We start from the raw sequence: 55,036 nt of genomic DNA on the forward strand, positions 1-55,036 counted from the left end.
TATGAATACGCTTTTGAAAATGGATACCTCTTAAATGTCCCTTCGGATTGGAATAGCCAAATGCCTGAACTTAAATACTATGAAGGTACAATTTGGTATGCCCGTCGTTTTGATGTGACTAAAGAAAGAGGCAAGCGTTTGTTCTTGTATTTCGGGGCGGTGAGTTACCGTTGCCGTATTTACCTGAACGGAAAGGAAATTGCTGAGCACGAAGGCGGTTTTACGCCGTTTCAGCTGGATATAACCAATACAGTAAAAGATAAAGATAACTTTTTAGCAGTTGAGGTGAACAACACACGCAGGGTAGATGCAATTCCGGCAATGGCATTTGACTGGTGGAATTATGGAGGCATTACGCGTGACGTTTTTTTGCTGAGTACACCGGAGACCTATATCGATGATTATTTTATTCAGTTGGATAAATATAAAACAGATAAGATTAATGCCAGCGTGAAACTTTCGGAAAAGAAAGCCAATGCTGTGGTAACCATCGAAATTCCTGAACTCCAATTAAAGCAAACACTTAAAACAGATGGCAATGGAGAAGTGAAAACCTCATTTGCCACCAAAAAGCTGAAACGCTGGTCAACAACTTCGCCAACTTTATATAAGGTGAGGGTATCAAGCGAAAACGATCAGGTTGAAGAGCAAATTGGCTTCCGGAACATTTGGGTGAAAGGAGAAAAAGTTTACCTGAATGACAAAGCAATTTTTATGAAGTCTATCTCATTTCATGAAGAAATACCACAAAGAAAAGGGAGGGCCTTCTCAGAAGCAGATGCAGTAGTTTTATTAACGGAAGCCAAAGCTTTGGGCTGTAACATGATCCGTTTAGCACATTATCCTCAGAACGAATATATTGTAAGGATGGCCGAAAAAATGGGCTTTTTGTTATGGGAAGAAATCCCCATTTGGCAGGGTATAGATTTCAAAAACGAGGTTACCAGAGAAAAAGCAGGTAAAATGATGCGGGAAATGGTTCTGCGCGATAAAAACCGTTGTGCTTTAGCTTTTTGGGGTGTAGCGAACGAAACTCAGCCCTCTGAGCCTCGAAACTCATTTTTAAAATATCTGATTGAAACCTGTAAAACGATAGACACCACACGATTAATCACAGCAGCTTGCGATTTGGTTCGTTTTGATAACAAGAGGCAGGTTTTTACAATGGATGATCCTTTTATGAAAGAACTGGATGTGGTAGCAGTGAACAAATACATGGGATGGTACCACCCATGGCCAGTTACACCAGATAAGGCCATCTGGGAGGTAGCCAGAGGTAAGCCTTTAATCGTTTCTGAGTTTGGCGGAGAAGCATTATATGGTAAAACAGGCGATGCTGATTTGGTGAGTTCATGGAGCGAAGATTATCAGGCCACTTTATACAGAGACAATCTGGAAATGTTTAAACATATCCCTAACCTGAGCGGGACTTCTCCCTGGGTACTATTTGATTTTCGTTCACCTTTCCGTTTTCATCCAACCAATCAGGAAGATTGGAACCGTAAGGGCTTGGTATCTGATCAGGGGTACAGAAAGAAAGCCTGGTATTTAATGAAGGAATATTACGATAGTAAGCATTAATGAAAATTGAACATTAAATAGAATAAACACCAACAATGAGGCTATATAGAAACTTAAGTGTAATTTTAATCGTGTTTTTGATGCAAGTCCATGCCTCGAAAGCGCAGACTATTTCTGTAGATTTATCTGGTACATGGAAATTCCAAACTGATGTAATGGATTTCCGCAGGGGCTCTCTATCTCCGAGATATAACCACATTCTGCAAGATCAGATCGAACTTCCGGGTATTACCGATGATAAGCAGGTAGGTTACAAAAATCCTTATCAATATATTGATCGTTTAACAAGGAAATACGAGTATATGGCCCCGGCATGGTACCAGCGCGACATAGAAATTCCGGCTTCCTGGAAAGGAAAAAAGATCTTTATGTATTTTGAACGTACACATTGGCTGAGTTCGATATATGTAGATACGAAAGAGGTGAGTAACATAGATTATATTAGTGTGCCACATAATCATGACTTAACTGCATTTGTTAAACCGGGAAAAACCCATCGCATTACCGTTTGTATCGATAACAGATTTCAGTATAAAACCCACAAATGGGACCATGCGCATACTGAGTTTACCCAGATTAACTGGAATGGCATTTTAGGGGAAATGAAGTTGATGGCGATAGATCCGGTTTATGTGGAAGATCTTCAGGTGTATCCTAACATCTCAGATCATTCCATTAAAGTAAGGTTGCAGATCAATAACGACACAAAAAAGCAATTTAAAGGCAAAGCTTCATTTACCATAAATGGAACAAATTATAGCCTGAAAAATGAGGTAACTGTGGTGGGTAAGGATTCGGTAAACTTTGTTGAAGCCAACATTGCCCTGGGTAAAAAAGTGAAGTTGTGGGATGAATTTAATCCGAATATTTATCAGCTTACTTGTCAGTTAAATACTTCGGATGGTAAGCTAACTTATCAGCATGAGAAAGCTGCTTCTTTTGGCATGAGGGAAGTAAAACAAGGTAAAAACCATGTGCTGATCAATAATAGGCCAGTACACTTGCGAGGCAATGTGGAAAATGCGGTATTCCCGAAAACAGGTTACGCACCGGTAGACGATGCTTCCTGGGAACGCATCATGTTACTGATGAAAGACTATGGCATGAACCATCTACGTTTCCATTCCTGGTGTCCACCTAAAGCAGCCTTTCGCATGGCGGATAAACATGGGATCTATTTTGAAGTTGAAATGCCGATGTGGGGTAAAGATGCCGAGCCTGATGAAGCGAGATATGATTTCTTTCGCCGGGAAATTAAAGCCATTTTGAAAGAATATGGCAATCACCCTTCCTTTGTACTGTATTGTAACGGTAACGAAATTACAGGCAATTTCGATTTTATTGAGGAACTTACCGCTGAAGGCATTAAGTTGGATCCACGACATTTATTTAGCGGTTCTACAGCACGTACCCGGGTAAAATCAGATCAGTATTATGTGTCTCAACAAACCAATAAAGGTCCGGTAAAAGTTTATGAAGGTTTGCCCAATACAGATTGGGATAGAAGTACAGAATCTGATGTGGATGTACCGGTAATCTCTCATGAATCCGGTCAACGTTGTGTGTATCCGAATTTTGAAGAAATCAAAAAATATGCAAATAGTCCGGTAGAGGCCCGAAATTTTGAAGTTTTCAGGGCGATGCTACAGAAGAACGGGATGCTTGATCAGGCAGATGATTTTTTCCGGGCATCGGGAGCCTTGACCGTATTGGAATACAAAGCGGTAATAGAAGCGCTCTTGCGCTCTGCTAAATCTGCAGGTTTTCAGCTTTTGTCCATCAACGATTTTCCAGGCCAGGGTTATGCGCCTGTAGGGATACTTGATCCTTTCTGGGATTCTAAGGGTTTGGTTAGCCCAGCGCAATTCAGGGCATTTTGCGCACCTACAGTTGCTTTGTTGCGCTACGAAAAAAGCAGTTATTTTAATACAGAAACATTTAAAGGCAAAGCAGAGGTTTATAACTTCAGTAATTCGGAAATTAGTAATGCGAAATTAAAGTGGTGGTTAACAGATGAAAGTGGTAAAGTACTTCAAAAAGGAAATCTGAAAAATCAAACTATTGCCAATGATAAAGTTTCGCAAGTGGGCGAATTCTCTATACCATTGAAAGGCATCAACCTTGCTCAAAAACTTAAAGTACATCTGTCGGTTAATGAGCAGATCAAAAACAGTTGGGATATCTGGGTTTATCCGGGTCATCAAAATTTAATGCAGTCTACGGATCAGGTATTGTACACTATGGTTTATGATGAAGCAGCAAAAAAACAGCTTGCCGAAGGTAAATCGGTTGTGCTTTATCCCTCACCAGAGGATGTAAAGGGCCGTAAATCTATGTTTCATAATCACTTTTGGAATCCAATCATGTTTGCCTGGGCCCCAATGACCATTGGAAATTTGGTACACAACGAACAGGCAATATTTAAGGATTTTACCACATCCTATCATACAGACTGGCAATGGTGGGACATTTTGAACAATGCCAAAGTAATTGAAATGCAGGATGCACCAGAAAAGCTCCGTCCATTTATTCAGGTAATTGATAGCTACGACAGTAATAAGAAGTTAGGAATTGGTTTTGAAGCCATAGTGAATGGCGGAAAGCTATTGGTACTGGCTGTTGATACAAAGACTGATATGGATAAACGTCCAGCCACACAGCAACTGCTTTACAGTATTGACAATTATGTAAAAAGCGATAAGTTTTTGCCAGAAGTACAGGTTGAGGAAGCTTTTATCCATTCATTTTTAGCAAAATAAGCGATGTTGAGAAGAGTTATATTAGGATTAGGAATGCTTGCAAGTCAAACGTTGTTGGCACAAGAAATTATTCTGGACCAGAAAGCATCACTGGAACAGGTGTATAAAAAAACTGTTAGAGATGAGGGTTTGTTGCCGATGAATGAGCTTAATCTGGAACTTGGCTACGTGCTCTATCAATCGGAAATTGTAACTCAATCAGAAAGTGAGGAACTGGAGCTGGAAAATGTTAGGGATTACGCCGCAGTATACGTTGATGGGAAATTGATGGGAAGGCTGACAGATGCCGAAAAGAAAATTATACTAAAGATTAGCCCAGGGAAATATCTATTGCAGATTTATGTAGAAAACATAGGAAGGATTACTTATGGTCCGGAGATTACGGACAACTCCAAAGGCTTATTTGGTGCGGTTACTTTAGATGGGAATGAAATAAAAAACTGGCAAATGGTGCCGCTTAATATTAGAAACCATCCTATAAATGAACTGAATTTTGAAAGCCGTAAAGATTTGCAAAGTCCTGGTTTTTATAAGGGTACGTTTGAGTTGGCCATTCTAAAAAACAACTACCTGGATATATCTGGATGGGGAATGGGGGAAGTTTGGATCAATAAAAAATATATAGGGTCTTATTGGGAAGAGGAGAAGCAACGCTCTATTTTAATTCCATCAGAATACCTTATTGAGGGCGAAAATGAGATTATCGTTTTTGAATTAAAGAATACGCTGCAGAAAGCAATGAAATTATCGCAAACACCTGTTTTTAAATAGAAATTATGAAAAAGGTTACCCTACTATTATCCATCATCTTGATGATGATATTTTCAAGTTATAAGCAAGAAAAGCCACTATATAAAGATGCTAAACAGCCTATAGAGAAACGAATTGACGATTTGTTGGCACGTATGAATTTGAAGGAGAAAGTAATGCAGCTCAATCAATTTACGTTGGGAAGAAATGATAACGCCAATAACATGGCAGATCCGGTGGCCGATATTCCGGGGGAAATTGGCTCGCTCATCTATTTTGGAAGCAATGCAGATTTGCGTAACAAAGTGCAAAAAAAAGCGATGGAACAAACCCGGTTAGGTATTCCTATCCTTTTTGGCTATGACGTGATTCATGGTTTTCGCACCATTTATCCGATATCTTTAGGCCAGGCCTGCTCCTGGAATGCTGCGTTGGTAGAAAAGGCATGCGGTGTAGCTGCACAAGAAGCCAGAATGTCTGGCGTGGATTGGACTTTTTCGCCAATGATTGATGTAGCGAGAGATGGGCGTTGGGGTCGCGTTGCAGAAGGATATGGCGAGGATACTTATACCAATGCGGTTTTTACCGTGGCCTCTGTTAAGGGCTATCAAGGAGAAGATCTTTCTAGTGAGCGAAACGTAGCAGCTTGCTTGAAACATTATATAGGCTATGGCGCCTCCGAAGCGGGACGGGACTACGTTTACTCAGAAATTTCTTCACAAACCTTGTGGGACACGTATATGTTACCCTACGAAAATGGGGTGAAAGCGGGGGTAGCAACTTTAATGAGCTCTTTTAATGACATTAGTGGAACTCCGGGATCTGCAAATCATTATACCTTAACAGAAGTATTAAAAAAACGCTGGAAACATGATGGTTTTGTGGTTTCGGATTGGGGCTCTATAGAGCAGCTTCGTCCGCAAGGGATAGCAGGCAGTAAAAAAGAAGCCGCTTTTAAGGCGTTCACAGCTGGTGTAGAGATGGATATGATGAACAGGTGTTACGACGCCCATCTTGAAGAACTGGTTAAAGAAGGAAAAGTGTCTGAAGATTTACTGAATGATGCTGTAAGGCGTGTATTAAGAGTAAAATTTAGGTTGGGATTATTTGATCGTCCATATACGCCTGCTACGACAGAAAAGGAGCGGTTTTATCGCCCGGAAAGTTTAAAGATTGCCGAACAATTGGCTGAAGAGTCAATAGTGTTACTTAAAAATGAAAACAAAGTATTACCCATAAATAATGTCTCTAAAATTGCAGTGATTGGCCCAATGGCAAAGACTAAATGGCATTTGCTGGGCTCTTGGGCTGCTCAAGGTAATTCGGAAGATATTATAACCATTTATGATGCTTTGCAGGCGGAGTATAAAGGGAAAGCAGAAGTTGCTTACGCTTTGGGCTGTGACTTTGATGGAAAGGACAGAAAAGATTTAGAGGAAGCAAAAGCTTTAGCCGCAAAATCTGATCTGATTGTACTGTGTTTGGGTGAGAAGAAAAATTGGAGTGGAGAGAATGCTTCACGTTCTACTATTGCATTGCCGCAAATACAGGAAGAGCTGGCTATGGAACTTAAAAAGTTAGGAAAGCGGGTAGTCCTTGTGCTCTCAAATGGTCGCCCTCTGGAACTGAGCCGGCTGGAACCCATTAGTGATGCTATTTTGACGATGTGGCAACCTGGAACTCCGGGAGGCAAGCCACTTGCCGGCGTATTATCCGGCCGTGTTAATCCCTCTGGCAAACTGGCAATGACCTTTCCTTATTCAACTGGTCAAATCCCCATTTATTATAATTACAGACAAAGCGCCCGCCCGCATCAGGGAAAATATCAGGATATTCAAAGCACACCCTTATATGAATTTGCACATGGATTAAGCTACACTACTTTCGGGTACGGAGAATTAAAAGTTTCTGTATCTAAATTAAAACGGGGCGACAAACTAACGGTTGAAATTCCGGTGACCAATATGGGAGACCGGGACGGGGTAGAAACGGTACACTGGTTTATACAAGACCCGGTTTGTACGATATCGCGCCCCGTAAAGGAACTTAAATATTTTGAGAAACAGTTGCTGAAAAAAGGAGAAACAAAGTTGTATAAATTTGAAGTAAACCTTGAACGTGATCTTAGCTTTGTAAATGGTGAAGGACAACGCTTTTTAGAAAGTGGAGAATACAATATTATGGTAAAGAATAAAAAAATTAAAATAGAAATTGTAGATTGATGCTTTGCGCTGCTAATGGGATGAATAAATCTGATAGCTTCCTAACAGCTAAAAAACAAATTTAAACAGATGAAAAAATGCATCCTTGTTACTAGTTTTATTCTTTTTTTTCAAATTGCTTTTGCCATAGATATTACCAGGTATAGGTTTCATTTAATGCCGGAAACTTCTTACTATGGTGGTATACAGAGTATTGCTAAGGACAGTTTGGGAAGAATGTGGTACACTGGCCCTGATGCACTTTTTATGTACGATGGGAATAGCTTTTATCAATTAAATGATATTGTTTTTGCCACTCAACCAAAATTAAAATGGGGTTATGGCTCATTGATTAGGAATAAAAAGGGGGATTTGTTTCTTGGGACGGGGCATGGTTTATTAAAATTCAATTATCAGAAGTTTTCTTTCGATTTAGTGGCTTCTGGTAAAATCCGCTCATTATGTTTAAATGACGACGGTACCTTGTGTATGTTGACGGGGGATAGTGTGAAATGCTATGATCCACGAAGCCGGAAGACAATTGGTTTTGCGTTGCCAAAAAATCAGTCTTTTAACCACATTATTAGTTTAAAGGGAAATATTTTTATTACTCAAAATGCCACGCTTTACAAAATAGAATTTTCTAAACACCGTTTGGTTCCCTTTGTAGATTTTGGTACAAATACTGTGATTGATGGTTTAGCATACCGCGGTATGTATTATTTCCTTACTCAGCGTGGCGGGATTCATGTTGCTGATGCCAGCGGCAGGTTGAAAAATACAATTCCGGTAGTGATAGCTGGAAATCAATCTGTATTAACGAAGAAATTATTTATAGACCAAACGGGGGTGATATGGGTAGCTACCCAGGCAGGACTTTTCTTTTATGATCCAGTTAAGGAGAGCAGTAATTTTTTGCGAATGAATTTGAATGATGCATTTTCATTGCCTAACAATTCAATCTGGACCATCTATCCAGACCCGGATCAAGGTGCATGGATTGGTACATATGGAGGTAAAATTGCTTATTGTTCTCTTTACGATGCGCAGGTTAGATATTTTAGACCAAATCCGGGCGGGCTTAATCATCCGATAGTGAGCGGTTTTCAGGAAGATCATTTAGGGAACATTTGGATTGGAACAGAAGGTGGGGGGGTGAATTATTGGAACCGGCAAAGCGATTCATTCAGCCATTTTTTAAAGTCGCAGCGCAACTCACCAAATTCAAATATGATTAAGCGTTTGAAGTTTGATGTGGAAAGTAAACATTTGTCTATTTCGGCATTTAGCGGTGGTGTGGGTACATACGACCTAGGCAGCAAGCTATTCGAAAGTTTTAATTTTCTTTCTCCGGAAAGCAGAGAGCCGCTAACGGTGTATGATTTTGCACAAGACAATGAGGGCACGTGGTGGATGAGTGATCCTGATAAATCATTTTTTTACCGTAAGAAACCGCAAGCTGAAATAGAAATAGTGAACGTGAGGGGAAGCAAAGGTGAAAAGTTGAATTTAGAAGTAGAAGTGTTGTATGTAAATAAGGAAAATCAACTGTGCCTGGTTACGCATCAAGGCTTTTTTATTGTAGATAGAAATACATTAAAAGTGTTAAAAAGTTACCTGATTAAAGATGCTTCTTATTCTGCTAATTACCTCTGTAGTTTTAACCTGGCTTCTAATGGCGATTTATGGTTTGGTACTTTAGGCAAAGGCGTAAATGTGCTGAAAAGCGATGGAACCTATATCAATTACAGTGCTGAGAATGGCTTCCCGGCTAAAATGGTGTTCGGTATACTGGAAGACAATACATCGAAAAATATGTGGCTTAGTACAAGCGACGGACTTTACTTCTACGACCGGAAGTTGAAAAGATTTGAAAAGGCGAGATTTTATCAGGAAAACAATTGTGGGTCTTTTTATATCCGTTCTGCATACAAGACTGCAAAAGGAGAAATGCTTTTTGGTGGCACCAACGGTTTTATGCTCTTTGATCCAGCTTATTTAAATAAAAACCCACAGAAACCAAAAGTGTTTTTTACAGGTTTTTTTGTGAATAATAAGCAGGTGACCATACATTCGGAGCACTCTCCTTTAACTAAAGATATAGCCAGTCTTTCAAATAAAGAAGAAAATAGGATACGACTTTCCAGTCAGGAATCTAATGTAGAAATCAGGTTTTCTGCAAATAGTTATCTGTCGGCGGATAAGAACCAATTTGCTTACCGAATGGTAGGACTGGGTGGAAAATGGCAGATAGGGCATGCAAACCAAAAATCTGTGCAGTTTCTTAATCTGCCTGGCGGCGACTACACTTTCGAAATTAAGGCTTCTAATAACGATGGGCTGTGGGGAGATCAGATATCAAGGTTATATATTCATGTAGATCCGCCTTTTTTCCTTTCATGGTGGGCCTATTGTCTTTACGTCCTAATAGTTATTTCGCTGCTGTTTTTCATTGCCAGATACTACACCAATAAAAAAGTTTTTAAGGAAAGATTGGCACTGGAAGCTTTAAAGGAGCAGAATATGCGCGAACTGAGCCAGGCTCGTACAGATTTTTTTACGAATCTTTCTCACGACCTCAAAACTCCTTTAACCTTGGTTATTCAACCTTTAAAACAGTTAAAGGAGACACTTTCTGCAAATGAGAGTGCAATTGGATACATGGGTTTGATAGAAAAGAATGTATCCAGGATACAGCGGATGATCAGCCAGCTGTTACGTTTTCGTGAAATTGAAAGTCAGAAGATTACCCTTAATCCTCAAATTGGCGATTTCATCAACTTTGTGAGAGATCTTTTTGGCCTCTTTGAACTTTACGCCAATAAGAAGGGGATTGAGACCAACATCTCCGCACAGAAGGATAATCTGTTTGTTGCCTTTGATTATGATGTAATAGAAAAAATATTGACTAACCTGTTTTCGAATGCATTAAAATATACACCTAACAAGGGCTATGTCGGCGTACGTATTTATACTGCTACAGAGGATGAAAAAGACAGGTTATCTGAGTTAGATATGCAGGAAACTGAATATGTTTCTATTGAAGTTTTAAATAGTGGTGATGGGTTTTCTGAAGAACAGATTGCTAAACTTTTTACTTCATTTAATCGCCTGTCTTCACACCGGCCTACTTTTGAGGAGAGTTCTGGTTTGGGGCTTGCCATTGTGAAAGAACTGGTTGATGTATTAGGAGGTAAAATATGGATGGTAAACAAGATGGACAAAATCTCATTCACCATTATATTGCCGCTGAAAAAGCAGGCTAGTTCTGGAGATATGCAGTCGAATGTATATGATTATACAATTTCTGAAATCGACGATATTATTATGCAGGATATAGCGGAACCTGAAAGTGGAGGCACCAGTGCAAGGAAGGCGAATAGTATATTGCTGATTGACGATGATCTGCAGATGCGCGCCTATCTGGAACAACGATTGGCTGAAAAGTATAATGTTTATACCGCAAGTGATGGGGTAGAGGGCCTGATTAAAGCGGAGAAGATTTATCCTCAATTGATTATTACAGACTTGATTATGCCAAATCGTAATGGTTTGGAGGTATGCAGTAGTTTAAGAAAGAATTTCAAGACCAGTCATATTCCTATTATCATGATTTCTGGCAATGGAGATGACAACCAAAATAAAATTAGGGCCCTGGAGTATGGTGCCAGTGTATTTATTGATAAACCTTTTGATGTTGATTATCTATTGCAACAAATGGAAACCATTTTAAAGAACCAACAAGAACTGAAAGAAAAATATAGCAAAAGGATATCTGTAGACCCATCTAACGTAACGGTGACTTCTATGGACGAAGAGCTGCTTAGAAAAGCGATGAAAGTTATTGAAGAGAATATTGCCAATGCCAATTATTCTGTAGAAGACTTTGTGTCTGACATGAATGTAGGCAGGACTATTTTGTATCAAAAAATCCATGATATTGTGGGCATGTCTATTAAGGAATTTATCCTGAATGTTCGTCTGAAAAGAAGTGCATACCTGCTGGAAAAATCAGATTTGACTGTCGCGGAAGTGGCTTATCAAACCGGTTTTAACAACGCAAAATATTTCAGTGTATGTTTCAAAAAGCAATTTGAATTGAGTCCCTCTGAATTTAAGAAAAAGACATCTGCCAGTTTAGATAAGAAAAACTAAATATTTTGCTTCATTTTTTCCTGGCGTACGAAAGAGAACCATTTTTGTACAAAAGTGAACCTTTGAGCATAGCGTTTATGCTAGTTTTGATAATACTATCAACCAATATTTCCAAAATATAAACTGAATGAACAATAAGCGGACACAATTTTTACTGCTATTTCTGGTAGCAGTATTCACATTTGGGCGAGTTAGTGCTCAACCTTTAAAAGAAATAGTGAATAAGGCTTTTCAAAATGCAGAGCAGCAGAGCCTTTTAATGGCCAAAAAGTACGAAAACCAACCAGGAAGCTTACCTAAATCTTTCGAAAACGGAAAAGATACTTTTTCAGATTCAAGATGGTGGTGTAGTGGTTTTTTTCCTGGTTCACTGTGGTATTTATACGAAAATAATAAAAATGAGCAATTACTTAGGTACGCCAAGCTTTACACAGATAGAGTAGAAAGAGAGAAATATACCACCGATAATCATGATGTTGGTTTTATGCTGTATTGTAGTTTCGGGAATGGCTTACGTATTACTGGTGAAGAGCGTTATAAAGAAGTGTTATTAACTGGTGCTAAATCGTTAGCGACTCGCTTTGATCCTAATGTTGGGTTGATTCGTTCCTGGGATCACAACAGGGAGGTGTGGCAGTATCCTGTAATTATTGATAACCTGATGAACCTGGAACTTTTGCTTTGGGCCGCAAATTATTCAAAAGACAGTAGCTTTAAAATAATGGCCCTTTCTCATGCTGATAAAACGATGAAACATCACTTTCGCCCTGATTATAGCTCTTATCATGTGGTGTCATACGATTTAAAATCTGGCATTCCCCATAAAAAGCAAACACACCAGGGTGCTGGAGACGAGTCTGCATGGAGCCGTGGGCAGTCCTGGGGTTTGTACGGCTATACCTATCTCTATAGGGAAACCAAAGACAAACGGTATTTGGAACAAGCAAAGCGGATTGCAAATTACCTTATCAACCATCCACAAATGCCGAAAAATTTTATTCCTTACTGGGATTACAATGCGCCGCAAATCCCCAATGCTCCTCGTGATGCTTCTGCAGCTTGTGTGATGGCATCAGCATTAATAGAACTAAGTGATTTTGTAGAGCCTGAATTAAAAAAGAAATATATGCAGGTTGTGGATGTTCAGATCAGGACCTTATCATCTGATGAATATACCGCGAAACTGGGTGAAAACGGAGACTTTATACTGAAGCATAGTACAGGGGCATATCCTTTTAAATCTGAAATTGATGCCCCGCTTAGCTATGCAGATTATTATTACCTTGAAGCTTTGACCCGATTAAAGAAACGGTTATAAAAAACATCAATTCAATAGTGGAAAAGGTATTGTCTCTTTTAAATAAATTTATATCAATGTCAATCTTCAATAAAGCTTTACTAATGCTTTGCATGTGCATGTACAGTTTCAGTTTTTTGTTTGCTACTGAAATCAGGAAATCTAATGAGACTTTTATTAGCCCAAATATGTATAAAACCGGCAGCCAATCTGAGCGGATACAGCGGGCTATAAATGATGCAATGAAAACTACTGGAAAAGTTGTAATACCAAAATACGATGCGGTTACAAAGACAAGTGTATGGCTGATAGACAAGGCTATACTTCTGCCCGGTGACTTTGAGCTGGAGCTTAATAATTGCAAAATTAAATTATCGGACAAATGCAGGGATAATTTTATTAGATCTGCAAATGCGGGTTTGGGAATTAAGAATATTGAACCTTTAAGGAACATTAAGGTTGTTGGGATAGGTAATGTATTACTGGAAGGTGCGAGTAATCCTAGAGCTACTGGAGACCACAATAAAACGCTATCTACAAATCCGGCTGGGTATGCACAATCTTATGGCAGCGATGCAGGAAAGTCTGGTGAAAATCAAAAGGGTGGATGGCGAAATCATGCTATTATACTGGCCTATATAGATGTGTTTGAAATAAGTGGTATAACCTTGAAAGATTACCATGCGCATGGTTTGGTGTTGGAACGCAGTACCAATGGCACTGTTAAAGATATCACTTTTGAGGTGAGGCAGGCAGTTAATATTGCTGGCGTAGAAAAGCAGGTTTTAAATCAGGATGGCCTGGGCATACGTTTTGGATGTAAGAATATCATCATCACAAATTGTAAAGGGAAAAGTGGAGATGATTTTATCAATATCGGTTTAACTGACACGGGAGTAGCTGGTGGTGAAGAGAATGTAAATGTAGTAAGTGGTTCTGTTTACGCTGGCGAATTGGATAACATCTCCAATATTTACCTTCAGAACTGGCAGGACTTCTACTCCATTTCGCACCGTGCTATTCGCATTATGTCGGTGGGTAAACTCGGAATAAGCAATGTTTTTATAGAAAACATGATCATTAATCCTTTGTCTAAACAGGGACTTGTTGTTGAACATGCAGAAAACGTAAAAGGGCTAATGGTGAGGAATATTGTTAGCCATCATTCAATTAAAGCAAAAGGAATAACTGAAGCCAGTTTTAGAGATATTTTTTACATAGGTGAGGGAGTAGCTATAGATATTGAAAAAAGTGATGGTGTGGTGGTAGACAACGTGAAAAATATTAGGAAGCAAAAATAATTTAGGGCTTAAATGCGGATAATTCCTCATTTGTACAAAACCAAACCATTTTCGTACAAAAGTGAACCCTCCGAATAGATTAGGACTTTAGTTTTGTCTTAACCAAGATAACAACCAAATAGTGTATGAAAACTAACCAATTAATAGCCCTGGCTATTACTAATGAAGGGGATAATTTAAAAGAGATTATCCAAAGACTTCTCAGAAAATCTAATCATCAGTTTTTAAATTCAATTCTGCTTTGCAACTATCGGCGGCGAGAATAGTAGTTCGATTTTTATTCAGTTATTGAAAGAGAAGATACTGATTGTAAAGTTTTAATCTAAACCAAAATAAATCTAAATGTTAAAAAAATTACACATTAAGCTCAAGAGCTGTTTAATGGTTGTTGGGGTGTTACTGCTGGCAACAAATTATGGCTATTCACAAAAAACAGACCTCATTACTGTTAAAGGGAAAGTTACTGATGACAAGGGGGAGGGACTGATTGGGGTTTCAGTACTCGTTAAAGGAACTGCTAAAGGAACATCTACGGATAACAATGGAAATTATGCTGTAGAGGCTCCAGCCACTGCTACTCTAGTTTTCTCTTACATTGGTTTCGATGCCCAGGAAATTAAAGTTAATCCATCTGGAATTTTAAATGTGAAGATGTCCGGAGATAAATTACTCGATCAGGTAGTAGTAGTGGGATATGGTACGGCTAAAAAGAAAGATCTAACCGGGGGATTGGCGGTAGTAGGTAAAGATCAGTTGGGGATGGTTTCTACACCAAACTTGATGGATAGATTGGTAGGCCAGGTTGCCGGTTTCAGTATTACAACTGGTAATGCAGCACCTGGTGCAGCCCAAACCTTGGTAATCCGAGGGGAAAATTCTCTTTCCGCTGATAACAATCCACTAATCATTTTGGACGGAATTCCGTATAGTGGTGCTCTGGCTGACCTGGATCCAAACAACATTGAGAATTTGAGTATTTTAAAGGATGCTTCTGCAGTTGCCATTTATGGGTCGCGCGGGTCTAACGGTGTAATCCTGATACAAACTAAAAGAGGATCATTAGGTCAAGCTCAGGTTTCTTATCGTGGACAGCTGGGCGTAGCTGAACCGATGCAACAAATAGAGGTGATGGGGCCAAATGAATATATCCGTTTTCAACAAGATATTGGAAGGCTAAGACAAGGATACACAGGCTCTTTACTAGATCCTGTAGCTGGAGACATCATCAGTGTTACTGAACGTGGAAATTATATCAATGGCATCACTAACAATTGGCAGGACTATATTTTTAGATCAGCAATCAGCATGGACCATCAGTTGAGTATTTCGGGCGGAACAGAAACTACAAAATATATGGCCTCTCTGGCTGCCCTGGACCAGGATGGAGTGGTATATAATTCTCGTTTGTCCAGATTAAACATGACGACCAATCTTGATCAAACTTTTAACAAGTGGTTGACCATTGGCATAGGTATGCAGTTTACGCAGAGGAGCGACGGAGGTATTACGCCGAATATAGAACATGCCATAAAGCAAAGCCCCTATGGTAGTTACAAAGATGCCTCAGGTAATTATGTTCCGGAGCCGATGGAATATTCTCTTATTGCCAATCCGATGCGAAATGTAAATGCCATTCAGGATAGGGTTAACCGCAACTTTTTTCTTTCTGGTTATGCCAATATACTACTGCCGGTAAAGGGACTGTCTGGAAGATCAAACTTTGGGTATAATTACAGAAGCGGTTTTAACGGAACTTACTATGGACGTAATACTTTTGATGGTAGAGAACAAGCTGGTTTAGTGGGAGGTAGTGCTTCGATCAGCAATTCGCACTATACTGACTATACCTGGGAAAATATACTGAAATACGAGCGCGAATTGGGTGATCACCGTTTTGATGCTACTGGTCTTTTTAGTATTCAGCAAACTAAAGCAATTGCGTCATCTCAAAGTGGACAAGGTTTTGTGACGGATGACACCGAATACTTCATGCTGGGTAAAGCTGAACGTAATATTGCTAACAGTTCGGGATTGGAAGAAACCGCATTGCTTTCATATATGGGTCGTTTAAACTACAGTTATAAAGGTAGATATCTATTAACGTTAACCGGCCGTTCGGATGGTGCCTCTGTTTTTGCGATAAATAATAAATATGCGTTTTTCCCTGCTGCTGCCGCTGCCTGGCAAATAGGTGAAGAAAGTTTTCTGAAAGATAAATTGAGTTGGTTAAGTATGTTAAAATTACGTCTCTCTTATGGCGCTAATGGTAACCAGGCCATACCTCCATATCGATCACTGGATCGTTTATACTCAAACGTGAAGTACATATTTGGTGATACTGGAACACCGATAAATACGGCATATTTAGCTGGTGATGGTGTGGGTAACCCAAACCTGAAATGGGAAACTACTTATTCTACCAACATAGGACTGGATTTCCAATTGTTTAAAAACAGACTGGGTGGTACCATTGACGTATATCAATCAAGAACAACAGATTTGTTAATGACACGTACTGTACCCATCATGAACGGATACAGCAGAATTTATGATAACATCGGGGAAACTCAGAATAGAGGTTTCGAAGTAACATTAAACACCGTTAACATCGATAAGAAAGATTTTAAATGGAGCTCGACAGCAGTTTTTTCGCTGAACCGCGATAAAATTGTAGAATTAAGAGGGGATGGGAAAGACGACATTAACAACAATTGGTTTATAGGTAAGCCGCTAAGGGTATTTTATGATTATAACATGGTTGGTATTTGGCAAACAGGAGAACAATACTCCTCACAACCGGGGGCGGCGGCTGGTGCCGCTAAGCTGGAAGATGTAGACGGTAATGGCGTGATCAACATCAATGACAGGAAAGTTATTGGCTCTAAAAATCCACGTTACAATGCATCCTTTGCCAATAGATTAAGTTACAAGAATTTTTATGCCTCCGCTCTGGTAACAGGGGTTTTTGGAGTGTGGCGTGACGATCATATGGCCAACATGGGTGCCTGGACTTTCGGAATTACCAATTACGTACACGATGCTAATTATTGGACACCAGAGAATCCAAATGCGACTATTGTTTCTCCGGGGTATCTTAATAGCCAGGGACATGGTTATTACAAAAAAGTAAATTATGTGCAAGTTAGAAATATCACTTTTGGATACAAGATCCCTCAAAATATAGCTAAAAAGGTAGGTTTGAGTGGTGTTGACATCAATGCCAGTGTTAATAATTTGCATACCTTCTCTAACATCAGGCAGGTACTTAATTACGACAACACCTGGATGGCTTCTTTTCCAACAGCACGTTCTTATATGTTCGGTCTAAATGTGAACTTCTAACATTACAAAAATGAAAAATATTATAACAACAAGTATTGCACTTATTATACTGGTCTCGCTGGGTGGCTGTAAAAAGTTTTTAGAAGAAGAGTTAAAAACTGAATTGGCTCCAAGTAATACTTATACAAGTACTTATGGTTTTGAAGTTGGGAGTGCTGGATTTTATGCACTTACCCGTTCTGAATATAATACATATGGCGAAGGCGGCGCATATATCCACAACGGAGCTGCTCCTTATGAAGCTTTGCAAGCCGCCACGGATATTGCAGACGCAATTAATAGTGATGCCTCTTTAATGGCTTTTGCTAACTTAACGCTTTTGCCAACAGAGCGGTTTGTGAGCACCTATTGGAACTGGGCCTACAGCTTGATTGCTTCGGCGAATTTGATGCTTGTTTATTCTGAAAAGAACACCAACTGGGATTCGCCGACAGATAAAGTACGTTTCCAGGCCGAAGCTCGCTTTTTCAGAGCCTATGCTTATCGTACCTTAGTCTATCTTTACGGAGATGTACCTTATGTAGAAACCATATTGTACGATTTTAAGCTGAATTTTACCCGTACACCAAAAGCGGAAGTGATAGGGCATATGGTAGACGACTTAAAATTTGCGGTAGACAATCTCCCAATCAATCCAGATCAGGTAAAAGACGGCAAATTAACCAAGTGGGCTGCAAGTCATTTATTAAGCGAAATCTATTTATTGCAGGGTGATTATGTTGCTGCGGAACAAGCTGCATTGGCTGTTATTAATAGTGGGCGCTATGGTTTGATGAAAACCAGATTTGGCGTTAACAAAGATAAAGCCGGGGATGTTTTTAATGATTTGTTTTTAGAGAATAACCAGAATAGATTGGGTACAGCTGCCAATAGAGAAAGTATTTGGGTATTGCAATTTCAATTTAACGTTATAGGTGGAGGTACCAACTCTGATGATTGGACGCGTAGAGCATGGATACCAAATTACTCTTCCATAACTGGTTTTGCTTTGGCGGATACCTTAGGTGGTAGAGGTGTTGCACAGTTAGTGCCTATGAAATGGTGGACAGGAACAAACGGCACGAATGCAGATGGAAATGTTACCGGTATTTTTGGTGCTACAGACATCCGGAATTCAAATTATAACATTAAACGTAGTTGGTATTATAACAATCCTAGTGAAACTGCTTTATTTGGCAAAAAGGCCAATATTACAGAACAAACTTGGTTTAGTACCAAAACGTTATTTCCGGCCATTACTAAGTTTTTTTACGGACGCGCCGAGAACTTAAGCTTAACTGGTAGTTATAAGGATAGGATGAAATTCCGTTTAGCCGAAACCTATCTGCTTTTAGCTGAAGCATATTTGGGGCAGAACAACCCTCAGAAGGCAGCTGATGCCGTGAATGAGGTGCGCAGAAGAGCTAATGCTACTGATGTGGGAGCTGCTCAAATGGACATGGATTTTCTTTTGGATGAACGCATCCGGGAACTGGTGGGTGAAGAAAGCAGAAGGTTTACGCTTGTGCGGACCAAAAAATATGTTGATCGTGTAAAGGCTCATAATCCGGCAATCCAGAATAAGGTAACCGAAAATCATGCGCTGTGGCCAATTCCTCAATCCATTAGAGATGCCAACCGGGATGCACCATTCCCTCAGAATCCAGGTTACGACTAAGAGGAAGCACAATACCTTGCCTCTAAATGATTATAGAATTAAAATAGAAAAATGATTTAACAACATCATGAAAAGTATAAACTATTTACATAAAACTTTATTGTCTTTGAGCTTAGTGCTTTGTTTTTTTGCCTGTAAAAAGGACGTTAAAGACATTGAAAAAGTGCAGGAAAAAATGGAGCTTAAAGCTTCATCTACTGCCATTGCCCTGGATGAAAATAACCTGTCTAAAGGTATAGTTACCTTTACATGGGAGCCTGCCAGAGCACAATCGGACGATCATTTGGTGACCTATACAACGAGGTTAGACGTAGTGGGTAATAACTTCGGTACATCAACCGCCATTATGAATTATGAAGATGATGGCGTGTACGGTAGGAGCTTTACTTCAGAACAATTGCAAAATTGGGCAAATGAAAAATGGAAAATTCCAGCTAATCAGACTTTTACATTGGAGTTTAGGGTTGTTGCCGAATGGGAAGGCGGATCTACATTTGAAGCTCCGGAAGTACGGACGATGAGAGTTAATGTTACACCAATTAAAACCATCGTGTTCGATGCGGATAAGGTGTTTTTGGCCGGGAGCGCAATTTTAGGTAGTACCAGGATTGAGATGCCTAAAACACTTGAAAATGCAAATCAGTATGCCTATGTCCTAAATCTCCAGCCGGGGGATTTAGAAATTCCTGTAGAATATAAAGGAGCTACTAATTATATAGCAACCGCTGATGGAGTTACAGCTTTGAAAGACGGCACAGCAGTGGCTATTAAAACACGTGAAAATGCTTTCGGGTGGAAAATTGAAACCGCTGGGAAGTATCGTGTGGTGGTGAACATGCAGAAAGCCACCGCCACAATTTATTCTCCAGCCCAGGATCTTAAACCGGCTTCTGTGAACTGGATACTTAATGCGGTTGCAACTACAACAGAAGTTAATGCATTGTGGACTTACGGTGAGCCTACAGGCTGGGCTTGGAGAGCTGGTAGTTGGACACAAAGTCTTGCTGACCCACAAATATTTGTTTACTCGGGACCAGCTTTGACTGGCAGGACAAAATTTGGTGTTGCTCCAACTAACCAAACGTATGTATATACAGGGAATAATACCGCTACGAACACAGCTGTTACACTGGGTATTTCGTACACTGTATATAGTGGCTACAGCAGTAGTGAACGTGACGCGTATTTCAGTCTGCCTTCTGGTACTAACTTTATGGTTCTGGATCTTAGAAACAGAACATACGTTGCCACAAAGCGTTAATTACGGTTTCCAATGAAATTAATAGCGTATTGTCATATCTGGCATGTAAGAATTCAGTAAGATGTGGCAATACTCTCAAAATAGGTTTTTTGACTTTGAGTAGTCAACATAAATTATTTACAGATGAAGAAAATAAACTATAAAATAATGGGCTTAAAATCAATTTCGATGGCCCTATGTATTATGCTTTTTGCTTGCAAAAAGAATTCGGATAATGATACAAAGGAATTTGAGGGAACACTTGTAAAACCTAGCTACAATAGAAGTACTACTTTTCGTAATCCACTAAATGGCTGGGTAATGTATGGATCGGGGTCAGGTGTACCTGCTTATTGGGATACTGAATATTATGTCCCTGATTTGGGAAAAAGGGTTAAGGCGATAGACTATGCCTCTGCTTGTTACATTCGAACAAGTTGGGCTACATTTAATCCGTCTAACGGGGTATATGCCTGGAGAGACCCGAGTACTGCACTTTATAAGATGATCAAAGGAGCTGAAAGCCGGGGTTTGCCAATCGCTTTTCGTGTTGTTGTAGATGGACGTGACCAAGGCTTGAACACGCCACAATTTGTATTTGATGCCGGTGCAAAATATTATGTTGAGAATGCTTCTTTTCCCAACCGTAAAACACCTTATCCTCAGGATGCAATTTTTAGGCAGCACTACGCAAAGTTTATTGAAGAGCTGGCAGCAGATTTTAATGATCCGGTTAAAACATCGTTTATTGATGCGTATGGTTTAGGTAAATGGGGCGAAGCGCATAACGTTATTTATGCAGATCCGAATACTCCCGCGGGACAAAATACGGAAGTGGCTAAAGAGGAAGTTATAGATTGGGTTTCAGATCTGTATGTGCGGACATTTACAAAGATACCTTTGGTGATAAACTATCACCGGGTAGTTGGAGATCCGGTTAGCTGGGGTTCTGTAAACCCAAATACCGACAGGTTATTAAACAAAATGATTAACAAAGGATACAGCCTTAGACAGGATGCCTTTGGAATGACTGATTACTACCAAAGCTGGGAAAAGGCTTTTGCTAAAGCCTGGAATTTTAAACGCCCAATCCTGATGGAAGGCGGATGGATTACAAGTGGCACGCACCGTTATTGGATAGATCCAAGTGGTAAATATAGAGAGGGACACCCGGAGGATGTGAGAAAGGGGGAGTTTGACGCCTCATTAGAAGCGGCTGTAAATATGATGGATTTCCGCATTGGAGATATTGAAAGTTGGTTTGCTAATTCCTTTTCTCTAGTACAACGTTTTATTTCTGAAGGAGGCTATCGTATATATCCGGATCAGATTTATTTGCCAGAGCAAGTGAGCGGTAGTGCTGAAACGACTATTACCCACCGCTGGAGAAATATGGGCTGGGGTTATTTACCTAACAATATTCCGCAATGGAATTTTAAATATAAGGTGGCATTTGCTTTATTGGATGCCAATGGCAGCGTGAAGAAGGTTTATGTTGATAAAAATAGCGAGCCTTCTGCCTGGCTGAAGAATGCCCCGGTAAGATACGAATTCAAAACTACTTTGGGCGTGCCAGCAGGAAGCTACACCTGGGCTGTAGCAATTGTTGATACTACTAAAGATAACCAACCAGGAATAAGGCTGGCGGTTAATGGCGACATTACTGCTGATGGCTGGTTGAAGCTAATGAATGTGCAGGTACAGTAAAAAAATATAAACCTGTATTGTTAAAGAGGATGTGTCAAAATTATGATTTGATGCATCCTCTTTTTTAATAGATTAAGGTAATTGCGTAAAATAGCATTCTATGGCTTTGATGAGTATTCCATCAATTAATGCTGTAATCTGTTTGCTCAATTATAGATTTTGAAGTTGGAATAACTTGTATAATAGCGTGATTTTGTTTCCAAAAAATAAGGCTTTCTTGAATTAAAATCTGCATTTTGCGCCATAAAAAAATAATAGATAAATGGCCTCAGGTTTTTTTGCAATTTTAGATGATATAGGTGCGTTAATGGATGATGTTTCTGTTGCCGCAAAAGTAGCGACAAAGAAAACCGCCGGGATTTTAGGGGATGATTTGGCTGTAAATGCTGAAAAAGCCACAGGTTTTTTATCGTCCAGAGAACTACCTGTACTTTGGGCAATTACTAAAGGATCTCTGGTTAACAAGATTATTATTGTTCCGGTAGCCTTGATTTTAAATGTGTTTTTTCCAATAGCCATTAAATTCATCTTATTACTTGGAGGCGCTTACCTGGCTTTTGAAGGTGTTGAGAAGATTGTAGAATATTTATTTCATCGTCCAAAAAAAGGTCATGAAGTAGTGGATGAGCGTGAGCAAAATGATACTGATGCTGAAAAAGCCAAAGTTAAATCTGCAGTACTGACCGATTTTATTTTATCCGTAGAAATTGTAATTATTGCCTTGGGTACCGTTTTGGAAGAGAGTTTATCTATACAGATCTTGACTGTATCTGTAGTTGCAATTTTGGCAACTATTGGTGTTTATGGTATAGTTGCATTGATTGTAAGGATGGATGATGCAGGCTACAAATTGATTAAAAAGGCCAATGAAAAAGGGTTTCTCGCTGGTTTGGGGCGCTTTCTGGTAAAATCGTTACCAATCATTATTCGTATACTAGCTGTAGTGGGTACGATAGCCCTAATTCTGGTGTCGGGAGGTATTTTTGTTCACAACGTGGAATATTTCCACCATTTACTTCCAACTGTACCTGGAGTTGTTAAAGAATTCGGTATTGGATTAGTTGCCGGACTGCTTGTAGTTGCACTGGTGACAGGCAGCAAAAAGTTAATTGCGGTGTTTAAGAATACAAATTAATTAGTTCTCTGAGTTCTTCTGGATTGAGCGGCTTTTTTAAAAGTTTAACCACATAAGCATTAGCCTCTGCTCTTTTAATATCCCCAAAATCAAGTGTAGAGGAAAGCATGGCAATTGAACAGTGATTGGCTAATTCATTAGGAAATCTTTTATAAGCTTCTAAAAATTCAAATCCGTTCATGTCTGGCATTTGTATATCAAGCAGGATGAAATCTGGCAACTCTTCTGGTGTGTTTAGGTTTTTTTGAAGATATGATAAGGCCGATTCTGCCGAATTACATTGGATAATTTGATCAAATAATTTGGTAAGGGTAATTATTCTGGAGTGGATTTTTAAATCTACTTCATTGTCATCTATAAGCATTACCCTGCTTGTTTTAGTTGGATTGGGCATTTGGTATATTTATTTTAAAAGTAGTACCATTAATTTCATCAGAACTCACTGTTATTTTTCCATTGATTTTGTTGAGGGCTTCTTTAACAATAAATAAGCCCAGACCACTGCCACTCAATGTGCTGCTTTTAAAAAACTGAGTAAATATCCTTTCCAAATGCTCATTTAAAATGCCAATACCATTGTCGTTAATAATAATTTCTGCCTCCAGCTGTGTAACCTGAATATCAATGCTTACTTTTTTATGGGTTTCTTCTTCTTTCTGATATTTTATTGCATTAGAAATCAAGTTGCCTAAAATTACCTCTATTCTAAAAGCATCTCCCGAAAAACGATGCTGCTGATCAATCTTTATTTTAAAAACTGTTTCGCGATCTGCCAGGGAATAAACTTCCAGCAGGTCATACGTTAGGGTATTGAAATCTATATCGGTATTTTCAGAAACCGTTTTGTTGTTTTTGTAGTATTGAAGTGTTTTCTGGATGTAGTAATCCAACTTGTTTGAACAGTTTTCTATCATAGACCAGTACTCACCACTTGAATGGTAAAGATCTTCCATTTTTACGAGGTTCAGGACGCCAATTACTGATACAAGAGGCGCTCTTAATTCATGAGAAATGCTGTAAATGAATCTGTTGAGTTCGTCGTTGGTTTTTTCTAACTCTGATACCTTATTTCTAAGATCTATCTTTGCTTTGTAAGCATCGTAAGCATTCTTTATAGAATTGTGCAACTCAAGGTCATTCCATGGTTTTGTAATGTATCTGTAAATGTCACCATGATTTATAGCATCAGCTAAAGACTCCACATCTGTATAACCAGTTAATAAAATACGAATAGGGTCGGGAAAGGTTTCTGTAATGCTTTTAAAAAATTCTACGCCAGTTAATCCAGGCATCTTTTGATCTGCAATAATTACCTGGATAGAAACACTTTGAAGTATTTTTAATCCTTCAAAGGCAGAAATTGCTGTATAAATTTCATATTGACGTCTAAAGCTAGCTTTAAATGAGTTTAAATTATTTTCCTCATCATCAATATATAGAACCCTTACAGTTGGTGCACTCATAATAAAAGGAGTTATCTATTGTTTAAAGGCAAGGTAATAATAAATTCTGTACCTTCATTTATTTTTGTTTGCACATCTATATTTCCATGGTGACTTTCAATAATTCTGAAAACGATGGATAAACCCAAACCTGTTCCTTCTCCTACATCTTTCGTAGTAAAAAATGGTTCAAATATTTTTTGTTTTACTTCGTCTGGCATGCCTGTGCCAGAGTCTTTTATGCTGATTTTAACGTATTGGTCTTCTTTCCAGGTTGTAATAGTAATAAACTCTTCTGCATTATGCTGAGGCTTTGATTTTATGGCTTGTACAGCATTTGTGATTAAATTCATGAAAACCTGATTGATTTTTCCGGGCATACATTCTACCTCAGGCAGCTCCTGATAATTTTTAACAACACTAAGGTAGGAAGGGAATGTACTCTTTATTAGTACAAGCGTAGAGTCTAATCCTTCATTAAGGTCCACAGGTTTGGTATCGTTTTCGTCCAAACGGCTAAAATTCTTAAGACTTCTTATAATTTCTGCAGTTCGTTTTGCTCCATCTCCAATTCCGGAAAGCAAGGATTTGATTTCTTCTCTTACATAATGGATGTCAATTTTTCGTTTGAAGGATTCTATACTTGAAATCTGTTTCGCAAGATCTCCGTCGTAGTCGAGTTTCTCATACATTGAAATTACCTCATTAAGGTCGTTGATGTCCAACTCAAGAGGTTTAATGTTTGAAGTTACGAAGTTGATTGGATTATTAATTTCATGTGCTATACCTGCGGTAAGCTGACCAAGCGAAGCCATTTTTTCGGAATCTACCAACTGTGATTGTGCTTCTTTCAGGTTGTATAACGTATCATTTAAAGTATGATTTGTTTGTTCCAAAGCTTCTGTACGCTCCATAACTTTTTCCTCAAGAATAGCGTTTTGCTCTCTGATAATCCGTTCATTTTCCTGCAGGGCTTTTAGTGTTTCTTCTTGTGAACGCTCCTTGTCTTTTTTAAAGATGTTAATTTTATCTGCAAGGGCGAAAGACAGTAGCGTAACTTCGGCAGCTGAACCAAAAAGTATTGCGTAGGCTGTTATGGTATTGTAGGGGATAATACCGTAATCCTTTAAAACATATACAACGATCCCAATCATTAAGGATGTCCAACCAATTAAGTAGTATTTTGCCTCCGCATAGCCTTTTCTGTATAGATATACTGAGATTCCAAGTATGGCTACGGCTACAATCGATTGCGTGGATAATATTTGTTTAAAGGTTAAAGAATAAAAACCTAAAAGACTTGTAATGATGAAAATGACATAAATGAGCTGGAATATTTTTAGCAATATGAAAAGCTTTTTGGCTATTTTTTTCATATGCATAAATTCTATAAGAAATTGTACGCCAACTATACTAACCAGGCAGGTAAGTAAGAAGACGCTGAAATTGCCAAACCAAGGACTTTCTGACCAAATGTATTTATACGTAAAGCCTGTTAAGGAAGCTTGTGTAATACCAATAAAGAGGGTGTGAAGTACGTAGTATAGATAACTTTTATCCCGGATGCTGAAATATACAAACAAGTTATATAAAAACATAACCAGTATGATGCCGCAGTAAATTCCGAACCAAAGTGTTTGATCTGAAACTTCTGATGAGAGCGTGTCCGATTTAATGATTTTAATTGGCAATAATATCTGTTTGTGTCCTCGTACTTTTAAGTAAAATGTTTTGGTTTCTCCCGGGGCTAAATTAAGCTTAAACAAGAAATTTACGCTTTGCGTGTAGGTTCTTTGATAGAATGGGAACTTTTCTCCTTGCTTAGTGAGGTGGTATTGCCCGTTTTTAAGTGGCGTATAGAGGTATATTTCTTCTAATAAAGGTTGGATAATTTCCAGCAAGTTATCTGTTGATCTGCCGTCATTTTTAACCGTAAATTTAAGCCAAAACGTGGAAGGAGAAACTTGGAAGTTTACAATTTCTTTGTCTGCTGTAATAAAATTCTTAGCTTTTAATACCTCGTTAAATGTAAAGGTATTGTCTTTATCCTCTAAATATGAAATATAGGTTCCAATTAGTTCTGGGCGCTGGTTGTCATTTAAATTTAACACCCTATCAAACGAGTAACTAAAATTACTGATGATACATAAAATAAAGACAAAAGTGAATTTTAGCATTGAATGATTGGTATTTAAATGAGGATAATTTGAATTCGTTAATTATTTAAGTAGATGATAACTAATTTCTAACTCTCTTTTTTGACTTGCTTCTATGCGTGTGATCAATGGGTTTTCTCGCAGATCAAAAATAAGTGTTTTTTCTGAAGGTAGTGCTAATGGCAGCGTGTCGGTATTTTTGATGATGATACTTGTAGCTACAAGATCTAATTTTGGGTAAATAAAAGTGCCTTCATTACCTATTGATTTTTCTACTTCAAAACCTTTTTCTACGCTTATGTTGAGCGTATGTGGAGCGCATAGTGCAAACAAAGTTGATAAATTTAACTTCGGTATAATGCTGATGCCCGCCCTCATTAATATGTAACTGCCAATACCCCAGCCAGCAGTAGTTTTTGCATTCCAAAGGCCACAGAGCTCAGCGGTACCAGCAGCAGTATATTTATCTATCAGGCCGTAAACGCTTTTATCAACCATAGCTACCGCATCTTCCATAGGTAATCTGGTGATTCCATCGGCAATATGTATCCTTATTCCACCTACAGTTTCATTGGTGTCGGCCATTTCGGCTACAATGACGTATACTGCAGGATTATAAAACCAATCTGTACTTGAGGAAGTAACCTTTGTTACACCATAATCGAGTAATACTTTTGCATGTCCCTGGGCAAATTTAGTGCAGGACGCTAAATCGTCTATGGCCCTGAACATCCTTACTTTTAGCATTCTTTATAGATAAAGATTTAGTGTTTGATGAATAATTGTTTTGCCAATGGTCTCCTTAACGATCTGATAGGCTGTGTGTTTGTTAATGTTAGCCTGAAAACGAATATGGGATACCTGGTGTTTTCAAGAGAAAGTATTTTGTAGAATCTTTCACTAATGTTTTTCATTTCCTTTTTTTCATATTCATTAAATTCTGACTCATTTGGGCTTAGAAATAACTCATTCATGAAGGTTATTTGCGAAATGGGCTGGAAAGAAATACCGCGGTAATTTGCTTCAAGCCAGACTTTTTCCAACGCTCTTCCTCCCTTCAGAAAATCGTAGCCCTCGTGTCCGTCCATCGTAATTACGCCAATAGCCGATGCTTTTAAAATAGATTCTTTGGATATTTTCTTAAAACCATGTCCCTGCTGTAGTTCATGTAGAAATTCAATTGCTTTGGGATCCTTCGCTATAGTTAAAGCAGCAAGTTCGCTTTGTTTCATATTTAAGGTAGCTACATCCAATCCATCTGCGGATGTTAGAATTTCTTCTGCTGAAAAACGAAGTTCTTTAACAAAGGTATCGTAATGCCCGCGGGGATGTAAAAAGCGAAGTCGCTCTGTATTGGTTAAAATTTCAGAGAATTCGATCAGGTCTTCTTCATTTTCAAATATTTTTAATCCGGCACCAGTAATTTCGCTTGCTGTTTTACTGAGTAGACTCTTGAGATCTTCAGTTAATAAAACTCTTTCAGAAACATCTCTGTTGGTAATTCTGCTGCCAATTATAGGTGCCAGGTGAAGCAATTCTGCATTGGGCGTAGTCTGCTCAAATGACAATACGGCAATGAGCCGTTGGTCATCACTTAAAGGTAAGATATCTTCATTTGCTTTAAGGCCAAGTTTGTTGGCTGTAACCTTGATATTTTCTAACATTGCTCCGAAACTAACATAGGAGCCTAAATTATTGTAATCAAGTAAAGAATAGGAGTGATGCTGATCATGAAAAATAAAAAGCATGTTTCTATCGAACAAAAATTTCCAGGGCTGTGCATTTCCACCGGATGGTGCGAGCGTAGCGGATTTTACGATATCTTCGAGATTGCTGCTATCAATTTTTACAGGAAATACCTCCTTTTTGTATTTTCCTGCGATTTGTTCTAAATCATTAAAAGTTAGCGCCGCAGGACCATCGTATTTACTGGTGTCTACAGGGGCTGGTTTTTTATCACCAACAAGTTCGTCAAGATCAATATAGTATCTGCCTGATTCGTGATATTGATCAAGAAGAATTCTGCGTGAGACATCAGTGGTTAATGCACCTCCTAACACTACAGAAGAGGCCAGCTGCGGCCAGGTGTTGATGGATTGTTCTACTTCGAGCATAGAGGCTTTTAAGCGGGTAGAAATACTTTCTGCTCCGATCATCTTAAGCACAAAAGGTATTTTTTCTTCATTTGTTAAGCCCTTTATGTTTTCTGGATCTAAGCCGTCTGCCAATCCATGAAGTATAGGACGGGAAGGTTCAAGGTCAAAACGCTCCACGTCAAGCATACCCCGGTCATTGGTGTCCATTACCACAGGTATATTTAATTCTCTGGCTTTAAATCGACTTTCAATTTTGATGTCAAGACCATCGCAGACTTCTACAAACAAATCAAGCTTTCCTCCGCCGGTAAAAAACTCGTTTATATTACCTTGATGAAGACCGTCGTTAAAGATTCGAACTTTAATAAATGGATCAATTTCCGCAATCTCTCTGGCTGCAATAACAGTTTTTTGCAATCCTAAATTTTGGATGCCCGTACGAAGCCGGTTTAAATTACTTAATTCGGCGGTGTCAAAATCTGCCAGTCTTAACTCACCGCATGTACGCTCCATGGCTAATGTAAGCGCTATAGATTGGCCAACAGAAAGTCCAACAACGCCTATTTTTTTACTTTGGAGTAAAGCCTGTTCTTCTCTTGTTATTTTGTATCGGTTTCGATTTGTTCTAACCTCAATAAATTCTTCAGCATCGAGTGCATGAATTAATTTGTTGCTCCAGGGGTAATATATCCAAACACCATATTTAGATAAATCCTGGCCAGCTAAATGTTTATCCTTGAGCTCATCTATCTGTTTACGTGATGGCTTCTTGAGCTCCGGATTTTTAGATTTTAACAGATCATCAAGCTGTGTGCTGATTTGATCGTGTATTTGTATCGTCGGATTTTGCGCTAATAAATTTTCTAGTGCGGTTTCTTGATCCTGATTTTGGATTCTATAAAATAATGGCTCATAACAAAGTTGAGACTCTATTGATTGGTTTTCAGATAATAGCATGGAAAATTTATTGTAAACCCCTGATAAATTAATTCAATAGAGCAAAAATAGCTATATTTAGCATATTAATGCGTCTTTGAGGTGCTTAATTCAAAAATTGCGTAATTTTGATTTATGATGGACAAACAGGATATAAATATACTATACGTAGATGATGAAGTTCATAATTTGAATGCCTTTAAAGCCTCATTTAGAAGGTGTTTTAATGTTTTTACGGCTGACTCCGCAGCAGATGCATTAGCGGTGTTAAAAGAAGAAAGTATCCATGTAATTGTTACAGACCAGCGCATGCCTGTGATGACCGGAATTGAATTTTTGGAATCCATTATTGAGAAATATCCTGATCCGATAAGGATTTTACTAACTGGTTATTCTGATATTAATGCAGTTATTGATGCAATTAATAAAGGTCAAGTCTATTTATACATCACCAAACCATGGCAAGACGATGAATTGAGGCTTAATCTCGAAAGAGCTTATGAAGTGTTTTCTCTAAGAAAGCAAAATAAGGAACTAAACGAGAAACTTACCGTCGTTAATCAACAACTTGAATTTATGCTTCGCCAAAAATTGCTTTCGTAAAAAAAAGTCTGTTATATTTAGCATCTAATGTTTTTTATATGAATAATCAGTCAATCAACGTTCTTTATGTAGATGATGAAATTCATAATCTAAACTCCTTTAAAGCGGGATTTAGGAGAGTGTTTAATGTATTTACTGCGGAATCTGCTGTTGAGGGGAGAAAAATTCTGGATACTGAAGAGATCAATATTGTGATCACAGATCAAAGAATGCCCATAACCACGGGAATCGAATTTTTGGAATCTATTATTCCTGATTATCCGGACCCCATTCGGATATTGTTGACTGGGTATGCGGATATTACTGCCGTAATTGATGCTATTAACAGGGGAAAGGTATATCGGTATCTTCAAAAGCCCTGGATGGAGGAGGAATTGAAGATTAGTATTGAAAAAGCTTTTGAAGTTTACATACTTCGAAAGGAGAATAAGGAGCTAACTGCTAAACTGATTGAGGCTAACGAACAGCTTGAAAGCCTTCTGAAACAAAATCTACTGCCTTAATTATACCTGTTTAATTTTCTTTTTTATGAGTAAATCGGTTTACCTGCTGATTTTTATCCTTATACTTTTGTGTTTTCAGAAAGTAAATGGCCAAAATATATCTAATGAGGGCACTGAGTTTTGGGCTGTTTTTCCAACTCATAATCCTGCCGGTGCTAACAATTTGGCTAATATTACTATATATGTGACTTCTAAAGAGAATTCTGAAGTAACAGTTAGTTGTGGTACTTATACATCAGGGTCAAAAGCAATACCTGCCAATACCAGTGTGCCATTTGATGTGCCTAGAAGCCAGGCGTACATTGATGAAACTGAATCTTATCCTACAAGAACTATTATTTCAGAAAGTGTACTCTCAAGAGGGATTCATGTTAAAGTTACAGATGGTCAACCTAAAGTTGCAGCTTATGCCCATATTTATGCAGGCAGGCGATCGGCAGCATCATTGCTATTACCAGTAGAAGCTGCTGGACAGAAGTATTATTCTATGAATTTTACACAGAGTCCTAATGAAGGCAATAACTTTATTGTCATTGTTGCTGCGGAAGACGATACAGATGTAAGAATTCATAATGGTAATACAATAATTCCTATACATTTGAACCTTAAAGGGGATGTTTTTGAATATCGCTCTGTAGATGCCACTGATTTAACTGGGACCTTTATAGATGTAGATCCAATTAGTTCTGGATGCAAGAAATTTGTAGCATTTTCAGGAAGTTCAGCTGATAATATTGGTGATTGCGTGTTGGCTCCAAATGTTACTGTGTCAAGAGATCCACTTTTTCAGCAGCTTTATCCTGTGAATAGTTGGGGTAAAAATTACGGCATAGTGCCATTTATCGATAGACGGCATATTGTAAGGGTACTTGCACAAGAAGACAATACTACTGTAAAAGCAGATGGAGTTTTAGTTGCCACTTTAAATGCTGGTATGTATTACACTTCGCCAATATCAAGTGTCTCTTCATTAGTAACTGCAGATAAAAACATTAGTGTAGCGCAGTATTCTTTAAGCCAGGCATGTTCCGGGGTTAATGGAGGAGCTAAAACAGGTGATCCCGAAATGATCCTGCTAAATCCTGTAGAATTCAACATCAAGAAAATTACGTTGTTCTCTTCCAAAGACGAAGCGATTTCGGAGAAATATATCAATATATATATGAAAACCTCAGGCACATCAACCTTTAAGATTGATGGAGCAGCCCCCATCAAATCATGGGTGCCAGTTCCATCTAACCCAGAGTTTTCTTATATTCAAATTGGATTGGATATTGAGTTGACAAGTGTAACCTTAATGGCTGATGTTGGTTTTAATGCGGTTGCGTATGGTTTTGGAAATGTTGAGTCTTATGGATACTCTGCAGGGACTAATCTGGCAAGCAATAATTATTTATTGGTAACGAATGAAAGTAAAACGCTTGAAAGTCCTGATGCATGCGTGGATGAACCTGCTAGTTTTAAAGTGGTTCTTCCATATGAGGTTAGCAAAATTACCTGGTCGCTAAATGAGGGCATACCTTATGTAGATGCTGCGCCTGTTGCAACGCCGATTACAGTGAATGGAGAAGTCTATTACTCTTATTTTTATTTAGCAAATAAAGAATTCGAGTTGGCTGATCTGGGTGAGAATGAGATGAAAGTGAACATAAATTTGGCTGCCACCATGGCTGGGTGCCCGGGAGCACCGCTTGAGTTGACTTTTAAGTTTAATGTGGATGCTTTGCCAGATCCCGATTTTGATTTTGCACCTGGAACAAACATTTGTCCCGATGTACCTGTCCAGTTTTTTGACAGAAGCAACTCAAATACTGTTGGTAAGAAAATTGCCCGATGGACCTGGACGTTTGATGATGGTAAGATAGAAACAACTCAAAATCCCTTTCATACTTTTACCTCAGGCGGGGAACATAGCGTAAAGCTATCAGTTGCTACAGAAACAGGATGTATGTCTGATGTGAAAGATATTCCAGTGAATGTACGGCCAAAGATGACTGCTAAATTCAGTGCCCCTTCTGTTGTATGTCCGTCTGTTGAGTTCTCTATAACTGATCAGTCTAGCATAGAAACACCGGGTAAAATTGTAAAATGGCTTTGGAATTTTGGAGATGGAAAGCCAACGATTAATAAGTTTGACGCCTTACCTTTTACATATTCTTATAGTGAAGCAGGAAGTTATACCATTACTCTGGTTACCGAATCGGAATCTGATGGATGTCAAAGTTTTCCTGAACCTAAGGTGGTAACTGTAGCTTCATTACCTAATGTGAACTTTGAAATACCAACTGTGTGTCAGGCTGAAGTTGCTGTTTTTAAAAATACATCAACAAATGAACTAGGAACGGAAACAGGTTTGCAGTATTTCTGGGACTTTGGCGATGCTTCAAATCCCGCTATGAATACCTCACAACTCAAAGTTGGTGCACATTTATATCCTGGGCCTACAGATTATGATGTGACCTTAACTGTAATCAATGCCTCGGGTTGTAAGAATTCAAAGACTCAAAGAATTTCTGTTAACGGTGCAACTCCTGTCCCTATATTTAGTGTAGCGAATATGGATAAGTTATGTAGCAATAAGGAAGTTTTGGTGACCAGCACTTCTTATGTTTTACAAGGTGGTAATTTGACAAAACTTGAATGGCAGCCTGATTTTGTAAATCATCCGGAATGGGTAGTTACTGACGATAGTCCAACTTCTGGTGAGTCCTATTCTTTTGACTATAAAGCTTTCAATACGCCTGAAGCGAAAACTTATAAAATACGCCTAGTTGCTTATTCTGGGGGTACTGCGCTTAGCTGTCATGAGGATAAGACTCAAGATATTACTGTTTTAGCGGCTCCAATCTTAAAATTTGATGATATTGATCCAATTTGTGTTAATGCAGAATCCATACCTTTAACTCAAGCCGCAGAAACCGCTAATCTGCCAGGAACTGGCGTCTATTCCGGACCAGGCGTTGTTCAGGTTGGTGCTAACGCTTTTAAGTTTAATCCTGCAGTGGCAGGTGTAAATGAAAGTGGCCATACCATAACTTATACTTTCACCGCTAACAATGGCTGCCCTGAAACAATAGTTAACAAGATAAAGGTAATGCCAAAACCTTCTCTTTTTGTGGATCGTGATGTATATGTTTTAGCTGGAGGACAAAAGATGATTTTATCAGAAGCTACTGGCTTTAAAATATCTTATCAATGGAGTCCTGTAACTGGATTGAGTAGTAGTACAATTTCTAATCCTATAGTTACTCCTGAAAAAGACACAGAATATACGGTGACTGTAACTTCTGGTAGTAATTGCATTGTTTACCAAACGGTTTCTGTGCATGTTTTGAATTCGGTTAATGCTCCAAATACTTTCTCTCCAAATGGAGACGGTGTAAACGATACATGGAATATTGCCCATTTGGACAGCTATCCGAACGTAACCGTCGATATTTTTGACCGTTACGGCGCAAAAGTGTTTTTTAGTAAAGGATATTCCGTACCTTTTGACGGGAATTTTAAAAATGAAGCTTTGCCTGTAGGAACCTATTACTACATTATAGATCCAAAAAATGGCAGGAGTAGAGTAACGGGCTCATTAACCTTAATTAGATAATTTGAAACCTTACCATTTTATATTGGTTACATTTATGCTACTGGCATCAATAGCTACGGCCCAACAGCGGCCGCAGTATACCCAGTATGTGTTCAATAACTATCTTCTAAATCCTGCATTAAGCGGTATAGAAAATTATGCTGATGTGAAAATGGGCTACCGTAAACAATGGGCAGGTATCACTAATGCGCCAAAAACATCCTTTATTACTGCAAATTGGAACCTTGGAAGCGACTACTTATGGAGAAATGCATTGTCTTTACCTGAAAAAGGGGACGACCCGATGAGTAAAAATTACATGCAGAATTATACTGCTTCGCCTGCGCACCATGGCATGGGAGTGACCGCTGTTTTGGATAAGACCGGTCCAATTTCAAGACTCGATGCCAATGTTACTTATGCGTACCACTTACAGTTAGCTAATACATTAAATTTATCTGTTGGTGCTGCAGTGGGGTTAACTAATATAGCACTGGATGTGAATGCACTCTTATTGGAAAATGCCAGCGATCCCGCGCTTTCTAATACGATTGTAAACCAGGTGAAGCCTGATTTGGGCCTGGGGCTATGGTTATATGGCGCAAGGTTTTTTGCCGGAGTTGCCGCTCAGCAGATTATTCCGCAAAAGTTATCCTTTACAAATGATCCAAGTTATAATTCTGGGAAAGAGGTTGCTCATTATTTTATAACTGCTGGGTATAAACTTTTTATTGACGATGAGATAGCCGCTATTCCGTCGGTTATGGTTAAAAGTGTGCGTCCAACTCCGGTTTCTGTAGATATGAACTTGAAGGTGTCTTTTAGGGACAGGTTATGGGTTGGTGGAAGTTATCGTCGTAATGATTCTTATTCCGCACTTGTGGGATTTAATATGAGTAAGTTGATTAACTTAACTTACTCATATGATTTTACTACTTCGGATTTAAATAAGGTTAGCAACGGTACACATGAAATTGTACTTGGATTGCAGCTGAACAATATTTATGAAGTGCTTAGCACAACACGCATGTGGTAAGCTTACAATTCTTTTCTTAAACGAGCTACGGGGATATTCATTTGTTCCCTGTATTTTGCAACGGTACGTCTTGCGATATTATAACCGCGCTCTTTTAAGATGTCAGTAAGCTTTTCGTCTGCAAGTGGTCTGCGTTTGTCCTCATTACTAATACAGTCTTCCAGAATTTTCTTTACTTCTTTGTTGGAAACTTCTTCACCACTTTCTGTTTGGATTGCTTCTGAGAAGAAAGATTTTAAAAGAAAAGTACCAAATTCTGTTTGAACGTATTTTGAATTGGCTACTCTGGATACAGTAGATATATCCATATCTATCTTATCAGCAATATCTTTCAGGATCATAGGGCGCATTTTGCGCTCATCACCAGTTAATAAATATTCATATTGATATTGCATAATGGCGTTCATTGTTTTAAGCAAAGTTTGCTGTCTTTGTTTAATTGCATCAATAAACCATTTTGCCGAATCCAGTTTCTGCTTTACAAACTGGACAGCTTCTTTTAATTTTTTATCTTTTTGGGAGGCCTTGTCATAATGTTCAAACATGTCGATGTAGGAACGGCTAACCCGAAGTTCAGGTGCATTTTTAGAGTTAAGGGTAAGAATGAGTACGCCATCGTTATTCGCAACATGAAAGTCAGGAATCACCTGAAGCTGCTTTGTGGTAACCTGATTGGAATCTCCGGGTTTAGGATTTAATCTTAAGATTTCCGCAACAATTTCTTTAAGATCTTCGCTGTTTAAGCCCAGGGATTTTTCGAGTTTATCGTAGTGTTTTCTGGTAAATTCGTCCAGGTGATGTTCTACAATAGTAATGGCCTTTAAGATGATGGGATTGTTGGAGTCCTTCCTTTTGAGCTGTAAGGTAAGACATTCTTGTAAATCTCTAGCCGCAATTCCGGGAGGATCGAAGCTTTGAATGATTTTTAGCATATCTTCCACATCTTCTTCTTCCACCATTACGTTTTGGGAAAAAGCAAGGTCATCAATCATAGATGTAATTGGCCTTCTCAAATAACCATCATCGTCAAGGCTTCCAATTATTTGCTTGCCAACAATGAAATCTTTATCTGATAATGGTACAAGGTCAAGTTGTTCTTGCAAACTTTCGAAGAAGGTACTTTCTATAGCTATTGGCGTTTCTTTCTTTTCTTCATCGTCATCATTATTATTGTATGATGTGCTGTAGTCGTTTGTATTGTCATCCTGTAAATAATCATCTACATTAAATTCGTCAGAAGTATCTTCCTTGGCCGTTGAGTCGTAATCGTCCTGCCCGTCATTTAAATCATCGTATTCGCCTTTAGGTTCTTCAGCTACCATCAAGCTAGGATCTTCAAGAGCAGGATTTTCTTCTAATTCTTCTTTTATTCTTGTATCTAAAGCAACTGTTGGAACCTGCAGCAATTTGATGAATTGTATTTGCTGGGGAGATAGTTTTTGTAATAATTTTTGTTGTAGATGTTGTTTAAGCATGTTATAGTAACGCGGCATTTTATACCGTTTCAAAAATACACATTTGGATTAGATATATTGTAAGCAGTTAAATTTATTCTGCCCTGAACGTAGCTGTTAAACGAAGACTCACAAGAAAAAGTATCTTTTGGAAATTCTTTAAGACTTTAGTTAGCCAAGCGATAATACTATTTAAGATGATTTTTGATTCTAAAATAAAATTTATACTTTTATTTGCTAGTAAAAATATTTAAAAAGTACCCAATGAGTTTTGTAAAGGAATTTAAAGAGTTTGCCATTAAAGGCAGTGTAATGGATCTTGCTGTAGGCGTAATTATTGGTGGCGCGTTTGGGAAAATTATTGACAGCGTTGTGAAGGATTTAATCATGCCGTTGGTATCATCAATAATTGGTTCTATCGATTTCAGTAACCTGTATATTGTTTTAAAAGGAGAGCGGACAGCCAACCTGGCGCTTGAAGAGGCAAGAAAAGTTCCAGATACAGTAATTTTTGCTTATGGTAATTTTATTACTGTGGCTATCAATTTCTTTTTACTGGCATTGGCCGTTTTTATGTTGGTAAAAGGGATAAATTCTTTAAAACGTAAACAGGAAGTGGCTGATGCAAAACCAGTGGTGCCTACCAAAGAAGAAGCTCTGCTGACTGAAATTAGAGATTTATTGAAGTCGAAATAGTAGAAAACTAATTTACCTTTAAAATCTATTTGCATTTAAATAAAAATCGAACTATATTTGCACCTCTTATTTAAAAAAATAGTCTAAGATATAATACAGTTATGAAAAGAACATTCCAACCTTCGCAAAGAAAGAGAAGAAACAAACATGGCTTCCGCGAAAGAATGGCTACAGCAAACGGTAGAAGAGTATTAGCTTCCCGTCGTGCAAAAGGAAGAAAAAAACTATCAGTTTCAGACGAGCGTCGTCACAAAGCATAATTTTGATTGTAGCACGTTAAGTGTTGGCAGATCAAAATCTGCAATTTTACAATCGAAAACATGAAAACATTTTCTAAAGAAGAACGGTTATGCAGCAGAAAGTCGTTAGACCTGCTATTTAAGAACGGTTCTTCTTTTTTGTTATATCCCTACCGCGTTTCCTACTTGTTTATTGAGGCCAAAGAAGATTTTCCTGTTCAGGTGGTCATCAATGTATCTAAAAAGAGATATAAACGAGCCGTTGACAGAAATCTAATCAAACGTAGGACAAGGGAAATTTACCGCCTTCAAAAGCAAACCGAGTTGTATGATATACTTGACAGGCCAGGCGAGTTGCTATTGCTTTCTCTTCAGTTTATTGGAAAACAGAAATATGAGCATCTATTTTTGGAAAAGAAATTAAATGCCGCTTTGAAAAAGCTGCAAACCAATATCGGTACCCATGAAATTTCTTAGACAAATTATCGGCTGGTTCTTTCTGGCATTGATTAAAGTATATCAATTGCTAATTTCTCCCTTATTGGGAGCTAATTGCAGGTACACACCCACTTGTTCACAATACGGTATTGAGGCCATTAAAAAGCATGGACCATTTAAGGGTGGTTGGCTAACGCTTAAACGGATTGGAAGGTGCCATCCCTGGGCTGCCCACGGTCATGATCCTGTTCCTTAATTTAAAATACTATCTTTAATTAAATGACAACCCTACTTCAAATTGAAACTGCCACTCAGGCATGTGCAGTTGCACTATCTGTTAACGGTAAAACAATAGCTTTAAAGGAAGAAATTGCTCAGAATATTCATGCAGGCAACCTCACAATATTTATTGACGAAATAATGAGGGACGCTGGTTTAACTTACCCGGAACTGGATGCTGTAGCTGTGAGTAAAGGGCCGGGATCTTATACGGGTTTGAGAATTGGTGTGTCTACGGCTAAGGGTTTATGTTTTGCATTAGATAAACCACTTATTGCTGTTGATACGCTAAAAATGATGGCAAATGGCTTTCTCGAGCAAACTGACTGTTATGATGGTTTGGTTTGTCCGATGATTGATGCAAGAAGGATGGAGGTTTACACTACCTTGTGCGATGCTAAGCTAAATCTATTGACCCCTGTAAGTGCAATGGTGATTGATGAGCATGCTTATGAGGATGTATTGAAAACGGGAAAGGTGACTTTTATTGGTGATGGAGCCATGAAATGCGCTGATGTGATTAAACATGCAAATGCTATATTTTCACCTTTAAATTTTAATTCTGCAGCTAATATGAGTACATTAGCTTTTGATGCCTATGTTAATGAAGATTTCCAGAATATAGCTTACTTTGAGCCTTATTACTTAAAGGACTTTGTACTTACACAGCCAAAGAAAAAAGCCTAGTTATCTCTTTCTGCTAAATACACTAAATATTCTCTTAAAAAAGCTTTCTTCCTGCTGATCATCTATTCCTGGCATATAACTGCTGTTTAAAGGATGGTTTACGACATAACCAAATTTGATACTCATTCCCATATAGAAAGATGCGCCATTATAACCATTTGATCCGGTTACATCTTTTAAAATTACCGCAGTTTTTGATAAATTATCTGAGCCCAGGAAAAATTCAAAATTTGGTGTCTTGTACATGCCTTGTGCACCAATCATAAAAAAGCCATTAAGGTTGTAGTTGGGTACGATGCTGGCCGAAAAATCTCTGTATTTAAACGTATTAATGAATGCAAGATCTCCACCCTTGTAAACAAGGTTTTTTGATAATATTAAGCCTGGTACGTAGAAGTCAAAAGCCTTAGAGATCAAGAAATCTGCTTTGGCATTAGTTAAAGAATAAAAACTCTTTTGCTGATCGTTATTTTTGATGGTTTCGTAGATGTCAGTGCCTATTTCTATACTTGGATCATTTTGAAATTGTTCGATGGTTTTTTCGGTAAGCTCTACCGTATGTGATTTTTTGCTCCATTTGATAAAACCAAGATCCTTTAAATTGGCCATAATGGTAACCCCTTTTTTTGAGTTGTAAGTTGTTCCAAGACTAAGAGATAAACCGGGACTTTTAAAGTTGGGAAACAGTGTTTTCTTGTTGACTTCATCCCAATCAAAAAAGCTGGATTTATAAGCACCTGTAAGTTTTAGCAACAGCTGGTTGGAGGAAGGGTCTACGTACATCGATGATCCGTTGATATCTAGTTTATTGTAGGTTATGCCACTTAGTAAGCTAAGCTTTGCGCCAAACGAGAGCTTCTTGTTGTAATTTTCTCTGTAACTTATGCTAAACTGGTGGTAGGTTTGGACCTGGCCCTTGTCATTAAAGATATTTTCATATAGACGACCTTTATCAAACCGGTTGTAATCATCTAGTAAAGCCAGGCTTTCATTCGTGTAATCCAGGTGCGCATCTGTACGTACTTGCCAGGCAAAGCCAATTTCTTTATTAAATTTATATGATTTAAATATCCTAAAAGCGAATAGGTAAATATTTGCATTTTCATAAACTGTATTGGTTTTTCCACTTCCTAAGGGTAATCCTTGAGCTGTATAAAGACCATTGGAGATTAATCCTCTGATGGTATTATTTGCGTCGCCTTTATTTGCCGCGTTAACTCCAAAATTTGGAAGGAAAAAATTGGAAGCAAACTGTCTTGATGAATCTAATATAAATGCTTTTTGGGCAGGGTTTTCAAAAGCATCAAATAGGGTTTTTGTATTGAATAATCCATACTGCTGAGCATTTGCCTGAATGGTGAGGATGAGGAAGAAAACAGGTGTCAGGTATATTCTATTCATAAAGGAAATCAATTCCTAAATCTAGTGCTTTTTTTTTCTTTTATTGTGTAATGCTTACAACCGTATCTATTAACTTTTGCTCCTCTTTTGTATTTAACAAGAGATTGGTTTGGAATTTACCTTTATCTCCACTTAGTTGCCAGGTGAGGGTTTCAAATGGCCTTAAACCATCTTTAGAACGGTAATGTTTGTAGAACGGACTTAGTAAATTGTTTCTGAAAATAGCTTCAGACTGATTGTTATTTAAATAAAATACAACATTTGCAGTGGCTGAAAGCTGGTTAACTGCGGCAACATATGTGTTAGTGTTTATTAGTAAATTGTTGCTTTTATAATGACTTAGAAAATTTTGGAGTGTACTGGCATAATTGGAAAAAATCAAATAGTTATCAATGATAACATAATATGGTCTTTTAAATTTTTGAAATGCAGAACCAAAATAGAAATATAATAGGTCTGCTTCTTTAAAAAGCCTGATTTCATCCGTGTAGCTGTCGCTGATGTCGAGTAATTGTTGTTCGAGTTTATCTCCATTTGTTAAATTTACTGCACCAAGTTTTTCTCCAGTGTTGAGCTGGAATGTAATGAATTGATTTTTGGTGTATTTTGGAATGGATTCTTCCATGTTAATATGATACTTTTTGCTGAGGGTTTGGCTAAAATTATGTATATTCTTACTTTTTTGTTTTGAAAGCCAAAGGTTAAGCGATTTTCTCCATGAGCTGTAACTTTCTATTGCATAAAGCGTATAATTGGCCGTATTTTCTGGAAGAATATTATCTATAATTGTTTTTTGTGGGAGCAGGTTCGAAAAAAGCTGATGGTAATTATCCGGATCAGTTAGCAACGTGCTGCCATTAAACAATAGCCGCTCTTTACTAAAATTGTAATTTAAACTTGCAAAGGCATTTAAGTTTTTGAGCACAATCAAATCACCGTTGATGCCAGTACTAATCGTTTTTAACAGTTCCGGGATTTTATTGAAATTTATGAAAAGGTTAGCAAGATTAGATTTTCTGGCATTACTGTTTTCTTTTAAAAATTCAAAAAATGGATTATCTTTCCTTTCTTTTAATTGATTTAGAACTTTTGTGACTTGCTCAAAGGAGTTAGAAATCATAACCAGGTGATCAGTACTGGCAAGATAAAATGACGAACTGTCCGCTATTGTTATTTTTTTTAAAGGTGGAATGTTTTCTATTTTGAAATCACTGGATTTTAAGATTTCTTCCAGTTTTTTTTGATCCTCAGTTTCGTTAAGTTGGGTACTAAGCAATAAGTCCATTTCTCCTTTTTCTCCCGGTAATATACTGATATAGCTATTTTGCTGATCAAAACAGCGGAATAATTCTGGAGAGGAAGTAAAAGTAGTTTCTAAGGTTGAAAGTGTTTTAAACTTCGCTTCGCCTATTATATTCTTAAATAGCTGTTGGCCTTTTAAAATGTCAAATGTACTTTTGTCATTTTGAATACGGACAACGATGCCTGAATTACAGGTAGCTGCATAAATACTGGTGTCATTAATGCTGGTTCTTTTATCCAGGTTATTAAAATAAAACCAAGCCATGTATAACATGGCAAGCAGAAGAACAAATATGGTGGTGTATATGGTTTTCATTTTTTTAGTTACAGCAAATTTAATTTTATTACTTGGATTGGAGAGTGATGTATCCTGATTTTATTAATTTAGCGTTTCTTAAAATAAAATGGGTCACAAATGAATAAACGAATAATTTTAACGGCTGCTGTTTTTGGTGCTCTTGCAGTTATTCTGGGTGCGTTTGGAGCACATGGGTTAAGAGATAAAATAAGTGCAGAATCCATTACAATATGGAACAAAGGGGTAGAGTATCAGTTCTATCATACTTTTGCATTACTTTTTCTGTCTACCTTTGTAAGGTTTAGAAATAAACTGATTGACCTTGCATACTTTTCCTTTAGTTTTGGAATCTTACTTTTTTCGGGTTCGCTATACCTGCTAGCTTCCAAAAGCATCACTAATATTGGCTTTATCAATTATATATGGCCAATAACTCCATTAGGTGGATTATTGCTCATTCTTGGCTGGATGTTTTTGTTCCTTGCCGCATTAAGACACCGCTAATGCAGGATAGTCTTGATTTCAACGAGCGGGAAACTCTTTTTATAACCGTAATCTTACCACTGTCACTTTCAAAAAATTACATGTACCGCGTTCCTTTTCATTTAAATGAATTGATTGCGGTAGGTAAGCGCGTTATAGTTCAATTTGGGAAGAATAAAATTTACACCGCTCTAGTAAAAAGTATTCATACTACTGCTCCGGAACATTACGAAGCCAAATACATCATTGATGTAATTGACGAGCATCCTGTTGTCAATGCACTTCAGTTTGAATTTTGGGATTGGATGACCAGTTATTATATGTGTAATGAAGGGGATGTAATGGCTGCTGCTTTACCTGCCGGATTGAAACTTGCCAGTGAAACCATTATCATATTAAAAGAAGATTTTACCGATGGTTCCGAAATTATCACTGCAAAAGAGGCAATTCTAATTGAAGTGCTTAAAAAACAAGGACGTTTATCTGTTGATGAAATTACAAAATTACTTGGACAAAAGACTGTGTTCCCGATAATCAGGTCTTTAATGGAAAAGGAATTGGTTTATATAGCCGAAGAAGTAATTGATAAATATAAGCCGCTCTTAAAGTCTTTCATCAGCTTAAGTCCTTTTTATCAAGATGATGAGGAGAACTTTAAGCAGCTTTTTACGGTACTTGAACGTGCTCCTAAGCAGCTGGATGCCTTGTTGGCCTACATAACCCTATCTAAACAGAATCAGGAAATCTCAAAGCAGCATTTGCTGGAATTTAGTAATTGTGGACAGGGTGCAATTAAGGCGCTACTAGATAAAGACGTATTTATACTACAGAAAAAAGCAGTAAGCAGGCTTAAAGATGAAAATGATGACCTTATTTTAAATTTTAAACTCAGTACTTCACAAGAAAGCGCCTTGCAAAAAATCAATGAAGAATTTATACAAAAGGATGTTGTATTGCTTCATGGGATTACTGCTTCTGGTAAAACACAGATTTATATTAAGCTGATTGAGAAAGCCATTGAAAATAGTGGACAGGTACTATTTTTATTGCCTGAAATAGCACTAACCACTCAAATTGTAGAGCGGATAAAACTATATTTTGGCGATGCAATTGGTATTTATCACTCAAAATTTAATGATTTAGAGCGGGTGGAAATCTGGAACAAAGTGATTAATGGTACTTACAAAGTAATTTTGGGTGCGCGCTCTGCCGTATTTTTACCTTTTGGGGACTTGAAATTAATTGTGGTTGATGAGGAACATGAATCTTCTTATAAACAACATGATCCTGCACCAAGGTATCAGGCCAGGGATACAGCTGTTTACCTTGCGCACCTCCACAAGGCAAAGATTATTCTTGGTTCTGCAACGCCATCTTTAGAAAGTTATTATAATGCTTTGCAAGGTAAGTATGGCCTGGTTACGCTAACGGAGAGGTTTGGTGGTGTGCAATTACCGGTACAGCAAGTGGTAAGTATTGCAGAAGAAACGAAGAGAAAGAAAATGGTTTCCTATTTTTCAAGTGTGTTGGTAGATGACATTTCTTCTGCCATGGAGCTTAAAGAGCAAGTAATTTTGTTTCAAAACAGGAGGGGATATGCCACCATCTTAATTTGTGCCACTTGTGGTTTTGCACCAAAATGTATCAATTGCGATGTTAGTTTAACTTTTCACAAAAGTAGCGGACAGCTCCACTGTCATTACTGTGGTTACCACCAGCCAAGCCTAAAGCTATGCCCGGCTTGCGGCTCTGTTCATATTGAACAAAAGGGGTTTGGAACGGAAAGAGTAGAAGAAGAACTTAGCCTGATTTTTCCGGAGGCGAGGATTGCTAGATTGGATGTAGACACCACGAGAACAAAAAATAGTCTCCAAAAGATCATCTCAGAATTTCAGGATAAGAAAACTGATATTTTAATAGGCACACAGATGGTAGCTAAGGGGCTGGACTTTGATAATGTGACACTGATTGGTGTAATTAACGCAGATACACTGCTTAATTTCCCTGATTTTAGAGCTTTTGAAAGGAGTTTTCAATTGCTGGCACAAGTAGCTGGCAGGGCTGGAAGAAGAGAAAAACAGGGTAAGGTATGTATTCAGGCCTATGCTGATGACCACAGGATTATAAGGCAGGTGATGGATAACAATTATGTTGAAATGTATTATGATGAGATAGAGGAGCGAAAACAGTTCTTTTATCCGCCTTTTACGAGGTTAATTTTTATAAATATTAAACATAAGGATGCAGATGCGCTCAATTTGGCTGCTTTAAATTTTGCCGGAGTACTTAGGACGCAGCTTGGTGGGCGCATATTGGGACCGGAACAGCCGCTGATCTCCAGGATCCGTAATTATTACATTAAACAAATTATCATAAAAGCAGACAGGCAAACAAACATTCCTAAGCTTAAAAACTTTTTGAAAGAGAGCATCACTGCATTTAATGCTGAGAAAATTGCCAAGGGCATTATCCTGCAAATAGATGTTGATCCATATTAGTTTTGGTTTGCCTTGACATTGTGTTGTTTAGAAATTCAGGACAATATTTAAGTAAAATTCATACCTCCGTTTGATTTCAAAGCGCTATTTTTGAAGTTCGATGGCATACAAATTTGTAGACAATTACCGGGAAAGAGGCGCAAGAAAAAAATTGGTAGAACACCTTAAATCAAGGGGTATAGCAGATTTGAAGGTATTAAATGCCATAGGGAAAATTCCCCGGCACTTCTTTTTTGATGAGACATTCTGGAACCAGGCCTATAAGGATATTGCTTTTCCAATTGGTGGAGGACAAACGATCTCTCAACCTTATACTGTAGCCTATCAGACCGAAGTGTTACATATTAAAAAAGGCGATAAAGTATTAGAAATTGGTACTGGCTCAGGATATCAAACTTGTGTTTTGATGGAGTTGGGCGCAAATGTTTTTACAATTGAACGCCAGGAGAGCATTTACCAGCGTACCATTAAAGTTTTACCGGGAATGGGGTATCATGCCAAATTCTTTTTTGGAGATGGTTCTTTAGGGATTTCTGTACACGCCCCATACGATAAAATTATTGTAACAGCAGGTGCCCCTTTTGTACCGGAAGTTTTACTTAAGCAGCTTAAAATTGGTGGCATACTCGTAATCCCGGTAGGTAATGAGCATGCCCAGGTTATGGTAACCGTAATTAGAGTGAGTGAAACTGATTATGAGAAAATAGAACTGGATACCTTTAGATTTGTCCCTTTGGTAGGAGACCAGGCCTGGTAATTAAACTTTCATTGCACGATTCATCTCACGTTTTGATTCACGATCTTTGATGCTGTCTCGTTTGTCAAATTCTTTTTTTCCTTGCGCCAACGCAATTTCTATTTTTGCAAATCCCCTGTCATTGGTGAAAATTCGTAAAGGAACAATTGTATAGCCTTTTTCTTCGCCCTTAACCCTTAGTTTTTTTAATTCCTTTTTTTGTAAAAGCAAAGCCCTGTCTCTTTTTATATCATGGTGATGAAAAGAACTGTGGCTATATTCAGAGATATGAAGGTTTCTTACATACAAAATGTTGCCAACAAACATGCAAAAAGCGTCAGACATGTTCGCTTTTCCTTGTCTGATAGCTTTGATTTCTGTACCCAAAAGTGCCAGTCCGGCCTCATATTTCTCAATAATGTGGTAGTCAAAATAAGCCCTTTTGTTTTTTATTTGTATATCGTTCTTCATTAAGAGTTAGGTGTTGAATTTATTAGAGCCCGCAAATATCCGCATTTTATTTAACTATAAATATTGGAATTGATACTTTATGCCTCACCGAGTCAACAGTGGTGCCAAAAATAAGATCTTTAATTCCTTTATGTCCATGAGCCCCCATTACCAGTAGTTCGAGTTTATTTTTTTTACTAATCTCTGCAATTGATTTTGCAGTGCTGCCAAATCCAATATAAGGGTGAGCAGTGTAGCCAAGTTTTGCAAGATTATCGCAATACTTTTGGAGGTTATCTGCGTCACTTTGTGTTTCATGATCTAATGCAAGCTGTCCATGATATCGTGCTACAGCTGTTTCAACAATATGGATTAAATCGTAGGTGGCATCCTTTCCTCCCTGTAGTAAAGCATGTTGAATAGTGTTGCGGTCTTGTTTCGAGAAATCTACAGTAATACCAATCCTTTTATAGGTAATTTTTTCGATGTCATTAATGTTTAACGCATGCCCATGGGGGATATTTACCTGCTTGTCTTTCCTGGATTTGAATAGCGGATAAATAAATATGTAAAGTAGCAAAAAGCCAATGGCAGCCGCAAAGAGCAGGATTAAACCGTAGATGAACGAACCGTTAATATCATTGGCCCATCCTGAAATTTCTTCTATTACAAGCTTTACATTTAAGATTACAATCACCAATGCACTTAACCAGGCCAGAATTTTAACCCAGGTTTTAATAGCAAATTCTTTCATCTCTTTTTTACTTGAGGTGAAATGTATAAGTGGGATCACTGCAAAACCCAATTGTAAGCTCAACACCACCTGACTCAAAATAAGCAGACCACTTAACGCGTCTTCTCCAAACCATAAAATGGTGAAAAAAGCAGGTGCAATAGCTAGTATCCTGGTAATTAGACGGCGTAGCCAGGGTTCAATACGCAGATTTAAGTGTCCTTCCATAATAATTTGACCAGCAAGCGTTCCGGTAACGGTAGAACTTTGTCCGGCAGCAATTAAGGCAATGGCAAAAAGACTGGGTGCAACACCACCAAATATATTTTCCAATAAGCGGTGGGCATCTTTAATTTCAGCAACTTCATGAAGGCCATTTTTGTAAAAGGCAGCAGCAGCAAGTATCAAAATGGCAGCATTCACAAAAAAAGCAAGGTTAAGTGCTACTGCGGTATCAATGAAATTGAATTTGATAGCCTCTCTAATACCGTTGCTGTCTCTCTCAAATTTTCTGGTCTGCACAAGTGAAGAATGAAGGTAAAGGTTGTGGGGCATCACGGTGGCACCAATAATTCCTATGGCTATGTACAATGCCTGTCCCGATAGTAAACTCGGTTTAAAACCACTGGCTATTTCTGTGAAAGAGGGCTCAACGATAAACATCTCTACCAGAAAGGAAATTCCAACAATGAAAACCATGGATACAATAAATGCTTCCATTTTTCGCATGCCTTTATTCATTAAGAATAGGAGTAAGAAAGTATCAAATATAGTGAGACTTATTCCCCATATAAGGGGCAACTTAAATAATAGCTGTAGTCCTATTGCCATTCCAATAATCTCAGCGAGGTCACAGGCTACTATAGCAGTTTGTGCCAGAATAAATAAGGGAATGTTTACCCATTTTGGATAACTATTTCTGGAAGCTTGTGCTAAATCTAATCCTCTTACTATGCCTAGTCGTGCACTAAGCGATTGTAGTAATAATGCAATTAAGTTAGACATCAGTAAGACCCAGATAAGTTGGTAGCCAAATTTGCTTCCACCAGCAAGATCTGTGGCCCAGTTTCCCGGATCCATATAGCCTACACTAACTAAATAAGCCGGGCCTATAAAAGACAGGATCCTTTTCCAACCAGTGCGTTTGTTAGTGTCAATGCTTTGATGAACCTCACTTAATGATTCTGCGTCTCTTTTCATACTATAGTTTGATCAATATATTTTTTGCAACCTCTCTGCTAATGTTCAATTTCTTGTCGCTAACAAGCAGTTCTACCGAACCATCAAAATCAGTAAGGTCATTAATTGTGATGTCTGTGCCAAGTGTAAGGCCTATTTTTTCAAGATGTTTTAAAAAAGGGGAGGAATGCTCCATAACACCTACAATCATTCCTTTGTCTCCTGGTTGCAACTTATTCAGTTTAATGAGTGATATGTCTTCAAATTTTCCGTTCTTGTCTGGTATGGGGTCTCCATGTGGGTCTTGCCTGGGGAAGTTCAGGTGCTGATCTAAACGATCTATTAATATGTCTGAATTAACATGCTCCAGTTGCTCGGCTATATCATGCACTTCGTCCCATTTAAAGTTCAGTTTGTTTACCAAAAATACTTCCCACAACCTATGCTTTCGGATCACATTAATAGCAGCTTTTTTACCCAGATCTGTTAACGTTACACCCTGATAACGGGTATAGTTGACCATTTGCTTTTCCGCTAAACGTTTAATCATATCCGTTACAGAAGCAGGTTTTGTATGCATGCCATCAGCAATTGCATTAGTTTGCACTGCAACAGCGGAATCTACCGATAGGTGGTATATTGCTTTGAGGTAGTTCTCTTCTGTAAATGAGTTGCTTTTCATCTAACTAACATTATATTTAGACAAATCTAAATATAATTTAGGCAAATAAATGTAATAAATCGTGTGTAATTTTAGAATAATATTTTGTAAAGCTTCTTTTATGTTTTACATTTGATCACAAATAAATAAAAATGGCTGCTGATTTAGATAAAATTGATTTTAAAATACTTAAACTCTTGCAAGAAAACGGAAGGATAACCAATTTGTTATTAAGCCAGGAAATTGGCCTTTCTCCAGCTCCTACGCTTGAGCGTGTGCGTAAGCTGGAAATGTCTGGATACATTAAAAGTTATCATGCATTGGTTGATGAGGAGAAGTTAGGTTTAGGTATCAAGACTTTTATTCAAGTACAGTTAGATTTTCACAAGAACAATACGATACAAATTTTTCTTGATGAAGTTAATGTGATTAATGAGGTTACTGAATGCCATCATGTAACTGGCCAGGCAGATTTTCTATTGAAAGTATATGTAAATGATATCAAATCCTATGAGCGCCTGATCATGGACAAAATCAGTAAAATTTCGGTTGTAAAGACATTTCAGACCATGATGATTATGTCAACTACCAAAAAAGAGCCAATTGTGCCCCTGGAATATTAATCAATTTGCCAATCTATTGGAGTAATTCCCTGGGCCGTTAACTTCTGATTAGCTGTAGAAAAGTGTTTGCTGCCAAAAAATCCATTATATGCAGAAAATGGAGAGGGATGCGCTGCTTTTAGAATGGTGTGTTTAGTAGCGTCTATTAAAGCAGTTTTGTTCTGTGCGTACTTTCCCCATAATAAAAAGACCAGGCCAGTTTTTCTGGCAGATAATTCTGCAATTACCCTATCCGTGAAAATTTCCCAACCTTTTCCCTGGTGAGAACCTGCCTCATGTGCCCGGACCGTTAGTGTTGCATTGAGTAACAGCACACCTTCATCTGCCCATTTGGTAAGATTACCATGTACAGGAATTTTAAATCCCGGGATATCAGTTTCAAGTTCTTTATAAATGTTTTTTAGTGATGGGGGTGTAGTAATGCCTTTTTGTACTGAAAACGAAAGCCCATGCGCCTGACCATTTCCATGATAGGGGTCTTGACCAAGGATAATAACCTTAACGTTATCAAAAGGGGTATGGTTAAAAGCATTAAAAATGTCTGGGCCTTTTGGGAATACAGTGTAACCTTTTTGTTTTTCTTCAAGCAAGAAAGACTTTAAAGATTTCATGTATTCCTTTTCAAATTCGTTCCCTAAAATAGTTAACCAACCCGGTTCAAGTGCTGCTGACATTTATCGTTTTTTTTGTGAAATTATAATTTTAAATCTGATTTTAGGTATATAAACACGATATTTGCAGAAAAAAAAGATATGCCAAACGTAGTTCGTCTTATTATAGCTTTCACAATTTTTGGGGCTTCTGTTGCTTTAATGATTTTTGGTTTTTGGGGTTGGGGTATTTTAGCCTTGTTTATCAGTATTTTAGTTGGAGTAACCTATTTTTTTAATGAGAATATGTTACTTGCGCAGTGGTATTTGCGTAAAGACAATATGCCAAAGGCAGAACAATTTCTGAAAAGAATCACCAATTATGAGAAACAACTGATTAGCTTTCAGCAGGGGTACTACAATCTTTTAATTGGGTTAATTGAATCCAGGAAAGCACCAATGCAATCAGAAAAGTACTTTAAAAAAGCACTATCATTGGGCTTGCATATGGATCATAATATTGCAATGGCTAAACTTAGTCTTGCGGGCATCGCTATGGGAAAACGAAATAAACGAGAAGCTCAAATGTATCTTACGGAGGCCAAGAAAGCAGATAAGAATAAACTGCTAGCCGATCAGATTAAACAAATGAAAGATCAACTGGGGATGTTGGATAAACAACAACAGGTAAGATACAGGTAAAGTAGAGTTAAGATATTAAATAGTGAAAGCCCCAGACAAGGGGCTTTTTTATTTATCACTTAATCTGTCAAAATTATCTTCATTTACTGAATCTGCTTTTCTGCTGATGATGTCATCCTCGTAAGAATCTTTGGATTTGCTGAAAAATAATTGTTCTGATTGAATTCGTTTGATTAGCTGTCTGATTAAGGAAAGGTCAAATGCGTCTTTACTCAATTTTATGCAGTATTCGTTCTCTGTAATTTCAATGCTGGAGATATTCATAACTTGTAATTTTAGTACAGGCTAAAAATAACAAAGGCTTACTACATTAAGTTACAGTAAGCCTTTAAGTTTATGTTATTAGTTTGTTAAGAAAACCAGGACATTACATCTTCCTTAGCAGGCATAACTATATCTAATTTCATTTTTTTTCTCATTCCACCGAGGTCGTTAAATACCTTGTTTGGATTTGCAGCTTTAAGCTCTTCAATGGTATTGATACCCATTTTACGAACTACCTGTACCCACTCTTCAGGAACACCAGAATCAATGAAATCCTGATCGGTAGTTATTTTAGCTTTTTTCTCAGGACGCATTTGAGGAAAAAATAATACTTCCTGTATAGTAGACTGATTAGTCATTAACATCACCAAACGATCAATACCAATTCCTAAACCGGAAGTAGGTGGCATTCCATATTCTAATGCACGGATAAAATCATCATCCATTGCCATGGCTTCATCATCACCACGTGCAGCAAGTTTTAGCTGGTCTTCAAAACGTTCTTTTTGATCAATCGGATCATTTAGTTCAGAATAAGCATTTCCAATTTCCTTGCCCAGTACAAATAGTTCAAATCTTTCTACTAAACCATCTTTACTACGGTGCTTTTTAGCAAGTGGTGTCATTTCCAATGGATAATCTGTAATGTAGGTTGGCTGAATTAAATTGGCTTCTACCTTTTCACTGAATAACTCATCAATTAGTTTACCGCGGCCCATTGAATTGTCTATTTCTATTCCAAGGGTTTTACAAGTTTCACTAATTTGATCTTCAGTCATTTCGGAGACATCAATGCCCGTGTATTTGTGAATAGACTCATACATTGTCAATTTTTCATATGGACCTTCAAAGTTAATCTCATGATCGGCTACTTTAACAATGGGAGAACCATGAATAGCTACTGCAATTTTTTCAAGACATTCTTCCACCATTCCCATCATCCAGATGTAGTCTTTATAGGCTACATAGATTTCCATAGAAGTAAATTCCGGGTTGTGAGTGCGGTCCATTCCTTCATTTCTGAACATTTTTCCGAATTCATAAACACCGTCAAATCCAGCAACAATCAATCGTTTAAGATATAATTCATTCGCTATACGAAGGTATAGCGGCATGTCAAGCGTATTGTGATGTGTAGCAAAAGGTCGTGCAGCCGCACCTCCATGAATAGGTTGTAAAATGGGTGTTTCCACCTCCATCCATCCCTGGCTGTCAAAGTAATTTCTCATCGTGTTAATTACTTTAGACCTGATGATGAAGATTTGTTTAAAATCAGGATTCACCGTTAAATCTACGTAACGTTGTCTATAACGCAACTCAGGATTTGTAAATCCATCATATACGTTTCCATCATCATCACGTTTTACAATAGGTAGGGGGCGTAAAGATTTAGAGAGTACTTTAAACTCAGTTACGTGAATTGAAATCTCACCAGTTTGAGTCGTGAACACGAATCCTTGAATACCAATAAAATCACCTATATCCAGTAATTTTTTAAAAACCGTATTGTATAGAGTCTTGTCTTCATTAGGACAAAGCTCATCTCTTTTTAAATATACCTGTATTCTGCCTGTCGAGTCCTGAAGTTCTGCAAAAGATGCAGCTCCCATAATATTGCGTCCCATGATACGACCGGCTATGCTTACAGTTTTATAAGCAGTCTTCTCTTTTTCGTAGTTGGCTAAAATATCTGCAGCAGTAGTATTTATCTCAAAAGTTTCTGCAGGGTAAGGGTTGATGCCAAGTTCGCGTAATTGATTTAAGGAATTGCGGCGTAATAATTCTTGTTCTGATAGTGATGTACTCATATGTGTTGGATATACGCATTTACACGTATATATGATTTGTTCAAATTAATTAGGCAAAAGTAAGATTTTTAATCTGCTTCAACAGATTCCTGATACATCTCATTGATGACCTCAGCATATTTTTTCTCTATTACTTTTCTTTTTGCTTTCATGGTAGGTGTAAGTTCTCCTTCGTCCATACTAAAAGGATTTCTTTTAATTTTGAAATTCTTTATGCGCTCAAATTTTGAAAGTTCAGTAGATAGTTTTCTAATGTCTTTAGCTATCCAGTCAATAATTTCAGTTTCAGTAATGAATACTTCCTGTCTTGCAAAAAACTCATCAGGTAATGAAAATGCCTCCTGAAGGGATTCACGGTTAGGTATTACGATTGCTGTAAGGTACTCTCTTTTATCGCCAATTAAAAACAGCTGTTCAATTTTGAGACTTTTAAGGTAAATGTTCTCTACTGGTGTAGGGTAAACATTTTTTCCATACGCATTAACGATCATGTTTTTTAGACGATCCGTAATCTGTAAGTTTCCTTTGTAAAAACGCCCAATGTCTCCTGTATGAAACCAATTATCTTTGTCTATCGCTTCGGCGGTTTCTGCAGGCTTGTTAAAATAACCTTGCATTACGCAATGACCACGAACGATGATCTCACCTTCCGGAGATTCAAAATTTTCGTTGAAAGATTCATGCGTTTGGATATTGAGAATATCTTTTGTATCTACATTCTGTACCCCAACTTCAATGCCCGGAATTACTCGGCCTACAGTGCCATATACTTGTCTATGGTATTCGGTAACGGACATCACAGGAGATGTTTCTGTTAGGCCGAAGCCCTCCAGGATCTTAATGCCAAGATTACCAAAAAATTCGCCCACATTTTTGGGTAAAGCTGCACCACCGGAAATCATGAACTTTAACCTTCCGCCTGTTTTTTCTTTAATTTTGCTGAATACTAGTTTTTCCGCAAGCATTTGCTGCAGGGAAAGTATGAGTCCCGGATTTCCGCCTGCTTCCTTTCTTTGTCGGTAATTTTGACCTGTTTCAAGTGCCCACAAGAATATAGAAGCTTTTAATCCTCCTTCTGAGGTGCCGCTTTTGATAGCTTTATCATGTATTCTTTCTAATAAACGTGGAACACAACTCATAACTGTTGGCTTAATCTCTGCCATATTTTTGGCCAGCAGTTCTAAGCTTTGCGCATAGGCTATTTTACATCCCTGTGCACAACATACATGATACGTTGCGGTGCGTTCAAAAACGTGGGATAAAGGGAGAAATGATAAAAAAGTTTCCGTTTCATCTATTACGGGGATTTGTTGCAGGCACACCTTAACGTTTTCTACAAAATTACCGTGTGATAACATTACACCTTTTGGAGTTCCAGTGGTTCCAGAAGTATAAATCAAAGAGGAAAGGTCAGAAGGCCTTAAAGAAAGTCGGATTTGCGTAATTACTTGTCGCTCTTCCTCAGTAATCTCCTTTTTTACTGCTAATAAATCTTCAAAACCAAAAATTTCCGCTTTCAGGTTTGCTGGTACTTCAACCTTAGTATATTCTGTAAATGCCGGTATTATAAAGGCTAAATTTCTGCAGTTACCTGCTATCTTTAATATTTTTTTATATAAAAAGGTATTACCAACAAGTACTGCCTTAATGCCAGAATCATTAATGATGTATTCCACTTCCTGCTCGGACAATGTAGGATATATAGAAACATTAATTGCGCCAATCTGCTGTATCCCTTGGTCGTAATAAACATATTCTGGAGAATTTTCTATCATTAAACCCATCCTGTCTCCTTTTGTAATTCCTTTTTCCAGAAAAAAGGCGGCAACTGAGTCGGCACGTTTTAACGTCGTTTCATAAGATACCTCTTCCCATTCATTATTTTTCTTATGAATCAGGAATGTATCTTCTGGTTTGTGGATGTGCTCTATTACATTTCGCAACAGACTTGGAATAGTAGAGAACTCATTAAATGATACCATATCAGTATATATTTTTGCTTGGGGGAACAATGATAAACTTTTCCTTTTAAAAAAGC

The 55,036-nt window shown here is 37.9% G+C and carries 41 protein-coding genes (1 of these 41 only partly in view); 26 read left to right on the forward strand and 15 right to left on the reverse strand.

Translation table 11 applies throughout. The features are described from left to right. The 12 genes from LPB86_RS15065 to LPB86_RS15120 all read left to right on the forward strand — a co-directional run. Positions 1–1,581 carry the 3' portion of a glycoside hydrolase family 2 protein gene (locus LPB86_RS15065; RefSeq protein WP_230645388.1) on the forward strand. The gene continues 207 nt to the left of window position 1, outside the view, so only the last 1,581 of its 1,788 coding nucleotides appear in the window; its start codon lies off the left edge, out of view; the stop codon is at positions 1,579–1,581. 35 nt (positions 1,582–1,616) lie between these two features. Beyond that, complete coding sequence (locus LPB86_RS15070; protein WP_230645390.1) at positions 1,617–4,340, forward strand: sugar-binding domain-containing protein; 2,724 nt, start codon at positions 1,617–1,619, stop codon at positions 4,338–4,340. A gap of 3 nt (positions 4,341–4,343) precedes the next feature. After that, entirely contained in the window at positions 4,344–5,111 is a 768-nt protein-coding gene (locus LPB86_RS15075; protein WP_230645393.1) for a hypothetical protein, read from the forward strand. Between the two features lie 5 nt (positions 5,112–5,116). Beyond that, complete coding sequence (locus LPB86_RS15080; RefSeq protein ID WP_230645395.1) at positions 5,117–7,312, forward strand: glycoside hydrolase family 3 N-terminal domain-containing protein; 2,196 nt, start codon at positions 5,117–5,119, stop codon at positions 7,310–7,312. A 69-nt stretch (positions 7,313–7,381) separates the two neighbouring features. Continuing rightward, complete coding sequence (locus tag LPB86_RS15085; RefSeq protein WP_230645397.1) at positions 7,382–11,446, forward strand: response regulator; 4,065 nt, start codon at positions 7,382–7,384, stop codon at positions 11,444–11,446. Positions 11,447–11,573: 127 nt separating this feature from the next. Continuing rightward, positions 11,574–12,764: a glycoside hydrolase family 88 protein gene (locus tag LPB86_RS15090; protein ID WP_230645399.1), complete on the forward strand. Its 1,191-nt coding sequence runs from the start codon at positions 11,574–11,576 to the stop codon at positions 12,762–12,764. Positions 12,765–12,820: 56 nt separating this feature from the next. Further along, positions 12,821–14,044, forward strand: a complete 1,224-nt coding sequence (locus LPB86_RS15095; RefSeq protein ID WP_230645401.1) for a glycosyl hydrolase family 28 protein — start codon at positions 12,821–12,823, stop codon at positions 14,042–14,044. 342 nt (positions 14,045–14,386) lie between these two features. Continuing rightward, on the forward strand, positions 14,387–17,386 hold the full coding sequence (locus LPB86_RS15100) for a TonB-dependent receptor (RefSeq protein ID WP_230645403.1): 3,000 nt from the start codon (positions 14,387–14,389) through the stop codon (positions 17,384–17,386). Between the two features lie 10 nt (positions 17,387–17,396). Continuing rightward, complete coding sequence (locus LPB86_RS15105; protein ID WP_230645405.1) at positions 17,397–19,043, forward strand: RagB/SusD family nutrient uptake outer membrane protein; 1,647 nt, start codon at positions 17,397–17,399, stop codon at positions 19,041–19,043. 67 nt (positions 19,044–19,110) lie between these two features. After that, positions 19,111–20,304 (forward strand): SusE domain-containing protein, encoded by a 1,194-nt coding sequence (locus LPB86_RS15110; protein WP_230645407.1) that lies wholly within the window; start codon positions 19,111–19,113, stop codon positions 20,302–20,304. Positions 20,305–20,427: 123 nt separating this feature from the next. Next, a complete protein-coding gene (locus tag LPB86_RS15115) occupies positions 20,428–21,990 on the forward strand; it encodes a DUF4832 domain-containing protein (protein WP_230645409.1) in 1,563 nt (520 codons plus the stop codon). A 262-nt stretch (positions 21,991–22,252) separates the two neighbouring features. After that, positions 22,253–23,125 carry a DUF808 domain-containing protein gene (locus LPB86_RS15120; RefSeq protein WP_230645411.1) on the forward strand — a complete coding sequence of 291 codons (873 nt, stop codon included), beginning with the start codon at positions 22,253–22,255 and terminating at the stop codon, positions 23,123–23,125. Here LPB86_RS15120 and LPB86_RS15125 read toward each other — a convergent pair. Genes LPB86_RS15125 through LPB86_RS15145 form a run of 5 tightly spaced genes read right to left on the reverse strand, consistent with a single transcriptional unit; the run spans position 23,109 to position 29,776 of the window. Next, the gene (locus LPB86_RS15125; protein ID WP_230645413.1) at positions 23,109–23,519 is read right to left on the reverse strand and encodes a response regulator; all 411 of its coding nucleotides are present in this window, start codon (positions 23,517–23,519) and stop codon (positions 23,109–23,111) included. The two genes, LPB86_RS15120 and LPB86_RS15125, sit on opposite strands and share 17 nt — an antisense overlap. Next, positions 23,503–24,588: a hybrid sensor histidine kinase/response regulator gene (locus LPB86_RS15130; RefSeq protein WP_230645415.1), complete on the reverse strand. Its 1,086-nt coding sequence runs from the start codon at positions 24,586–24,588 to the stop codon at positions 23,503–23,505. Before LPB86_RS15130 ends, LPB86_RS15125 begins: the two co-directional genes overlap by 17 nt. Positions 24,589–24,599: 11 nt before the next feature. Next, positions 24,600–26,744 (reverse strand): 7TM diverse intracellular signaling domain-containing protein, encoded by a 2,145-nt coding sequence (locus tag LPB86_RS15135; RefSeq protein WP_230645417.1) that lies wholly within the window; start codon positions 26,742–26,744, stop codon positions 24,600–24,602. A gap of 42 nt (positions 26,745–26,786) precedes the next feature. After that, positions 26,787–27,470, reverse strand: coding sequence for a hypothetical protein (locus LPB86_RS15140; RefSeq protein ID WP_230645419.1), 684 nt, complete (start codon positions 27,468–27,470; stop codon positions 26,787–26,789). 17 nt (positions 27,471–27,487) lie between these two features. Next, on the reverse strand, positions 27,488–29,776 hold the full coding sequence (locus LPB86_RS15145; RefSeq protein ID WP_230645421.1) for an Rv1355c family protein: 2,289 nt from the start codon (positions 29,774–29,776) through the stop codon (positions 27,488–27,490). Between the two features lie 117 nt (positions 29,777–29,893). Here LPB86_RS15145 and LPB86_RS15150 point away from each other — a divergent pair, with 117 nt between their 5' ends. Genes LPB86_RS15150 through LPB86_RS15165 form a run of 4 tightly spaced genes read left to right on the forward strand, consistent with a single transcriptional unit; the run spans position 29,894 to position 35,477 of the window. Beyond that, entirely contained in the window at positions 29,894–30,358 is a 465-nt protein-coding gene (locus tag LPB86_RS15150; protein WP_230645477.1) for a response regulator, read from the forward strand. Between the two features lie 38 nt (positions 30,359–30,396). Continuing rightward, entirely contained in the window at positions 30,397–30,861 is a 465-nt protein-coding gene (locus LPB86_RS15155) for a response regulator (RefSeq protein WP_230645423.1), read from the forward strand. A gap of 25 nt (positions 30,862–30,886) precedes the next feature. Continuing rightward, the gene (locus LPB86_RS15160; RefSeq protein ID WP_230645425.1) at positions 30,887–34,462 is read left to right on the forward strand and encodes a PKD domain-containing protein; all 3,576 of its coding nucleotides are present in this window, start codon (positions 30,887–30,889) and stop codon (positions 34,460–34,462) included. Position 34,463: 1 nt separating this feature from the next. Further along, positions 34,464–35,477, forward strand: a complete 1,014-nt coding sequence (locus LPB86_RS15165) for a type IX secretion system membrane protein PorP/SprF (RefSeq protein WP_230645428.1) — start codon at positions 34,464–34,466, stop codon at positions 35,475–35,477. Positions 35,478–35,479: 2 nt separating this feature from the next. Here LPB86_RS15165 and rpoN read toward each other — a convergent pair whose 3' ends face one another. Next, positions 35,480–36,952, reverse strand: a complete 1,473-nt coding sequence (gene rpoN, locus LPB86_RS15170; protein ID WP_230645479.1) for an RNA polymerase factor sigma-54 — start codon at positions 36,950–36,952, stop codon at positions 35,480–35,482. Positions 36,953–37,195: 243 nt separating this feature from the next. Between rpoN and mscL the strand changes: the two genes are divergently transcribed. The 5 genes from mscL to tsaB all read left to right on the forward strand — a co-directional run bounded on the left by mscL (position 37,196) and on the right by tsaB (position 39,270). Beyond that, entirely contained in the window at positions 37,196–37,627 is a 432-nt protein-coding gene (gene mscL, locus LPB86_RS15175; RefSeq protein WP_230645430.1) for a large conductance mechanosensitive channel protein MscL, read from the forward strand. A 101-nt stretch (positions 37,628–37,728) separates the two neighbouring features. Then, positions 37,729–37,887, forward strand: a complete 159-nt coding sequence (gene rpmH, locus LPB86_RS15180; RefSeq protein ID WP_008241331.1) for a 50S ribosomal protein L34 — start codon at positions 37,729–37,731, stop codon at positions 37,885–37,887. Between the two features lie 60 nt (positions 37,888–37,947). Next, positions 37,948–38,343, forward strand: a complete 396-nt coding sequence (gene rnpA, locus LPB86_RS15185) for a ribonuclease P protein component (RefSeq protein ID WP_230645432.1) — start codon at positions 37,948–37,950, stop codon at positions 38,341–38,343. Next, positions 38,330–38,560 carry a membrane protein insertion efficiency factor YidD gene (yidD, locus tag LPB86_RS15190; RefSeq protein WP_230645434.1) on the forward strand — a complete coding sequence of 77 codons (231 nt, stop codon included), beginning with the start codon at positions 38,330–38,332 and terminating at the stop codon, positions 38,558–38,560. The genes rnpA and yidD overlap by 14 nt, the downstream gene beginning before the upstream one ends. 23 nt (positions 38,561–38,583) lie before the next feature. Further along, positions 38,584–39,270: a tRNA (adenosine(37)-N6)-threonylcarbamoyltransferase complex dimerization subunit type 1 TsaB gene (gene tsaB, locus LPB86_RS15195; protein ID WP_230645436.1), complete on the forward strand. Its 687-nt coding sequence runs from the start codon at positions 38,584–38,586 to the stop codon at positions 39,268–39,270. Here the strand turns inward: tsaB and LPB86_RS15200 are convergent, their stop codons facing one another. Continuing rightward, on the reverse strand, positions 39,271–40,671 hold the full coding sequence (locus tag LPB86_RS15200) for a DUF5723 family protein (protein WP_230645438.1): 1,401 nt from the start codon (positions 40,669–40,671) through the stop codon (positions 39,271–39,273). Between the two features lie 40 nt (positions 40,672–40,711). Further along, positions 40,712–42,289, reverse strand: coding sequence for a hypothetical protein (locus LPB86_RS15205; protein WP_230645440.1), 1,578 nt, complete (start codon positions 42,287–42,289; stop codon positions 40,712–40,714). 99 nt (positions 42,290–42,388) lie between these two features. Between LPB86_RS15205 and LPB86_RS15210 the strand changes: the two genes are divergently transcribed. From LPB86_RS15210 to LPB86_RS15220, 3 genes are all read left to right on the forward strand, one after another. Then, positions 42,389–42,775, forward strand: coding sequence for a DUF423 domain-containing protein (locus LPB86_RS15210; protein ID WP_230645442.1), 387 nt, complete (start codon positions 42,389–42,391; stop codon positions 42,773–42,775). Continuing rightward, positions 42,775–45,252, forward strand: a complete 2,478-nt coding sequence (priA, locus tag LPB86_RS15215; RefSeq protein WP_230645444.1) for a primosomal protein N' — start codon at positions 42,775–42,777, stop codon at positions 45,250–45,252. Before LPB86_RS15210 ends, priA begins: the two co-directional genes overlap by 1 nt. 100 nt (positions 45,253–45,352) lie before the next feature. Further along, on the forward strand, positions 45,353–46,009 hold the full coding sequence (locus tag LPB86_RS15220) for a protein-L-isoaspartate(D-aspartate) O-methyltransferase (RefSeq protein ID WP_230645447.1): 657 nt from the start codon (positions 45,353–45,355) through the stop codon (positions 46,007–46,009). Here LPB86_RS15220 and smpB read toward each other — a convergent pair whose 3' ends face one another. From smpB to LPB86_RS15235, 3 genes are read right to left on the reverse strand one after another with little or no spacing between them, the layout of a single operon-like run. Next, positions 46,010–46,459, reverse strand: a complete 450-nt coding sequence (gene smpB / locus LPB86_RS15225) for an SsrA-binding protein SmpB (RefSeq protein WP_230645449.1) — start codon at positions 46,457–46,459, stop codon at positions 46,010–46,012. It abuts the gene before it with no gap. 46 nt (positions 46,460–46,505) lie between these two features. Beyond that, positions 46,506–48,371: an Nramp family divalent metal transporter gene (locus tag LPB86_RS15230; RefSeq protein WP_230645451.1), complete on the reverse strand. Its 1,866-nt coding sequence runs from the start codon at positions 48,369–48,371 to the stop codon at positions 46,506–46,508. Position 48,372: 1 nt separating this feature from the next. Further along, positions 48,373–49,032: a metal-dependent transcriptional regulator gene (locus LPB86_RS15235; RefSeq protein ID WP_230645454.1), complete on the reverse strand. Its 660-nt coding sequence runs from the start codon at positions 49,030–49,032 to the stop codon at positions 48,373–48,375. Positions 49,033–49,163: 131 nt separating this feature from the next. Between LPB86_RS15235 and LPB86_RS15240 the strand changes: the two genes are divergently transcribed. Then, positions 49,164–49,634, forward strand: coding sequence for an Lrp/AsnC family transcriptional regulator (locus LPB86_RS15240; protein WP_230645456.1), 471 nt, complete (start codon positions 49,164–49,166; stop codon positions 49,632–49,634). Here the strand turns inward: LPB86_RS15240 and ung are convergent. Then, entirely contained in the window at positions 49,631–50,308 is a 678-nt protein-coding gene (ung, locus tag LPB86_RS15245) for a uracil-DNA glycosylase (RefSeq protein WP_230645458.1), read from the reverse strand. The genes LPB86_RS15240 and ung overlap by 4 nt on opposite strands. A gap of 78 nt (positions 50,309–50,386) precedes the next feature. Between ung and LPB86_RS15250 the strand changes: the two genes are divergently transcribed. Further along, positions 50,387–50,926 (forward strand): DUF2892 domain-containing protein, encoded by a 540-nt coding sequence (locus LPB86_RS15250; protein WP_230645460.1) that lies wholly within the window; start codon positions 50,387–50,389, stop codon positions 50,924–50,926. A 48-nt stretch (positions 50,927–50,974) separates the two neighbouring features. Here the strand turns inward: LPB86_RS15250 and LPB86_RS15255 are convergent, their stop codons facing one another. The 3 genes from LPB86_RS15255 to LPB86_RS15265 all read right to left on the reverse strand — a co-directional run bounded on the left by LPB86_RS15255 (position 50,975) and on the right by LPB86_RS15265 (position 54,980). After that, complete coding sequence (locus tag LPB86_RS15255) at positions 50,975–51,190, reverse strand: hypothetical protein (protein ID WP_230645462.1); 216 nt, start codon at positions 51,188–51,190, stop codon at positions 50,975–50,977. Positions 51,191–51,276: 86 nt separating this feature from the next. Then, the gene (gene lysS / locus LPB86_RS15260) at positions 51,277–52,998 is read right to left on the reverse strand and encodes a lysine--tRNA ligase (RefSeq protein WP_230645464.1); all 1,722 of its coding nucleotides are present in this window, start codon (positions 52,996–52,998) and stop codon (positions 51,277–51,279) included. A 68-nt stretch (positions 52,999–53,066) separates the two neighbouring features. Further along, positions 53,067–54,980, reverse strand: a complete 1,914-nt coding sequence (locus LPB86_RS15265) for a long-chain fatty acid--CoA ligase (protein ID WP_230645481.1) — start codon at positions 54,978–54,980, stop codon at positions 53,067–53,069. Between the last annotated feature and the right edge of the window lie 56 nt (positions 54,981–55,036).

Source organism: Pedobacter sp. MC2016-14, from assembly GCF_020991475.1.
GTDB lineage: Bacteria > Bacteroidota > Bacteroidia > Sphingobacteriales > Sphingobacteriaceae > Pedobacter.

Excerpts from the sequence above, each read along its gene's own strand:
- LPB86_RS15080 (WP_230645395.1), top strand. The coding sequence starts at position 5,117 with ATGAAAAAGGTTACCCTACTATTATCCATCATCTTGATGATGATATTT.
- LPB86_RS15200 (WP_230645438.1), bottom strand. The coding sequence starts at position 40,671 with ATGAATAGAATATACCTGACACCTGTTTTCTTCCTCATCCTCACCATT.
- LPB86_RS15095 (WP_230645401.1), top strand. The coding sequence starts at position 12,821 with ATGTCAATCTTCAATAAAGCTTTACTAATGCTTTGCATGTGCATGTAC.
- LPB86_RS15230 (WP_230645451.1), bottom strand. The coding sequence starts at position 48,371 with ATGAAAAGAGACGCAGAATCATTAAGTGAGGTTCATCAAAGCATTGAC.
- LPB86_RS15250 (WP_230645460.1), top strand. The coding sequence starts at position 50,387 with ATGCCAAACGTAGTTCGTCTTATTATAGCTTTCACAATTTTTGGGGCT.
- LPB86_RS15125 (WP_230645413.1), bottom strand. The coding sequence starts at position 23,519 with ATGCCCAATCCAACTAAAACAAGCAGGGTAATGCTTATAGATGACAAT.
- rpoN (WP_230645479.1), bottom strand. The coding sequence starts at position 36,952 with ATGCTTAAACAACATCTACAACAAAAATTATTACAAAAACTATCTCCC.
- mscL (WP_230645430.1), top strand. The coding sequence starts at position 37,196 with ATGAGTTTTGTAAAGGAATTTAAAGAGTTTGCCATTAAAGGCAGTGTA.
- LPB86_RS15160 (WP_230645425.1), top strand. The coding sequence starts at position 30,887 with ATGAGTAAATCGGTTTACCTGCTGATTTTTATCCTTATACTTTTGTGT.
- tsaB (WP_230645436.1), top strand. The coding sequence starts at position 38,584 with ATGACAACCCTACTTCAAATTGAAACTGCCACTCAGGCATGTGCAGTT.
- LPB86_RS15090 (WP_230645399.1), top strand. The coding sequence starts at position 11,574 with ATGAACAATAAGCGGACACAATTTTTACTGCTATTTCTGGTAGCAGTA.
- LPB86_RS15235 (WP_230645454.1), bottom strand. The coding sequence starts at position 49,032 with ATGAAAAGCAACTCATTTACAGAAGAGAACTACCTCAAAGCAATATAC.
- smpB (WP_230645449.1), bottom strand. The coding sequence starts at position 46,459 with ATGAAGAACGATATACAAATAAAAAACAAAAGGGCTTATTTTGACTAC.
- LPB86_RS15220 (WP_230645447.1), top strand. The coding sequence starts at position 45,353 with ATGGCATACAAATTTGTAGACAATTACCGGGAAAGAGGCGCAAGAAAA.
- LPB86_RS15155 (WP_230645423.1), top strand. The coding sequence starts at position 30,397 with ATGAATAATCAGTCAATCAACGTTCTTTATGTAGATGATGAAATTCAT.
- LPB86_RS15085 (WP_230645397.1), top strand. The coding sequence starts at position 7,382 with ATGAAAAAATGCATCCTTGTTACTAGTTTTATTCTTTTTTTTCAAATT.
- LPB86_RS15110 (WP_230645407.1), top strand. The coding sequence starts at position 19,111 with ATGAAAAGTATAAACTATTTACATAAAACTTTATTGTCTTTGAGCTTA.
- ung (WP_230645458.1), bottom strand. The coding sequence starts at position 50,308 with ATGTCAGCAGCACTTGAACCGGGTTGGTTAACTATTTTAGGGAACGAA.
- LPB86_RS15205 (WP_230645440.1), bottom strand. The coding sequence starts at position 42,289 with ATGAAAACCATATACACCACCATATTTGTTCTTCTGCTTGCCATGTTA.
- rpmH (WP_008241331.1), top strand. The coding sequence starts at position 37,729 with ATGAAAAGAACATTCCAACCTTCGCAAAGAAAGAGAAGAAACAAACAT.
- LPB86_RS15150 (WP_230645477.1), top strand. The coding sequence starts at position 29,894 with ATGGACAAACAGGATATAAATATACTATACGTAGATGATGAAGTTCAT.
- LPB86_RS15145 (WP_230645421.1), bottom strand. The coding sequence starts at position 29,776 with ATGCTATTATCTGAAAACCAATCAATAGAGTCTCAACTTTGTTATGAG.
- LPB86_RS15115 (WP_230645409.1), top strand. The coding sequence starts at position 20,428 with ATGAAGAAAATAAACTATAAAATAATGGGCTTAAAATCAATTTCGATG.
- rnpA (WP_230645432.1), top strand. The coding sequence starts at position 37,948 with ATGAAAACATTTTCTAAAGAAGAACGGTTATGCAGCAGAAAGTCGTTA.
- priA (WP_230645444.1), top strand. The coding sequence starts at position 42,775 with ATGCAGGATAGTCTTGATTTCAACGAGCGGGAAACTCTTTTTATAACC.
- yidD (WP_230645434.1), top strand. The coding sequence starts at position 38,330 with ATGAAATTTCTTAGACAAATTATCGGCTGGTTCTTTCTGGCATTGATT.
- LPB86_RS15130 (WP_230645415.1), bottom strand. The coding sequence starts at position 24,588 with ATGAGTGCACCAACTGTAAGGGTTCTATATATTGATGATGAGGAAAAT.
- LPB86_RS15255 (WP_230645462.1), bottom strand. The coding sequence starts at position 51,190 with ATGAATATCTCCAGCATTGAAATTACAGAGAACGAATACTGCATAAAA.
- LPB86_RS15105 (WP_230645405.1), top strand. The coding sequence starts at position 17,397 with ATGAAAAATATTATAACAACAAGTATTGCACTTATTATACTGGTCTCG.
- lysS (WP_230645464.1), bottom strand. The coding sequence starts at position 52,998 with ATGAGTACATCACTATCAGAACAAGAATTATTACGCCGCAATTCCTTA.
- LPB86_RS15140 (WP_230645419.1), bottom strand. The coding sequence starts at position 27,470 with ATGCTAAAAGTAAGGATGTTCAGGGCCATAGACGATTTAGCGTCCTGC.
- LPB86_RS15100 (WP_230645403.1), top strand. The coding sequence starts at position 14,387 with ATGTTAAAAAAATTACACATTAAGCTCAAGAGCTGTTTAATGGTTGTT.
- LPB86_RS15265 (WP_230645481.1), bottom strand. The coding sequence starts at position 54,980 with ATGGTATCATTTAATGAGTTCTCTACTATTCCAAGTCTGTTGCGAAAT.
- LPB86_RS15240 (WP_230645456.1), top strand. The coding sequence starts at position 49,164 with ATGGCTGCTGATTTAGATAAAATTGATTTTAAAATACTTAAACTCTTG.
- LPB86_RS15210 (WP_230645442.1), top strand. The coding sequence starts at position 42,389 with ATGAATAAACGAATAATTTTAACGGCTGCTGTTTTTGGTGCTCTTGCA.
- LPB86_RS15120 (WP_230645411.1), top strand. The coding sequence starts at position 22,253 with ATGGCCTCAGGTTTTTTTGCAATTTTAGATGATATAGGTGCGTTAATG.
- LPB86_RS15075 (WP_230645393.1), top strand. The coding sequence starts at position 4,344 with ATGTTGAGAAGAGTTATATTAGGATTAGGAATGCTTGCAAGTCAAACG.
- LPB86_RS15070 (WP_230645390.1), top strand. The coding sequence starts at position 1,617 with ATGAGGCTATATAGAAACTTAAGTGTAATTTTAATCGTGTTTTTGATG.
- LPB86_RS15135 (WP_230645417.1), bottom strand. The coding sequence starts at position 26,744 with ATGCTAAAATTCACTTTTGTCTTTATTTTATGTATCATCAGTAATTTT.